This window comes from Micromonospora sp. NPDC005707 (assembly GCF_040631005.1).
Classification (GTDB): domain Bacteria; phylum Actinomycetota; class Actinomycetes; order Mycobacteriales; family Micromonosporaceae; genus Micromonospora.
Genome location: NZ_JBEXYR010000009.1, coordinates 282,186 through 335,130, shown reverse-complemented (window position 1 = coordinate 335,130; position 52,945 = coordinate 282,186). Strand labels below are relative to the sequence as shown.

45 protein-coding genes and 1 pseudogene (1 of these 46 running past the window's edge) are annotated in these 52,945 nt (G+C 74.5%); 11 read left to right on the top strand and 35 right to left on the bottom strand.

Features of this window, described 5'->3' with window-relative positions:
* From ABZ452_RS21020 to ABZ452_RS20970, 11 genes are all read right to left on the bottom strand, one after another.
* Positions 1–2,530 (bottom strand): DUF4157 domain-containing protein (locus ABZ452_RS21020; RefSeq protein ID WP_357945332.1); only part of this gene is annotated, 2,530 nt, incomplete at its 3' end.
* Positions 2,527–5,604, bottom strand: coding sequence for a DUF6519 domain-containing protein (locus ABZ452_RS21015; RefSeq protein WP_357945330.1), 3,078 nt, complete (start codon positions 5,602–5,604; stop codon positions 2,527–2,529). The genes ABZ452_RS21015 and ABZ452_RS21020, both read right to left, overlap by 4 nt.
* A gap of 1 nt (position 5,605) precedes the next feature.
* Complete coding sequence (locus ABZ452_RS21010; protein ID WP_357945327.1) at positions 5,606–7,783, bottom strand: phage tail protein; 2,178 nt, start codon at positions 7,781–7,783, stop codon at positions 5,606–5,608.
* Complete coding sequence (locus tag ABZ452_RS21005) at positions 7,780–10,338, bottom strand: baseplate J/gp47 family protein (RefSeq protein WP_357945323.1); 2,559 nt, start codon at positions 10,336–10,338, stop codon at positions 7,780–7,782. Before ABZ452_RS21005 ends, ABZ452_RS21010 begins: the two co-directional genes overlap by 4 nt.
* Positions 10,335–12,839: a putative baseplate assembly protein gene (locus tag ABZ452_RS21000; RefSeq protein WP_357945320.1), complete on the bottom strand. Its 2,505-nt coding sequence runs from the start codon at positions 12,837–12,839 to the stop codon at positions 10,335–10,337. Before ABZ452_RS21000 ends, ABZ452_RS21005 begins: the two co-directional genes overlap by 4 nt.
* Positions 12,836–13,219 (bottom strand): GPW/gp25 family protein, encoded by a 384-nt coding sequence (locus ABZ452_RS20995; RefSeq protein WP_355058645.1) that lies wholly within the window; start codon positions 13,217–13,219, stop codon positions 12,836–12,838. The genes ABZ452_RS21000 and ABZ452_RS20995 overlap by 4 nt, the downstream gene beginning before the upstream one ends.
* Positions 13,216–13,533: a hypothetical protein gene (locus ABZ452_RS20990; protein WP_357945317.1), complete on the bottom strand. Its 318-nt coding sequence runs from the start codon at positions 13,531–13,533 to the stop codon at positions 13,216–13,218. Before ABZ452_RS20990 ends, ABZ452_RS20995 begins: the two co-directional genes overlap by 4 nt.
* Entirely contained in the window at positions 13,533–14,030 is a 498-nt protein-coding gene (locus ABZ452_RS20985; RefSeq protein ID WP_357945314.1) for a phage baseplate assembly protein V, read from the bottom strand. The genes ABZ452_RS20990 and ABZ452_RS20985 overlap by 1 nt, the downstream gene beginning before the upstream one ends.
* Positions 14,031–14,049: 19 nt before the next feature.
* The gene (locus ABZ452_RS20980) at positions 14,050–15,201 is read right to left on the bottom strand and encodes a hypothetical protein (protein ID WP_357945311.1); all 1,152 of its coding nucleotides are present in this window, start codon (positions 15,199–15,201) and stop codon (positions 14,050–14,052) included.
* 1 nt (position 15,202) lies between these two features.
* Entirely contained in the window at positions 15,203–15,502 is a 300-nt protein-coding gene (locus ABZ452_RS20975) for a LysM domain-containing protein (RefSeq protein ID WP_357945308.1), read from the bottom strand.
* Position 15,503: 1 nt separating this feature from the next.
* Complete coding sequence (locus ABZ452_RS20970) at positions 15,504–16,157, bottom strand: hypothetical protein (RefSeq protein ID WP_357945305.1); 654 nt, start codon at positions 16,155–16,157, stop codon at positions 15,504–15,506.
* 159 nt (positions 16,158–16,316) lie between these two features.
* On the opposite strand from ABZ452_RS20970, the gene ABZ452_RS20965 reads away from it, so the two are divergent.
* From ABZ452_RS20965 to ABZ452_RS20955, 3 genes are all read left to right on the top strand, one after another.
* Positions 16,317–16,763, top strand: a complete 447-nt coding sequence (locus tag ABZ452_RS20965; RefSeq protein ID WP_357945303.1) for a phage holin family protein — start codon at positions 16,317–16,319, stop codon at positions 16,761–16,763.
* Positions 16,764–16,981: 218 nt separating this feature from the next.
* On the top strand, positions 16,982–17,515 hold the full coding sequence (locus tag ABZ452_RS20960; RefSeq protein WP_357945300.1) for a hypothetical protein: 534 nt from the start codon (positions 16,982–16,984) through the stop codon (positions 17,513–17,515).
* A 190-nt stretch (positions 17,516–17,705) separates the two neighbouring features.
* Entirely contained in the window at positions 17,706–18,080 is a 375-nt protein-coding gene (locus ABZ452_RS20955) for a hypothetical protein (protein WP_357945297.1), read from the top strand.
* A gap of 8 nt (positions 18,081–18,088) precedes the next feature.
* Here the strand turns inward: ABZ452_RS20955 and ABZ452_RS20950 are convergent, their stop codons facing one another.
* Positions 18,089–18,391, bottom strand: coding sequence for an HD domain-containing protein (locus ABZ452_RS20950; RefSeq protein ID WP_357945294.1), 303 nt, complete (start codon positions 18,389–18,391; stop codon positions 18,089–18,091).
* A gap of 156 nt (positions 18,392–18,547) precedes the next feature.
* On the opposite strand from ABZ452_RS20950, the gene ABZ452_RS20945 reads away from it, so the two are divergent.
* Positions 18,548–19,606: a S8 family serine peptidase gene (locus tag ABZ452_RS20945; RefSeq protein WP_357945291.1), complete on the top strand. Its 1,059-nt coding sequence runs from the start codon at positions 18,548–18,550 to the stop codon at positions 19,604–19,606.
* Positions 19,607–19,711: 105 nt separating this feature from the next.
* On the opposite strand, the gene ABZ452_RS20940 is transcribed toward ABZ452_RS20945, so the two are convergent.
* A complete protein-coding gene (locus ABZ452_RS20940; protein ID WP_357945288.1) occupies positions 19,712–20,170 on the bottom strand; it encodes a GNAT family N-acetyltransferase in 459 nt (152 codons plus the stop codon).
* Positions 20,171–20,211: 41 nt separating this feature from the next.
* Positions 20,212–21,423, bottom strand: a complete 1,212-nt coding sequence (locus tag ABZ452_RS20935; RefSeq protein WP_357945286.1) for an LCP family protein — start codon at positions 21,421–21,423, stop codon at positions 20,212–20,214.
* A gap of 139 nt (positions 21,424–21,562) precedes the next feature.
* On the opposite strand from ABZ452_RS20935, the gene ABZ452_RS20930 reads away from it, so the two are divergent.
* Positions 21,563–21,991, top strand: a complete 429-nt coding sequence (locus ABZ452_RS20930; RefSeq protein ID WP_357945283.1) for a PPOX class F420-dependent oxidoreductase — start codon at positions 21,563–21,565, stop codon at positions 21,989–21,991.
* 19 nt (positions 21,992–22,010) lie between these two features.
* On the opposite strand, the gene ABZ452_RS20925 is transcribed toward ABZ452_RS20930, so the two are convergent.
* The 4 genes from ABZ452_RS20925 to ABZ452_RS20910 form a co-directional block, all read right to left on the bottom strand.
* Positions 22,011–22,379 carry a hypothetical protein gene (locus ABZ452_RS20925; RefSeq protein ID WP_357945279.1) on the bottom strand — a complete coding sequence of 123 codons (369 nt, stop codon included), beginning with the start codon at positions 22,377–22,379 and terminating at the stop codon, positions 22,011–22,013.
* Between the two features lie 105 nt (positions 22,380–22,484).
* Positions 22,485–24,767 carry a hypothetical protein gene (locus tag ABZ452_RS20920; RefSeq protein WP_357945276.1) on the bottom strand — a complete coding sequence of 761 codons (2,283 nt, stop codon included), beginning with the start codon at positions 24,765–24,767 and terminating at the stop codon, positions 22,485–22,487.
* 1 nt (position 24,768) lies between these two features.
* Positions 24,769–27,735, bottom strand: a complete 2,967-nt coding sequence (locus tag ABZ452_RS20915) for a hypothetical protein (RefSeq protein WP_357945273.1) — start codon at positions 27,733–27,735, stop codon at positions 24,769–24,771.
* Between the two features lie 129 nt (positions 27,736–27,864).
* A complete protein-coding gene (locus tag ABZ452_RS20910) occupies positions 27,865–29,001 on the bottom strand; it encodes a CoA transferase (protein WP_357945271.1) in 1,137 nt (378 codons plus the stop codon).
* A gap of 187 nt (positions 29,002–29,188) precedes the next feature.
* Here ABZ452_RS20910 and ABZ452_RS20905 point away from each other — a divergent pair, with 187 nt between their 5' ends.
* Positions 29,189–29,926 (top strand): zf-HC2 domain-containing protein, encoded by a 738-nt coding sequence (locus ABZ452_RS20905; RefSeq protein WP_357945268.1) that lies wholly within the window; start codon positions 29,189–29,191, stop codon positions 29,924–29,926.
* Between the two features lie 13 nt (positions 29,927–29,939).
* Here ABZ452_RS20905 and ABZ452_RS20900 read toward each other — a convergent pair whose 3' ends face one another.
* Both ABZ452_RS20900 and ABZ452_RS20895 read right to left on the bottom strand, forming a co-directional pair.
* Positions 29,940–30,506 carry a sigma-70 family RNA polymerase sigma factor gene (locus ABZ452_RS20900; protein WP_357945265.1) on the bottom strand — a complete coding sequence of 189 codons (567 nt, stop codon included), beginning with the start codon at positions 30,504–30,506 and terminating at the stop codon, positions 29,940–29,942.
* A gap of 152 nt (positions 30,507–30,658) precedes the next feature.
* Positions 30,659–31,132: a molybdenum cofactor biosysynthesis protein gene (locus ABZ452_RS20895; protein WP_357945262.1), complete on the bottom strand. Its 474-nt coding sequence runs from the start codon at positions 31,130–31,132 to the stop codon at positions 30,659–30,661.
* An 89-nt stretch (positions 31,133–31,221) separates the two neighbouring features.
* Here ABZ452_RS20895 and ABZ452_RS20890 point away from each other — a divergent pair, with 89 nt between their 5' ends.
* Positions 31,222–32,460, top strand: a complete 1,239-nt coding sequence (locus ABZ452_RS20890) for a hypothetical protein (protein WP_357945260.1) — start codon at positions 31,222–31,224, stop codon at positions 32,458–32,460.
* A gap of 19 nt (positions 32,461–32,479) precedes the next feature.
* On the opposite strand, the gene ABZ452_RS20885 is transcribed toward ABZ452_RS20890, so the two are convergent.
* The 4 genes from ABZ452_RS20885 to ABZ452_RS20870 all read right to left on the bottom strand — a co-directional run bounded on the left by ABZ452_RS20885 (position 32,480) and on the right by ABZ452_RS20870 (position 35,552).
* The gene (locus tag ABZ452_RS20885) at positions 32,480–33,571 is read right to left on the bottom strand and encodes a PIN domain-containing protein (protein ID WP_357945257.1); all 1,092 of its coding nucleotides are present in this window, start codon (positions 33,569–33,571) and stop codon (positions 32,480–32,482) included.
* Between the two features lie 36 nt (positions 33,572–33,607).
* On the bottom strand, positions 33,608–33,835 hold the full coding sequence (locus ABZ452_RS20880) for a hypothetical protein (RefSeq protein WP_357945255.1): 228 nt from the start codon (positions 33,833–33,835) through the stop codon (positions 33,608–33,610).
* Positions 33,836–33,945: 110 nt separating this feature from the next.
* Positions 33,946–34,596 carry a hypothetical protein gene (locus ABZ452_RS20875; protein WP_357945252.1) on the bottom strand — a complete coding sequence of 217 codons (651 nt, stop codon included), beginning with the start codon at positions 34,594–34,596 and terminating at the stop codon, positions 33,946–33,948.
* A gap of 323 nt (positions 34,597–34,919) precedes the next feature.
* Positions 34,920–35,552 carry a winged helix-turn-helix domain-containing protein gene (locus ABZ452_RS20870; protein ID WP_357945250.1) on the bottom strand — a complete coding sequence of 211 codons (633 nt, stop codon included), beginning with the start codon at positions 35,550–35,552 and terminating at the stop codon, positions 34,920–34,922.
* 243 nt (positions 35,553–35,795) lie between these two features.
* On the opposite strand from ABZ452_RS20870, the gene ABZ452_RS20865 reads away from it, so the two are divergent.
* Entirely contained in the window at positions 35,796–40,205 is a 4,410-nt protein-coding gene (locus tag ABZ452_RS20865) for a S8 family serine peptidase (protein WP_357945247.1), read from the top strand.
* Between the two features lie 124 nt (positions 40,206–40,329).
* On the opposite strand, the gene ABZ452_RS20860 is transcribed toward ABZ452_RS20865, so the two are convergent.
* From ABZ452_RS20860 to ABZ452_RS20840, 5 genes and pseudogenes are all read right to left on the bottom strand, one after another.
* On the bottom strand, positions 40,330–40,890 hold the full coding sequence (locus ABZ452_RS20860) for a winged helix-turn-helix domain-containing protein (protein WP_357945244.1): 561 nt from the start codon (positions 40,888–40,890) through the stop codon (positions 40,330–40,332).
* Positions 40,891–41,160: 270 nt separating this feature from the next.
* On the bottom strand, positions 41,161–41,712 hold the full coding sequence (locus tag ABZ452_RS20855) for a dihydrofolate reductase family protein (protein WP_357945242.1): 552 nt from the start codon (positions 41,710–41,712) through the stop codon (positions 41,161–41,163).
* 55 nt (positions 41,713–41,767) lie between these two features.
* Positions 41,768–42,727 (bottom strand): annotated as a pseudogene (locus ABZ452_RS20850) (sigma-70 family RNA polymerase sigma factor); the annotation flags it as partial.
* A gap of 3 nt (positions 42,728–42,730) precedes the next feature.
* Complete coding sequence (locus ABZ452_RS20845; protein WP_357945240.1) at positions 42,731–43,216, bottom strand: GNAT family N-acetyltransferase; 486 nt, start codon at positions 43,214–43,216, stop codon at positions 42,731–42,733.
* 20 nt (positions 43,217–43,236) lie between these two features.
* Positions 43,237–43,650, bottom strand: coding sequence for a hypothetical protein (locus ABZ452_RS20840; RefSeq protein ID WP_357945238.1), 414 nt, complete (start codon positions 43,648–43,650; stop codon positions 43,237–43,239).
* Between the two features lie 160 nt (positions 43,651–43,810).
* On the opposite strand from ABZ452_RS20840, the gene ABZ452_RS20835 reads away from it, so the two are divergent.
* Complete coding sequence (locus ABZ452_RS20835; protein ID WP_357945236.1) at positions 43,811–44,326, top strand: DinB family protein; 516 nt, start codon at positions 43,811–43,813, stop codon at positions 44,324–44,326.
* Between the two features lie 86 nt (positions 44,327–44,412).
* Here the strand turns inward: ABZ452_RS20835 and ABZ452_RS20830 are convergent, their stop codons facing one another.
* Together ABZ452_RS20830 and ABZ452_RS20825 are read right to left on the bottom strand one after the other, a co-directional pair.
* Positions 44,413–45,996: a DHA2 family efflux MFS transporter permease subunit gene (locus ABZ452_RS20830; RefSeq protein ID WP_357945233.1), complete on the bottom strand. Its 1,584-nt coding sequence runs from the start codon at positions 45,994–45,996 to the stop codon at positions 44,413–44,415.
* A 162-nt stretch (positions 45,997–46,158) separates the two neighbouring features.
* A complete protein-coding gene (locus ABZ452_RS20825; protein WP_357945231.1) occupies positions 46,159–47,091 on the bottom strand; it encodes an AraC family transcriptional regulator in 933 nt (310 codons plus the stop codon).
* Between the two features lie 81 nt (positions 47,092–47,172).
* Here ABZ452_RS20825 and ABZ452_RS20820 point away from each other — a divergent pair, with 81 nt between their 5' ends.
* Entirely contained in the window at positions 47,173–47,673 is a 501-nt protein-coding gene (locus ABZ452_RS20820; RefSeq protein WP_357945228.1) for an anthrone oxygenase family protein, read from the top strand.
* Positions 47,674–47,685: 12 nt separating this feature from the next.
* Here ABZ452_RS20820 and ABZ452_RS20815 read toward each other — a convergent pair whose 3' ends face one another.
* On the bottom strand, positions 47,686–48,333 hold the full coding sequence (locus ABZ452_RS20815; RefSeq protein ID WP_357945225.1) for a DUF305 domain-containing protein: 648 nt from the start codon (positions 48,331–48,333) through the stop codon (positions 47,686–47,688).
* Positions 48,318–49,064 carry a lytic polysaccharide monooxygenase gene (locus ABZ452_RS20810; protein WP_357945222.1) on the bottom strand — a complete coding sequence of 249 codons (747 nt, stop codon included), beginning with the start codon at positions 49,062–49,064 and terminating at the stop codon, positions 48,318–48,320. The genes ABZ452_RS20815 and ABZ452_RS20810 overlap by 16 nt, the downstream gene beginning before the upstream one ends.
* Before the next feature lie 247 nt (positions 49,065–49,311).
* Between ABZ452_RS20810 and ABZ452_RS20805 the strand changes: the two genes are divergently transcribed.
* Positions 49,312–51,390: a cellulose binding domain-containing protein gene (locus tag ABZ452_RS20805; protein WP_357945219.1), complete on the top strand. Its 2,079-nt coding sequence runs from the start codon at positions 49,312–49,314 to the stop codon at positions 51,388–51,390.
* Between the two features lie 12 nt (positions 51,391–51,402).
* Here ABZ452_RS20805 and ABZ452_RS20800 read toward each other — a convergent pair whose 3' ends face one another.
* Both ABZ452_RS20800 and ABZ452_RS20795 read right to left on the bottom strand, forming a co-directional pair.
* Positions 51,403–52,275 (bottom strand): phosphatase PAP2 family protein, encoded by an 873-nt coding sequence (locus ABZ452_RS20800; protein ID WP_357945374.1) that lies wholly within the window; start codon positions 52,273–52,275, stop codon positions 51,403–51,405.
* 106 nt (positions 52,276–52,381) lie between these two features.
* Positions 52,382–52,945, bottom strand: the final stretch of a protein-coding gene (locus ABZ452_RS20795) for an MDR family MFS transporter (protein WP_357945217.1). 1,077 nt of this gene lie beyond the right edge of the window; only the last 564 of its 1,641 coding nucleotides appear in the window; the start codon falls outside the window, past its right edge; the stop codon is at positions 52,382–52,384.

The following is a 52,945-nucleotide window of genomic DNA, read 5'->3' as shown; positions in this document are numbered from 1 at the left end:
CGGCGCCGGTCGCCGTGGTAGCCGGCGCGGACGCCGACGGCCCGGCGGTGACGACTCCGCCGGTGACGGGCGCGGACGCCGACGGCCCGGCGGTGACCGCGCCGCCGGTGACGGGAGCGGGGCCCGCCGGGGCGGGCGCCGCCGCCGGCGAGGCCGCGGTGAGGGGCGGCCCGCCACCGCCGGTCGGGCCGGCGGGGGCCGGCGGGCCACGGACCAGCGGCAGACCCGGGGCGTACGACTGGACGACCCGGGCCACCGCGCGGGCGGCGGCCACCAGGAGCTGGGCCAGCATGAACAGCAGCCGGAACGGGTCGATGATGCCGTCGACCACGCCCTGCACGATGCCCCACGCCATGCCGGCCACGAAGGCCACGCCGCCGCCGGCGGCCAGGTTGGCGATCTTGTTGCTGGCGTCGATGCGCTGCTGGTCGCCGATCCGCTCGCCGTAGCGCAGCTGGGTGAGGAAGCCGACCACGCCCTCGCGCAGCAGCGCGCCGAGCGGGCCGAGGCCGGTGAGCAGGGTAGGCAGCGCGCCGATCGTCACGATGAGCAGGTCGAGCACGAAGTTGATCACCGGTGGCTTGAGGTCGTCCGGGCAGAGCAGCCAGATCACCGCGCCGATGACGACCGGCAGCATGAGCGGGTTGGCCACCACCACGGCCAGCCGGACCAGGAAGTCCATGATGGGCTGGAAGATGGCGACCAGCGCGTCGAAGACGGCGTGCAGGGCCTCGGTGAGCCCGCTGAACCCGCCGCGCGCCCAGGCGGCCATCCGGGTGAACTGGTTGGCCACCCCGGTGAGCAGGGCGGACAGCGCCGTGAGGCAGGTGCTGGCGCCGAACGCGCCGAGCACGCCACCCATCGCGGTGCCGACCTGCCCGGCCACGTCGGCGAGCCAGGCCGCCGCGGCGGCGAGGGTGTCCGCCGCCCCGGTGACCGCGCCGATCACGGTGGGCAGGATGCGCTCCTGGAGCACCTGCCGGGCGGCGACGAGGATCTCGCGGGTGTTCCAGTTCTCCCAGAGCCAGGTCAGGCCGTCCCACAGCGGCGGGAGGACCTGCGTCAGCACCACCACGGGGCCGAGCGGGGACAGCAGGACGAGGATGCCGCCGACCACCATGAGCGGGGTGCGGATCGGTTCGATGGTGGCCCGCAGGGTCTCCCAGGCGGAGTTCGCGAGGTTTCCGAGCCAGCTGCGGGCGCCCTCGGTGCTGTCCCAGGCCAGGCCGAACTGGGTGCTGAGCCAGTCCCAGGCGTACGACGCGCCGGCCCGGATGGGTGCCGTGAGGTCCCAGAGCCAGCCGCCCAGCCGGGTGAACGACTCCCAGACCGCGCCGCCGGCCGCGCCGAGCAGGTCCAGCGCCGGGACGGCGAGGTGGTCCCAGAGGCCGGTGAAGACCTCGTTGACGGTGTCCGCGACGGTCCGCAGGTTCCGGATGATCGGGCCGTCCCACTCCTGGAGGGCGGCCACGACCGGGCGCAGCAGGGCGCCGACGGTCGAGCGGGCGGCACCTCCGAGGCGGGCCTGGACGTCCCGGACGCCCTGGGCGAGCCCCGTGAAGGTGGACTCGATCGCGGACATCGGGTCGAAATCGGCGAGGCCGGCCAGCAGGCGGCCGAGCAGCGCGTTGACGCCGGTGCAGAGCAGCTCACGCAGCCGGACCAGCGCGCCGCCGCGGAGGAACTCCAGCAGGCCGGGCGCGAGCCGGTCGACGACCGCGGAGGCCGCCTCCAGGGCGGTCCCGGCGATCTCCCCGCCCACGTCGAGGGCGGTGTCGAGCGCGCCACGGCCCAGGGCGGCGGCGTCGCTCGCGGTGTCGGAGACGAACCGGCCCACGGCGGTGTCGGCGAGCGCGAAGCACTGCATGCCGAGCGGCGCGGACCGGGCCGGGGCGGCCGGCGGGCCGCGACCGGGGTGCTCGGTGGCCGCGCCCGCCGGGGCGGGCGCGGGGCGGGCCTGCTGGCGGACGTGGGCCAGCTCGTGGGCGAGGACGAGCTCCCGGCCGGGTGCGCCGCCCGGCCCGGCCCCGGCCCCGAGGACCACGTGGTTGCCGTACGTGAAGGCGTGCGCCCGCCGCTCCTTGGCGGCCAGCTTCGCGGCGAGGCCGTCGTGCAGGCGTACCCCGGTCAGGTCCATGCCGAGCGCCGGCTCGTAGCGGGCGCGCTCGGCGCCGGTCAGCGGCCGGCCGCCGCCCAGCCGGGGGTCGGGCACGGTGGCGAGCCGGGCGACCGGCCGGGCCGACCGGGCGAGGGCGGCCGGCGGCGCGGGCCGGGCGGCGGTGGCGTGGGCGGGCCGCGCGGCGGTGGCATGGGTGGGCCGGGCGGCGACGAGGCGGGCGGCGGTGGCGTGGGCGTCGTGTTCGGCGGCCGGGTCGGGCGGGGCGTGCACGGGGATGCGGGCCACGCTGTGGGTGCTGCGGGCCGGCCGGCTCGACCGCTCGGCCGGCCGCTCGGTCGCCGGGCGGGCGTGCTCGGGCTCGCCCCGGTCGGCCGACCGGGACGGCTGGGCCGCCGCCTCCGCCACCCTCACACGCCCACGTTCCCCTCGTCGCGCCACGACCCGGTGCCGTCGACCAGCGCCGGGCCGGTGGTGCAGACATTGTCGCGCGCCACCCACAGCGCGGGCGAGCCCGACGAGCCGGCAACCACGCGAATGCCGAGCACCGTGCCGTCGAAGGTGTTCGACGCGGCGACCGCGTGCGGGCCGAGCCGGCCGGCGCAGAGCAGCCCCTGCGCCGGGTACCCGGGCTTGCCGTCGGCCAGGTCGACCACGTTGGACGACACGTCGAGGCGGTGGCAGTCCCCGACGTACATCCCCTGGTGCAGGAAGGCGGTGGCGGCCCGCGCCGGCGGCGCGATCGTGTTGCCGGTGATCCACGCCCGGCGTACCGTCTCGCGCTCCTCGTCGGGGTCACCGAGGGCCACGCTGATGCCGGTGAGCGCGCCGGTGACGGTGTTGTCGCGGATCCGCACGTCGGCGGCGGTGGTCCCGGCCACGGTGATACCGGCGGTGGCCGTGGCCACGGTGGCGAAATCCTCGGCGACCCGACGCAGCCAGGCGGCGAACCGGGTCCGCTCGTCGAAGAACCGGGAGTCCGGGTTGTGCCGGACCAGGTCGTCGCGGACCACGTCCTGGAGTTCCTCGACGGTCTTGACCTCCTGGTCGCCGAGGTACGCGGTCCAGCCCTTCGGGTCGTCGATCTCGGAGCCGAACCGCAGGTTGCGGGTCTCCACCTGCGACGACCAGCCGCGCCGCAGGCCGAGCCCGTCCTCTCCGGCGAGCAGCGGGTGCACGGCCCGCCGGGCGATCCGCCGGGCGAACCGGGGGTCGCCCAGCCAGTCGAGGAACCGCTTCTCCGGGTCGGCGCCCGGGTCGGCGGTGGCCAGCACGTCGCAGCCGGTCACGTCGGTGCGCCGGCTGTTCAGCACCAGCACGCCGGTCTGCGCGTGCCCGGCCTCGACCCGGCAGTCGCGGACCACGGCGCGCTCCACCGGCCGGCCGCCCTCGGTGTCGTCGCCCCGGACCGTGATGCCGCTGGCCACGGCGGCCGGGGCGTCGCCCATCTCGGCGAGGACCCGTTCGACGAGGACCAGGCCGGTGCGCTGGATGTCGAGGGCGCCGTTGCGCTGGTCGCTCTCGGCGGGCACGGCCGCCACGGACAGGTCGCGGACCTGCACCTCGCCACACTCGGTGAAGCGCAGCGCCGACTCGGCGGCGGAGACGATCCGGGTGGCGGAGCCGACCCCGGTGACCAGCACGCAGGACACCCCCGACAGCACGGCCGGCTCGTCCAGCGTCCACTCCCCCGCGGTCAGGCAGAGCGCCAGCGCCGTGACCCCGGACAGGTCGGCGAACAGCCGCACCAGGTCGGTCTCCGGGCGGACCACCAGGCAGACGGTGCCGCCCTCGTCGCGGCGGCCGGTGACCCGGACCTCGGCGTCGACCGGGGCGTCGGCGTCGTCGAGCCGGACCGCGGTGAGCACCCGGGTGGTCGGGCCGGTGCTGGGCAGCAGCCACCGCACGTCGATCTGGCCGCGGGCGTCGGTCTCCAGGATCACCTGGGCCGGGTCGGCGGCGGTGGGTACGCCGGTGGCCAGGTGCCCGTCGACGGCGGTGAACCGGACCCGGGCGCGGTGCACCGGCCGGCCGCCGTTGCGGACCACCACCCGCACGGGCTCGGGCAGCGGCTGGCCGGGCGGGGCCTGCTGTCCGTCGCCGCCGAGCAGGTCGAGGGTGACCAGGTCGGTCAACGGTGGGGTGAGGCGGCGGCAGTCCTCGTCGAGCGCCCAGCGGCCGGCGCCGCCGACGGTGCTGCGGCGGAGGATGCCGAGCACGGCGACGTGGTGCACCGGGCCCAGCGGCGGGCGGGCGAGGGCGTTGCCGAGGTCGTCGGTGGGCCAGTCGATGGTGCCGGAGAGGGCGCTGACGCCGTAGACGAGGCGGACCGTGCGGGCGGGGATCAGCCAGTGGTCGCCGACCCGGAAGTCACCGGCGCCGAAGCGGACCTCGATGCCGGCGTCGTCCAGCTCGTCGGGGCTGGCGTTGGCGACCTGGGCCGGGCCGTCCCAGCGGCGGACGATCGGGGTGCGGCCGAGGGCGGCGAGGCTGGCCGGAGCGGCGGCGGCCCACGTCACCGGCAGCGCCGTCCCGTCCGGGGCTCCGGCCGTGGCCAGGTGGCCGGGCCGGCCGTGCAGCTCCCGGTCGGGGCTCGTCACCTCGACCAGGTCACCCTCCCGGAACGACAGCTCCTCGTCCCGGCCGACCCGGTCCAGGGTCAGCTCGGCGTCCATCCCGGCCGCCGCGGCGGCCGCGGAGGGTGGGCCGATGGCGGTCAGCCGGGCCACCACGCTGCCGTTCTCGCGCGAGAAGACGTAGCGGGCGGTGCCGTCGCCGGCCACGTCGTACACCTGGACCCGGTAGAGCTGGTTCTCCAGCCGCCGGTAGCCGCCGGAGCCGCTGAGGCGGCACGGGTCGGCGGTCGGGTCGACCTCGCGCAGCGCGGCGGTCATGGTCGGGGCGGTCCGGTCGCCCCACACCGGGTCGACCACGTCGGCGCAGGCCGTGCCGGCGGCCACCTTGACCAGCCGGACCTGCCAGACCGTCCGGGCCCGGGTGGTGGTGTCCGGGCCGCCGAGGGCGGCCTCCCGCAGCCGGGGCGCCTGGTCGGCGGTGACGTGCTGGTCGGCGACGTCGAGCAGGACGGCGTACCGGCCGTCGGCGGTGGGCTCGGGCAGGCCGGGCAGGTCGCCGACCTTGGGCAGGTAGGGCTGGTCGGCGAGCTTGTGCCCGGCCCCGCCGCCGGCCGGCGCGGCGGCGTCGACCAGCACCCCGTCGACGTAGTAGCGGCCGGGGGTGATCCGCAGGTCGGCCCAGGCGGTCGCGGTGGGGCTGGCGCCGGCGGTGTCCACCACGGCGAAACCGGCCCCGTCGAGCGGACCGCCGGCCGCGCCCACGATGTCGCGGGTCCGCTCCTCGTCGTGCCAGGCCGTGATCGTCGTCTGCTCGTTCCACTCGGCGTCGAGCAGCATCCGGCCCTGCTGCAACAGCACCTGCCGGTAGCCGTCGCGCGGGTCGAACGTCCAGCGGGTGAAGTCTCCGTGCACGTCAACTCCCGAAGATCCCGAGCTCGATGCCGACCGGCCGGTACGGGTCGAGCTGCCGTTGCGCCGCCCGGAGCCGCAACGGTCGCCTGAGGTGGTGGTGCACGCCCGGCTCGGCCCGGTCCTCGCCGCCCTCCCGGATGGGCAGCGGGCAGGACCCGGCGAGGGCCGGGTACGCGGGCGAGGCCGGGTCGGTGGCCGCGTACACGGGGAGCGGGCCGGGTTCGCCGTCGGCCGGCACGCAGCGGTAGCGCCGCGGGGTGCGCGAGCCGGGGGCGACGTAGCTGAACCGCAGGCAGCCGACCTGCCGGTGGGCCACCTCCACCGGCCCGTCGAGCACGCAGCTGCTGGCGTCGAGGCTGCGGACGCGGACCGCGCCGCGCACGGTGCTGCCCTCCAGGCAGGCGTGCACGCCCTCGCCCGCGAGGGCGGTGCCGCCGCCGGCGGTGGCGTCCAGCACGCAGGTGTCCGCGGTGGCCATAGGCACGGTGGCGGCAAGCGTGACCGCGCCGGCCACCACCCGGCTGAGCCGCAGCTGCAGCCGGCTGTTGGGCCGGCCGGCGGCCGAGTCGACCCGTACCGCGCCGGTGACGGTGGCGTGCGCGACGGTGAGGTGCCCGAGCTGGCCGGGTGAGACGACCACGTCGCCCTCGACGAGCAGCCCGTCGACGATGACGCTGCTGCCCGGCTCTCCGGTGATCCGCAGGCTGCCGCGCAGGTGCGGGCGCAGCCCGTCGGGGGCGTACCGGCCGGGGACGGGGGCGAGCACCTCGCCGTCCGGGAGCCGGCGGGTCGGCCAGCCGGCCGCCACCAGCACGAGGCGGGTGCCGGCGGGCACGGTGACCGCCACGTCCCCCGGGTAGCTGGCGCTGTCGGCGACCGAGACCACGTACGTGCCGCCGCGGGTGGTGCTGCCGGGGGCCGCCCAGGACGCCTCGGCAGCGGCCAGGCCGGCGGCGAGGGTGGGCACGCTGCCGGCGGGGGCGGGCGCGCCGGAGCACACCTCGGTCTGGCCGGCGGCGGGCGGGGCGTCCGGCCCGTCGGCGGTGACCGGGCCGCCGGGGTCGGTGGCGAGCAGCGCCTCGTGGGCGGCCGTGCGGTCGTAGGTGCCGGCGCCGACGTCGGCGAGACCGCCGTAGGCGTAGCGGACGAAGACCGCGTCGGGGGCGGCCGCCGCGTGGACCCGCAGCCGGCCGGCGACCGGGTCGACCATCACCTGCGGCGCCGCGCCGGGGGCCAGGTCCTCCAGGTGGCAGACCCGGATCCGGTCGGGGGTCAGGTCGGGCTGGTCGACGCCGCCGACCCGCAGCCGTACGCCGAGCGGCAGCGCGGTCGCCGCCAGGGCGCCGGCGCGGGCCTGCCCGAGCAGGTCGAGCAGCCGGCGTGGGCGCAGCGGCACGGGCAGGTCCACTTCGGTGGCGAGCCGCTCGACGGCCTCCTCGCGGCGGGGCGGGGCGTACAGGGGCACGGCCCGGCCGAGCGGGTCGAACGTCCAGTGGTCACCGGCGGCGCGGGCGGCGGACCAGCCGCCGTTCGGGCCGGCCGGCGGGTCGGCCTCGGGTGCGCCCACCTCGTACGCCTGGGTCGGGAACAGGTGCACGGCCACGTGGTCGATGCCGTAGCGGCCGCGGCGGGTGGGGATGCGGCGTACCTCGGCGGTGTGGGTGAGCGGGTCGAGGGCGCCGCGCGGCCCGGGTGGGCTGACCACGGCGGCGGCCTCGATCCGGGCGGCGCCGCGCAGCGAGACGGTGGCCGGCCGGTCGGGGCGGACGTGGTTGACGTGGGTGGCGCCCACCAGCAGCGGGTGGTGCTCGACGGCGCGGGCCGGCCAGCCGGTGACGTCCCGGGCGACCTGTTCCAGCACGGCCACCGTGCCCTTGCGGCGGCGGTAGGCGACGGTGTTGGCGACCAGGGCCCGGCGGCTCACCGTGACCCCGAGGTCGGGCGGCAGTTCGGCGAGGCCGACCAGGTCGGCGAGGTACGGCACCAGCCACTCGGCGCAGGTCTCGACGAAGAACCCGTCGTGCAGCCGGTCGAGGTCGGCCTCCAGCAGGTCCAGTTCGCCGGCCACCGCGGCGAGCAGCGCGGTGAGCGGGCCGGTGCCGCCGTCGGCCTGGGCGTCGCGGGCCAGCAGGTGCACGGGCACCAGGTCGAGCAGGCGGTGCAGGGCGGGTTCGGTCATGACATCACCCCGATCGTCACCTCGGCGAGGGTGAGCACCTGGGCGGGACGCAGGGTGCCGGCGAACCGGCCGGGCAGCGCGGCCAGCAGGTCGACGGCGGCGCCGCCGGGCGGCGCGGCGAGCCGGGGCAGGGTGCAGGCGCGTACCCCGGGCACCGCCCGGACGGTGACCAGGGCCCGGGAGGCCACCACGCCGGTGGCGAAGCCCAGCGCCGGCGGCGTGTACGCGGCCGCGAGGGCGGCCCGCACGGCGGCCTCGACGTCGGCGCGCGGGTACGCCGGGTCGTGCGCGAGGTCGACGTGCAGTTCGAACGGGACGGTCTCCCCGGCGAGCACGGCGAGCCGGGTGCCGGGGTCCCGGGCGGCCACCAGGGCGGCGCGCAGCGCGGCGAGCAGCTCCGGCCCGGCCGGGGCGGCCCCGCCTCCGGCCGCCGCGCCGAGCGCGGAGACGACCACCACCTGCTCCCGGCCGTCCCAGACGTCGTCGGCGCGGGCCAGGGTGACCCCGGCGAAGCCGGCCGCGAAGTCCTCGTGGTCGGCCACCGAGACCGCCCGGTCCAGGGTGCGGATCCGCAGCGGGGCGTGCGCCCGCGCCGCGTCGAGCTGCTCCGGGTCGGCCCAGTCCCGAGCCGGGGCGGGGTTGCCGGCGGCCCGCACCCCGTACGGGCGGCGGGGCAGGATGCTGAGCTGGCCGGCCCGGACCGCCCCGGCGGCGCCGACCCCGACCCGGTAGGTGGCCACCACGTTCTCCACGCCGCCGGGCAGCCGGGCGCCGTGCCGGCCGTCGCCGGTGGTGACCGTGGCCAGGCCCTCGTCGTCGAGCCGCTCGGTGTGCACCCGGTCGCGCGGACCGGCGGTGTCCAGCGCGGGCACCGGGTCCCAGCGCACGCCGTCGACCCGGACCTCCAGGGTGCTGCGGGCGCCGGCGGGGCTGTCGTCGCGGACGTGGGTGAGCGGGCCGCGCCGGGTGCGCATCCGCTGGAAGGCGAGGGTGGGGTCGCCGCTGCCGAGTGGCTGGACGACGGTCTCGCCGTGGCTGGCCGGCGCGACGTTGCCGCGCACCCGCAGGCCGCGCGGATCGTAGTGAAGGGTGAGGTCGCGGTCCAGGTCGACGGTCATGGTCGCGCCGTCGGCGGCGACCGCGCAGGCCAGCACCACCGCAGTCTCGGCCAGCGGCGGCGCGGTGGCCGCCGCGACGAGCGGGTCGGCGGGCGGGCCGCCGGGCGGGAACCCGGTGACCACCACCCGGCGGCCGGCGGGCAGCGGCGGGTCGGTGGCGACAAGGGTGAGCCGCCGGCCACCGACCGGCTCCACGAGGGGCCGCTCGGCTGCCGGCAGCGGTCGGGACTCGCCGCGCACCAGGGTGTCCCGGCGGCCGAAGGTGCGCAGCCTCTCGGTGATGTCGACGCGCAGTTGGGTGGTTTTGCCGCTCACCCCGAACCGGGAGTCGCCGGCCGGGTCGGCCGCCTCGACGGCGTACAGCTCGCGGCGGTCGGGGCGTTCGAGCAGCAGCCAGGAACCGGGCACCATCCGGGGGTGGTCGCCGTCGACCTCGACCACGTCGGCGGGAGGCGGGTCGCCGGGCGGGAACGGGTTGTCGATGTCGTCCCACTCGCCGTTGGTGATGCCGGGCGGCGGGGGGTCGTTCCCGGCGAGCAGGCCGGCCATCGGGGCGTTCCAGCCGAACAGGTTGGTCCGGGTGGCGAAGGCGTGCACCTGCACGTCCTCCTCGGCGGTCAGCGGCATCGACCGCCGCCAGCCGACCCGCTCGGCGAGGGCCAGCCGGGTCCAGCCGGCCAGGCCGGGCGGGCCCTCCTCGACGGCCATGACGATGCGGAAGTCCCAGCGCTCGTCGTCGCGCCGCTCGTCGGCGGCGGCCCGACTGTGGGCGGGGGTCCGCCCGTAGCGGCGGCGTTCCGCGCCGACCACCAGCACCCCGTCGCCGGCCCGCAGGCCGAGGGCGGTGCCGCGCAGCCAGATCGCGTCGGTGGCGAAGTCGATCTCCTGCGGCCCGGCCGTGGCGCCGGGGATCGCGTTCCACGCCGCGTACGCGCGCAGGTCGGCGCCGGTCTCGAAGGTCTGCGGCAGCTCGCCCTGCCCGGGCACCGACTGCACCGGGGTGCCGGCGGGCACGTCCACCTGCGACGGCGCGCCCGGCGCGTCCTCCACGTCGAAGGCGATGTCGACGGCGGCGGCGACGCCGGGGCGCGGCTGGTAGCCGATCATGCCGGCGAGGTGCCGCACCGAGGTCAGCTCGGTGGCCGTGCGCAGGTACGCCTCCTGCGCGATCCGCTCGGTGTAGAAGGAGACCACGTCGGTCATCACCGCCGCGGCGTCGAGCAGCGCCAGCAGCGGATCGTCGGCGTCCTGCCCGGCCACCGCCCGCACGCCGGCCGGCAGGCCCGGGTCGGCGAGCGCGGCCCGCATCCGCGCGAGGGCGTGGCTGTGCGGGGAGACCCGCCAGGTCAGGGCGGGCTGGCCGGGCGGGTTGGTCACCTCGGGCGCGGGCGGGCGCAGCGGGTCGCACCCGCACCCGCCGCCGCACCCGCAGCTCACGCGCCACCGCGCAGGTGGAAGGCGACCCGGCCGTACTCCGGGTTGCTCGGGTCGCTGTCGGCGCGCAGCACCTCGCGGGCGGCGGCGTCGATCCGGCCGCGGGCCACCTCCCCGGCGGGTGGCCGGCCGAGCCGCCGGAACCGCAGGCCGGTGGCGTCGTCGTCGGCCACCTCGACGTAGCCGACGCCGGGCACGGCCATCACGGCGGCGACCAGGTCGGAGACGTAGAGGGACTGGCCGAAGGTGAGCCGGTCGGGGTGGAAGAAGCCGAGCCGGCCGTCGGGCAGCACCCGGACGGACAGTTCGGCGCGCAGCCGGCGTTCCACGTCGGCGGCGAGGTGGCCGTCGGCGACGCAGATGCCGAGGACGATCTCCAGCGGGACGTGCGCGGGCGGCGCCAGCTCCACGTCGGTGCCGGCCAGCCGGCGTACGTCCAGCAGGGCGGCCACCTCGGCGGCGAGCGCGGGATCCCCGGCCCGGCGGGCCACCGGGTCGAGGGTGACCTCCTGGGCGTACCAGGAACCGGTCCAGCGGCGGCGGGCCACAGCGCGCTGCACGCCCGGGTTCTCCTCGGCCGCGGCGGCGTGGTCGGCGCTGGTGACCGCGCGGAGCTGGGTGCGGAACGCGTACGGGGCCAGCTCCTTCACCTCGTCGACCGGCTCGGGGTCGACGCCGCCGGTGGCCGGCAGCGGGTTGCTGACGCTCACCCCGGCCGGCACCGACCACGCGGCCGTGGGCAGCGGCAGGGTGAGCACGTCCGCGCCGACGTTGCCGGCGGTGCCGCCGCCCACCCGGGGCCAGGCGGCGAGCGTGACGCCGGGCGCCGGGCGCCGGCCGTTGATCCCGTCGCCGGTGCGCAGCCGCAGCACGCCGGTGGTTTCCGGTTCGGCCACCACGTGCGGGTCCAGCCGGCCGCTGGCCAGCAGGTCGGGCACCGGCGTCCAGGTGCGGCTGCCGTCGTCGAGCAGCACGGCGGGCAGCGCGCGGCGCGGGTCGGGCCGCAGCGCGGCGGCGGCGCTGCGCCCGTCCACGACCGCGTCCGTCCAGGCCACCGGGTGCCGCCCGGTGGGCAGCCGGGGCCGGTACGGGCCGTCGGCGGGGGCCTGCGGCGGGAGCAGCCCGCGCGGGGGCAGCGCGGCGGCGTGCTCGGCGAGCGCGACGTTGGCGAGCGCGGCGGCGGCCGGGGCGGCCGTGCCGTCGACGGCACGGCGGGCCACGGGCAGCGGGACCGCCAGGGCGTCCTCGGCGGCCCAGTGCAGCTCGCGGACGACCGTGCCGGCGGGGGCGAGCGGGTCGGCGCGGGTGACCGGGTCCCGGTCGAGCCGGACGGCCTGCCGGCGCGCCTCGTCGCCCACCACCGCGCCGGTCTCGTCGACCGGCGCGAGGACGAGCACGTCACCGGCGCGCAGCTGCGGGTCGGCGCCGGCCGAGTGGCGCAGCCAGCCGCTGGTCGCGCCGGCCGGCAGGCAGGCGTCCGGGTCGCCCCAGGCGTGCAGGTCGAGCTGGTTGCGGGCCGGGCGCAGCGTCACCGCGGCGACGGTCTCGAAGACGGTGGCGCCGGCGTCCACCGCGATCTCCACCCCGGCGTCGGGCGGCAGCGCGTCCTCGGCCCCGGCGACCGGGGTACGCGCCGGCAGGGTCAGCGGCGCGGCGGTGCGCCACGCCAGCCAGGTCCGGGCGGCGCAGCCGTCGTGCATCCGGTAGTCGAGCAGCCGGGCGTGCCGGCGCACCGAGGGGCGCAGCCGCGCGGTGGCCAGGTGCGCCTCGGCGGCGATCGCGTCCTGCCGGTAGGTGAGCCGGTCCCCCACGTACGCGAACAGCTCGGCGAGGGTGACCAGCGGGTCGGCCGCGTTGCGGTCGGTCCAGCCGGGCAGCAGCACGGCGAGCCGGTCGAGCAGCCGGGTGCGCAGGCCGGCGTAGTCGCGGGCCAGGTAGTCCAGGGCGGGCGTTGTGGCGGGCACCGGCGGGCAGCCGTCGTCGGGCCGGCAGTCCAGCTCGTCGGGGCAGTCGACGGCGAAGGCGAACGGGCAGGTGGACAGCGGCTCGTCGAAGCCGGCCGGGAAGCCCTCGCCGCCCGGGCCGGTGAGGGCGAGCAGGTAGCTGGACCAGTCCCCGCTGGAGGAGGTGCGCACCACCAGCACCCGGCCGCGCGCGGGCGCCGGCACCGCCCCGATCACCAGGGTCCGGTCGGCCGCGGTCACCCCCGGCGGCGGTCCGGCCGCCACGACGCTCGCCGGGTACGCCCAGAGCACCCGCACCGGGTTGACCCGCGGGTCGACCCGCACCCCGCCGAGGACGCGGACCCGGCCGGCGTCGAGGTCGGCGGGGACCGGGCCGCGCATCAGGTGCACGAGGAGGGTGCGCTGGCGGGGTGCGCCGGGCACATGCCCCGGGGTGCCGGGCCGGTTCGACAGCACCTCGACGTGGTCGATCCCGTCGAGGGCGCTCTCCCCCTCGACGAGCGCCCGGCGGGCCTCCCGGTCGAGCAGCGGCGCGGTCACGGGGCGCCGCCCACGACGGTGAGGGTGCGCCGCTCGCCGACGGCCGCCCCGGCGACCAGCGGCACGTAGCTGACGGTGACCCGCAACTGGGCGTCGACCGCCTCGACCCGTACGTCGTCGATCTGGACGAGGTCGCCGAGCCAGCGTTGCAGGGCGCCGTGCACCAGCGCCCGGGTGGCGTGTGCCATCTCGTCGCCGGCCGGGGCGAAGACCAGCCGGTCGACGCCGCTGCCGAAGTCGGGCCGGTTGACCCGTTCGCCGGGTCGGGTGAACAGCACCGCCTCGACCAGGCCGCGCAGGTAGTCCTCGTCGCCGACCAGGGCGGTGCGGCCCCGGCCGCCGACGCGCAGCGGGAACCCGACGTGCCGGCCGGGGATCACGTGGCCACCGCCCGGAACTGGCTGGCGGTGACCGCCAGGGGCACGCCGGTCGGCGCGCAGGTGGCCAGGCCGGAGGCCAGCACGAGGGGCTGGCCCATCGAGCGGACACGGACGCTGCCGAGGCTCCACACGCTGGTCACGCAGGGGCCGCCGGAGACCGGCGGGAACGGGCACGCCGCCACCGTCCACGGCGCGGCGAGCAGCACGGTGGCCTGCCCGCCGACGCGTACCCGGGGGTTGGGCACGGTGGGCATGGCCTGGCCGCCGTGCGCGCAGATCACCACGGCGCCCTGGTGGACGAGGGGTGCGGGCATCACATCACCTCCAGCGCGCCGTCGTTGACCGAGACCCGCACGCCGTCGAGGACGACCTTGGTGGCGCCGGTGGACAGCTCGATCCCGCCCGGGCCGAGCACCACCTTGAGCGGGATCAGCACGGCCGGCGGCCCGACCTCGATGGTCAGCCCGCCCACCATGGGCAGGTCGCTGACCGTGACGCTGACCGAGTCGGACTGGAACACCCGCTGCTGCGGCAGCCCGGGCGCGGGCGACTCGCCGACCTGCCAGTAGCAGCCGAGCAGGACCGGGTAGTCGGGGTTGCCGCCCTCGAACGCCACCCAGGCGGCGGCGCCCACCGGCGGCAGGTTGAAACCGCCGACGCCGTTGCCGGCGTAGGGCACGCACGGTTCGGCCCAGGCCAGCCGGCCGTCGCCGAGCACCTTCGGGACGGAGACCTGCACCCGCCCGCGGAGCATCGGGTCCAGGTTCTGCTCCACCTTTCCCCGGTAGACGCCGAAGAACTGCCGGGTCATCGCGGCTCCTCCCAGGTGGTCACAGTGGGCTCCGGGGCAGCGCGGGGGTGACCGAGCCGTGGCCGTCCCGGGACAGGGTGAAGCCGACCCGGTAGCCGCCGTGGGCGAGGTCGTGCTCCACCTGACGGACGTACCAGAGACCGTCGTGGCTCCAGCCGGCGCCGCGCATGCCGACCAGGCCGCGGGGACGTAGCACCGCCCCGTACCGGGCGCCGTCGGCGGTGCCCTCGGCGACCAGCGCGTCGGCGCCGCGGTCCACCTCGCTCTGCGCGCGGGCGAAGGCGGAGACCGCGTCGCTGCTGCCCTCGCGCAGCCGGCGCCGCCGCACGTCCCCGGCGTTCGCGAGGGCGAACGGCACGGCGGCGAGCGGCGGCCGGGTGCTGACCACCGCGGCGACCGGCAGGGTGACGCCGGTCCGCCGGTCGTGCACCGCCCCGGTGACGGTCGCCGGCCGGGTCGCCTCGGTGCGGAAGGAGACCTCCCGCACGTTGCTGTCCGAGCCCAGGTCGACGGCGAGCGCGGGCTGCGGCAGGCCGAGCCGGACCGGCGGTCCCCAGTAGAACGAGCTGATCCCGGGCACCGGACCGGGGTCGACGTAGGTGACGTAGCCGTGCCGCTCGGCCAGTTCGGCCAGGTGTTCCAGGTCGGTGCCGTGCTGGGTGGGGATCCGGTCGATGGGCAGCGGCGGGTCGGTGACCGGGGCGGGCAGGGCCTTCGGCAGGATGCCGCGCGCCGCGTACGGGGCGAGGATCTTCAGCACGGTCAGGTAGTCGTCAAGGGCGGGATGCTCGACGTCGCGGTCCTCGCGGTCGAGCAGGTTGCCCACGTCCTCCCCGGTGACCGTGAAGGTGGCCCGCCCGGCGCCGGTGCCCGGGTCGAGCCGGGTCTCGGTGACGATCCCGTCGAAGAGCACCACCGGCACCACGCCGAAGGTGAGCACCAGCACCACCCGGGCGAACGGGACCAGCGGCCCGGTGGGCCCGAACGGGCTGTCCACGGCGGCGAGCGGCCCCGCCCGGCCGGCGTCGAAGACCAGCGAGAAGGCGCTGCGCTCGGCGTCGCTCTCGGTGACCCGGGTGGAGCGCCACCGCTCGGCCAGGTCCACCGACAGCGGCAACGGCACGGTCCGTCCCGCCAGGACGGTGAGCCGCAGCCCGGACCCGAGCAGCACGTCACACCCCCGGCAGCGGGATGACGATCAGCTCGCCCTCGGCGTCCGGGCCGGTCAGCGCCTCCGGGTCGAGCGCCCCGTTGGCGTCGGCGATCCGCCACCACGCGGTGGCGTCGCCGAGGTACCGGTGGCTGACCAGGTCGAGCCGGTCGGAGGCGGTCACCCGGTGGGTGGCGGCGGCCCGCACGTCGCGCAGCTCCGGCAGCGGCCGCCGCCGCAGGTAGCGCACCTCGCGGAGGCCGCCGGCGCCGTCGGGCACGGTCGTTCCGGCGACGGGTACGGAGTCGTAGCGCCCGGTCATCTCACGCTCCGGCCAGGTCGGTGACGGCGTCGACGGCACCGGAGACCGCGCCCACCACGGCGAGGACCTCCTTGGCGACCAGGTGCGCGAGGTAGAGCCCGTAGCCGACGTCGGTCAGCGACAGGTCGTCGTAGGTGAGCACCTGGGCGGAGACGTCCACGGTGGCCCGGATCGGGCTGAGCGCCGGGTTGAACGCCTGCTCGGTGACGCCGAGCTGGGTCATCCGCACCGGCACCACCCGGGCCGGCCCCCAGACCAGCACCGCCATGGGCAGCTCCACCGGCAGTATCTCGATGGTCCCGGCGGCCAGCAGCACCGAGTTGGCGATCACCCGGACGCTGCCCGGGTGCAGGAGCATCTCCAGCACCGACAGCTGGGGCAGGACGCCCACGGTGGCGGCGACCGGGTCGCCGGTCTCCAACTGGTCGGCGGCGTCGACGTCGACCGTCATGGTGATCGTCTCGGTGGGCGCGCCCCAGGCCCGGTGCGCGTCGGCGGCGCGCTGCCCGGACTCCCCGCCGGAGCGGGGTGCGATGGTGCGCTGCACCTGGTCCGGGTTGTACTGGAACACCACCACCCGGGACAGCGGCCCCAGCGGGTCCACCGCGATGATGGCGCCGCGGAGGGTACGCGGGCTGCCCGGGAAGCTGCTCACGCCGCCGAGGGTCCCGCGCGGCCGTCGCCCCGCCGTCACGCCCGCGTCACGCCGCAGCCACCCGCCGAGGATTGTTCGGGCAGCACCCGGACCTCGGGTGTGTCGGGAGAGCCTGAGGGTATGCGGGTGCCGCTTGGTCGCGCGGGAGGGGAATGAGCGATGACGGAAGAGGCGGCAGGCCAGCCAGGACGGGCCCGGGCCACGGCCAGTCCCACTGATCGCCTGGCGGCGGACGTGGCCGACGTGGTCCGCGAGGAGGTGCGGGAGGTTCGCCAGCAACTCGCCGATGCCGCCCTGCCCGCAGGAGTCGGCCTCGCGCTGTTGGCTACGGCCGGAGGCTGTCTGGTGCTGGGCGTCGGGGCGGCGTCGACGACCGCGCTGCGCATGCTGGAGTCGTTCCTGCCTCGGCGGCTGGCCGCGTCCGGGCTGACCGCCGGCTACCTCGTCGCTGCCGCAGTCCTCGGCCGGATGGGCCTGGAGCAGCTGCGAGCGGCGGGTGGCAGCTCGGCGCGACTGGCGGACGAGGTGCGTAACGCCGTCTCGGCGACTGCGGGGCGGGTGATGCCCGCCAGTTCCGCCGCCGCCCGGGACGCACTGGGACGGTGATCCACGTCCGCGGGCCGGAGGGCCTCGTCGTCGCCCTGGCCGAGCAGCTCAGCTAAGGACACCGGGCCGTCAGCGCCCACCAACCGTGCCCTGAGCAGGCACCGGCGACACGGTAGTGGACCTCGGCTGCGAGAACGTGACGCGCTGTTCCCCGCGTGCGCCGTCATCCGGAAGTCTTCGGACTACAGGCGATTGAGTTGTTCCGCTACGTTCGGGGCATGACGGACGCGGGGTGGCTTCCCCAGGTCAGCTCCTCTGCATCGCTGTTGATTTCGATCGCCGCTCTGGCGTTCACCGGCCTCTCCTACAAGGACCGTCGGAGACAGGACCGCCGGGACCTGTTTCTCAAGCTGCACGAGCGTCTGGTGGAAGCGGACCTGCAGCGAGGGCGGCGGCTTCTCTTCACTCGCGCCCAGACGGTGGAGTCGGTCCTTCGATTGCGCGACGAGGAGCCGGACAACTTCGACCTCATCAACCGGGCGATCGCGATGTTGGACGTGGCAGGGCTGTACGTCGCCAGGAAGTACGTCGACAAGCAGGACTTCCTGGCCGAGTGGGGCGGCGTCTACGGCCGAGCCTGGCTCTCGGCAGACGCATTCCTCACGGTACGGCTCGGTGATCTTCGAGGCACCCGACAGGGATGGCCGTACTTCCGGGCTCTCGGGATTGAGGCGGCCGCCGCCCTCGGCCCTGAACCGGAGCCCACCCCCGTGAGCGGCTCTCCGGTTGCCGACACCGATGGCGCGGCCTGACGCCGGTTTCGACCGAGGATCCCGCGCGGCCCTCGCCTCGCCGTCACGCCCGCGTCACGCCGTCGGCCGGGCCATGCGAGACTGCCCGGGCCCCTTCCCCCCGACCGATTTTCCAGGTGGTTCCGGCATGTGCCTTCCCCGTACATCAGCCGTCGTGGCCGCCGCGGTGCTCGCGCTTGCCGGCTGTACGGTGACCACCGCGAAGCCCGCGCCGCAGCGGTCCGCCGACCCGGCTTTCGTGATGTCCGGCGCGGTGGTGATCGAGGCCGCGACGGCGTTCCGGCGGGACGACCACGGCGGCTGCGCCGGCACCGGTGATTTCGCGGACCTCCGGGACGGCAGCCCGGTCCTGGTCGAGGTGGACGGCGGGAAGGTGCCCGCCGGCCAGCTGACCGACGGGCGGGCGCTGATGGACGGCACCTGCCGGTTCTGGTTCGCCGCCCGAAGTGTGCCGGCGGGACACGACCAATACCGGGTGTGGGCGGGCCGTCATTCGAGCCCGGAGTACGGCGAAGCGGAGGTCAAGGGGTCACTGGTGACCGTTCACCTCGCTCCGAGCACGTAGCCGTCCGGCTACTCCGCCGGTCGCGGTGGGGTAAGCCAGGCGAGGGGTTGTCCGTTGAGGGCGGCGTCGGCGAGGCGGTGGGCGGATGCGGTCTTGAGCGCGGCGCGTGATCCGGGTTTCTGGGTGTCGTGCAGGACGCAGAGCATGGACACCCGGGCAGGGTCGGCGCCCTCCATGGCGGCGAGCATCATGCCGATGAACGCCGTGCGGAACGAGTGCTCGGCGATGGACTCGGGGTGCTTGACGCCGGCGAACCACCAGCCGGTGCGAGCGGCACGTTTGAGCACGCCGGATTCGAAGATGAAGGTCATCGCTCCGGCGGCGAGCAGCGCCCAGATGGTGTGCGGTGGGGATCTCGGCCCCGCGCCCTCACACGGCCGGGCCGGTCGGGAGATCCGGCCGCTGTTGCATTTCGCGCTCGATCCCCGATGCATAGATGAACTGCTGTCCGTCGGGAGGAGAACCTCATGCCGTTCACCCGCTTACTAGCCGCCACCGCGGTCGTCACCGCGCTGGTGGCGGCCACCGCGGCACCCGCCCAGGCGGCCGTCAACGATCCGTTGTACGACAGGCAGTGGGGTCTGCGGCAGATCCATGCCGAGCAGGCCTGGGCGACCAGCACGGGGGCGGGGGTGGTCATCGCGGTGGTGGACACCGGCGTCGACCTCGGCCATCCGGATCTGGTGGCCAAGCTCGTCCCCGGCGCGACCTTCGTCGACTGCGGCACGACCTCCTGCGGCAACGGCGACTGGCGCGGCCCCAACGGCCTGCCCGATGCCGGCGACGAGCACGGCACCCACGTGGCCGGCATCGCCGCCGCGGCCACCGGCAACGGTGTGGGTGTCGCCGGCGTCGCCCGCGACGCGAAGATCATGCCGATCAAGGTGCTGGAGGCGGGCAGCGGCAGCTTCGCCGACATCGCCGCGGGCATCCGCTACGCGGCCGACCGCGGTGCCAAGGTGGTCAACCTCAGCCTCGGCGCACAGCCCGGCACCCAGGCCCTCACCCTCACCGGCCTGGAGTCCGAGGTGACCGCGGCGATCGCGTACGCGCACGCGAAGGGCGTCGCCGTCATCGCGGCCGCCGGCAACGAGACGGCGCCGCTGTGCGACACCCCGGCCTGGGAGGCCGGCGCCCTCTGCGTCACCGCGACCGACCGGAACGAGGTCAAGGCGTGGTACTCGAACCTGGGGGTGAAGGCCGATCTGAAGGCGGTCGCCGCGCCCGGCGGGGCCGGTCTGGTCAACTGCGACGACGACGTCTGGTCCAGCGTCCCGGTAGGCGCCGGTTCGGCCACCTGCGGGCAGGGTGACTACGACGCCTTCGCCGGCACGTCGATGGCCACGCCGTACGTGTCCGGGGTGGCGGCGCTTCTCGTCGCCCAGGGGCGCGGCGTGGCCAACGTGTACTCGGTGCTGATGTCGACCGCCCGGACCCCGATCGTCGGGCTGCGCGGCGTCTACACGCCGCTGTACGGCTGGGGCGTCGTCGACGCCCAGGCCGCCGTGGCCGCGCCGCGCACCTGAGGCCGGCACCTCACGGCGTGCGAGCCCCGGCCCGGGCACCTGCCCGTGCCGGGGTGAGGCCTCATGGCATCCCTGGTCCACTGGCTCCGCGAGCTCATCGGACGGTCAGTGGTCACTGATGATCGAGGCCGGCTCGCGCACCATGAATACGTCCACCGGATCCTCGGTCTCCATCGTGAAACCGTGCCGCTCGTACAGCCGCCGGGCCGGACTGCCCTGCAGCACGTTCAGCCGGACCAGCCTGCCATCGCGGTCGCACCGCTCCAGCAGCCCGCGCAGCACAGCCGCACCGATGCCGCCACCCTGCAGGTGCGGGGCCAGGTAGAAGTGCTCCAGCCAGTGAGCGTCCCCAGCCGGCCGCAGCGACACGCAGCCACCGAACACGCCGCCCACCTCGATCACCCACGTGTGCCCCGGCGCGAACCCGTCCCGCAGTCGCTGCCGCACCCGCTGCTCGTCGTACCGCCCGAGCCGCTCCAGATCCGCCCGCAGCACCACGGCCCGCAACTCGGCCACCGCCTCGACGTCCGCCACCGAAGCCGGACGGATCTCCCAGTCCGCCATGATCGCCAGAGTACCGGCCAGGCTTCCCGCTCCCGCCGGGGTCAGTGGTCGGCGGGGGTCGGGCCGGAGTCGGCCACCCAGGTCGGGTGGGCCGCGACGAACGCGGCGACCGTGTCGTCGCGGACCGCGTGCAGCAGTTGCACGCTGGTCGGGCTGAGTATCTCGGCGCTGCCGACGCCCGGCACGGTACGGCTGTTGAAGGTGCCGCCGTTGGTCTTGAGCGTGGTGATCGCGTCGGGCCGGACGCCGCGCATGGCGAACGCCCAGTCGGCGAGCGGGATGCCGCCGTCGTCCACGGTCATGGTCCGGCCGACCGCCGACAGCAGCCCGGGCAGTTTCGTCGGGGAGTCCAGGCCCTGGCTGACCACCTGCGCGAGCACCGCCTTGACGAACTGCTGCTGGTGGCGCTGCCGGCCGTAGTCGAAGTCGTGGTTGGCCAGCAGGTCACGCTGCCGGACGAAGTCCAGCGCCTGCGCCGGGTCGAGGCAGTGCTGGCCCTTGGTGTAGATGTTCGGGGTGACGCCGGGGATGCGGTGGTTGACCGTGCCATCCGGGTTGATCGCGTACGGCGCGGCGGGTTTGCCGGCGGCGTCGTGCCCGACGTGGATCGAGGTGGTGGTCTCGTCGACGTACATGCAGACCTGGCCGAGCACCTGGACGATCTTCTTGAAGCCCTGGAAGTCGATGATCCCGCCGGCGTCGGGGGTGATGCCGGTCAGGTCGCGGACGGTCAACGCCAGCAGTTCGAAGCCGTGCGAGAGCGCCGCGGAGCCGGTCAGCCCCCGGCTGCCGAACGCGAAGGCGGCGTTGATCTTGTTCTGCCCGCCGCGGAACGGTGTGGCCCCGTTGTCGTACGCGGGGATGGTGACCAGCGAGTCCCGGGGCAGCGAGACCAGGTATGCCTGGGTGTGGTCGGCCGGGATGTGCAGCAGGATGATCGAGTCCGCCCGGGTGAGCTGGCTCGGGTCCTGGTGCGGGCGGGTGTCGACCCCGACGAGCAGGATGTTCTTCGCCCCGGTGATCGTCCGGTGCTGCTCGCTCGGCGCGGCCGCGGCGCCGAGAAGGTTCTGCCGGGTGACCTCACCCGTCGCCGCGTGCAGCAGCCAGGCGCTGCCGCCCAGCGCCACCCCGCTCAGCGTCATGAGGGTGGTGCCGACCGCCACGCACCACCGGGCCCACCGCGGCCAGGGCCGCCGCGCGGGCCGGCGCGGCGGGACCGGACCGGCCGGTCCGGCGGCAATGGGGTACGACACCGTGTGATCTCCCAGGTCAGAGGGGTGGCGGGCCGGTCAAGGTTAGCCGGGCCCGGCCGGCCGGACAGGTCGCGCGGCTGTGAAGTGGCTGGGAACGGGTCCCGGCCGGGCTGTCGGGGTGGTGGGTCAGAATGGCCGCATGGCACAGCGGATGAGCGACGACCAGTGGCGGGCCTTCGTCACCGCCGGCACCCGGACGGGGAAGCTGGCCACCGTGCGGGCCGACGGCTCTCCGCACGTGGCCCCGATCTGGTTCGTGCTCGACGGCGACGACCTCGTCTTCAACACCGGCGGCGGCAGCGTGAAGGGGCGCAACCTGCTCCGTGACCCCCGGGCGGCGCTGACCGTCGACGAGGAGCACCCGCCCTACGCGTTCGTCACCGTCCGGGGCCCGGTGACGATCAGCGAGGACCCGGCTGAGTCACTTCCCTGGTCCACCCGGATCGCCGCCCGCTACATGGGCGCCGACCGCGCCGAGGATTACGGCCGGCGCAACGCCGTGCCCGGCGAGCTGCTGGTCCGGCTGCGGGCCGAGCACGTGACCGGCTTCACCGGCATTGCGGACTGACCCGCCCGCACCCGTCCGGTCAGCCCTCGACACGTTTGATGATGGTGGCGTTGGCGTGCCCCCGGCCTCGCTCATGGTCTGCTCGCGCGTGCTTGAAGGCGCCCAGCAGGGCGGTGACGAGGCCAGCCACCAGCAGGATCCTTGTCACGTTGAACACCACCGTGTCGCCCATGGAGTGGGGCGGGAAGATGTCCTTGACGAGCCAGCCGACGCCCATCCCGAGCCCGAGGCAGGCGTGCATCGCGGCCCGCAGGCGTGGGAAGGGCTGCGGGCGGCCGACGATCCGGGGCACCACCGTGCCGCCACGGCTCCTGGCGAGCAGCACGGCGGCGACGGCCAGGTTGGCCGCGGCGACCACGACGGCCAGAACCAGGTCCACGGATCCCATGGCGCCACAAGCTATCGCACGGATGCCCGCGGCCGGGAGCTGAACTCGGTGCGTTGCGACGCCCACGCCTCGCGGTGAGCAGGAACGGCGCCGGCGGCATCCGGTCTACTTCGCCTGCGGCCAGCCGTTGGCCGCGGTGAAGAGGTCCTCGGTGAGTTCGTCCCACGGCCGGAGTCGGGGCATCTTCTGCCCGAGGGCCTCCGCGAGGAAGCGGAAGTCCTCCTCCAGCACGTCGATCGTCTTCACGTAGGTGTGCGCGTCCAGCGACTTCAGGGTGAACAGCGTCGCGTCCGCGACCTGTTGCACGGTGAAGAGGCCCTCGGACCCGTGCGGGATGAGGGTCCGCATGAGGTCGGTCTTCGCCTGGTGGACGTAGCGGATCACGTGCGAGGACGGGTCGACGCGGATCATCTCGGCGGCGACGGCGGCGTTCTTGGGCACCAGGAACGCCTGGAAGGCCAGGTATTCCGGCACGGCCTCGGTCCACTCGCGGAGCCGCCGGATGAAGCGCTGCTCGATGATGTGGTCCAGCTCGAAGAGGTACCCGAAGCCGGACACCTTGCGGACCTGGTTCTGCATCTTGTTGTACTGGTTGATGCCCATTCTGGCCACGTTGTCGTAGTGGCCCAGCATGGCCGACGTGAGGGTCACCTGGCCCGGCAGCCTGCCGTGAGCCGCCTTGATGACGGCGCGGTAGTCGTCGCCCAGGTGCGCCTTGAGGTAGGCGTCGACCCACTCGCGTTTCGTGCCGAGCAACCAGTCCAGCGGCGCCTTCGGGTCCTTCTTGATGCGGGCCACCCGGACGAGGTAGTCGTCGTACTCCCAGCGCAGCATCGAGTTGGCGAACGACGCCATGTCCTCGGTGAACAGCGCGTGCACGTCGAGGTCGAGGAGGTCCTCGGCCTGCTTCGAGGCCTTCTTCGCCTCCTGCAGCACGTCCCGGACGCCCTTGGCCAGGCTCGCAGCCGCCGCGCGAGGGTTCGCGGCGGCGCTCTCCAGCATCTTGACGAGCTTTTCCTGCTGCGGCTCAGGCAGGCTCTTGAGCCGTTTGAGCAGCGAACCGGACCGGGCCGGACCGTCGACGTCGTCCACGATCCGGCGCAGGTCGGCCGTGAGTCCTTCGATGCGGGCGAGCTCCTGGCTGAGCCGCGCCGAACTCCTGCCCAGGCGCACGTAGGCCGTCGCGCCGACGGACACGGCCGACAGGGTGCCGTACAGGATGATCTCATTGGAGGTGACGCGGTTGCCCCAGAAGTCCCGCCCGGTCGCCATCATGAACGCGAGCTGGCCGAGCTCGTAGAGGTCGCCGATGACGGGGACGAAGCTGAGCGGCACCTCGATCATGAGCTGGAGCACCGACAGGAACCCGGTCCGGTCGGGCAGCTCGTGGCGATGGTAGGTCTTCGGGTCGCCGTCGAGGTGCGCACCCTGCCGCGGAACCGAGTCGTGCGGCACCTTGCGGGCGTAGATGTACGTTGCCCGCGCGACGGCGTTCGGCCCGGCCTGGGCGGTCACGGTGACGTTGTCGTCATGCTGGATGACGATCAGACTGGCCGAGCCGTGGCAGCCAGCCCAGTAGGCGTACGCGGCGGGCTTGTCCGGGTCCTTGATCGTGACCTGCACCTGGAAGCGGCCCTCCCAGGACTGGATCACCACGCCGGTGGGCTGCGGCACGATCAGCAACCCGGGCGGCAGAATCCGCTTCGAGACGTAGCCGAGGCTCGTCGCCATCCGGTCGGCGACCCTGCCCAGGTCGCCCGCCTCGATCGGGACGGTCTCGTCGGTGCCCGAGACGAGCACGTACGGAGTGCCCATCGCCGCGAGAATCGACTGCGGATCGTCGAACGACGGCGACACCCGGGGGTCCTGATTCCGGAAGACCGTGACCTGGGGCGTGAGGTCGCACAGCATGGTGTCGGGGTCGAGGACCTCCTGGCGCAGGTCGGACACCGGCCTGCGCTGGTGATGCGACGGGTGGCACTGGCAGGCGGGCCCGGGTGACGTGGTGACCGCGGAGAACGGCGACCGGGGCCGCTCGACACGGAACGCGGTGAACGACTGCCGGTCCCGGCGTACCTCCACGGTGACGTCCCGCGCCAGCGCCATCAGCAGGACCGGGCGCCGGAACTCGGGTGACTGGGGGTATGTCACCCTCGCCGGGCCGCCGGACGGCGGCATCCAGTGCCACACGACCGGCGGGATGCCCAGCTCCTTCCACCGCTTCGCGCTCGCCCGCCCCGCGCGGATGGTCCAGGTCCAGGAGACCTTCAGCGAGTTGTCCGTGATGGTGACGCGGGCGAGACCGTCCGCCGGGATCAACCGGCCGGTGAACGCGAGTGCGCCGGCCAGCGAGGGCATCGACGGGTACGTGGCGCCGTCGCGGAGCACCTCACGGCTCCTCGTCAGGAACCCAGTGCCCGTCCGCCTGTCTCGTCCAGCGCGGCAACCCCTCCGCCGTGCGCAGGTGCATGATGCTCGTGGGCACCCGCACCTCCCACGGCTCCCCGACGGGGACCTCCGTGCCGGGCATTCCCAGCCGTTCCGCGATCTCGTCGGCGATCGGCAGGTAGGTGTCGTCGCTGACCGTCGGGAGCGGGCCGCCCTCCCACGGGTCGCCGGTCTTGCGGAAATGGTCCACGGCGGACTCGAATCCGGGCCGGACCGGCAGTACGAGCCGCGCGTAGCCCGCCTTGAGGAAGTCCTCGAACTCCAGATCGCCGTCGCGGATGTCGAGGCGCTCCAGCCAGGTCGAGCGCCGCCCCCAGAAGTACGGGTAGCACACCCAGGACATGTTCTCCCACTCGAAGGCCTGCTCGAAGAAGCGCACGTACGCGCCCTCCAGGCCGGCCTGGTCGAAGCGGATCCGGGGCAGCCCGTCCGGGCCGGTCGTCGTGGCGTCGAACAGCTCGAAGTGCTGTTCGGTCAGGAGCGTGACGCACAAGCGCTTGAGCTCGTCGACCATCGTGGCCCGGTTGCGGTACGCCTCCCGGCTCACGATCACCGGCGGCGCCGTCGCCTCCAGGGTGGCCACCTTCGCCTCGTACTCGGACAGCCGCGAGCGGTAGGCCTCCACCAGTTGGGCATGGGTCTCGTGCTGCCACACGGCCATCGCGCGGGGCGTCGCGGCGCAGGTGACCTCGACGGCGCACGCGATGTGCCCGACCTTGTCGGTGGTCAGCGCGAACGGGACGGCGTCGGTCTCGCCGTCCAGGTCCGTGATCCACACCCACGCGGATCCCTCGCCGAACCGGTGTGCGCGCCGGCCCACCACCACATCGACACACCAGCCGTCCCAGATGGTGGTGACGACGCCCACCGAGGCCTGCACCGCCCGGTACCCGTCGGGCACCTTCACCCTGGTCGAGTCCGTGAACTCCTGGGTCGACTCCTCCCCACCGGTGTGGAAGTCGTACGCCTCGGTGGCGAACGGCTGCGGCGGGGGCTTGATGCCGGTGGCCCCGTACAGCGCCGCGAAGGTCTGGTAGGTGTCGGGATGCAGCTCCTCCGGGCGCACCGAGAACGGCACCGGCTCGACGATCTCGACGACCTCGGCCCGGGAGCGGCGGAACGCCTCGATGAGCTGCGCTCCCGGCTCGGGCACCAGCACGTCGTACAGCGTCCGCCTGCCGTAGTTGTAGACCTGAGCCTCGTAGATCTTGGTCAGCCACTGGTACACGCCCACCACATGCTCGGCGCCGAGCGTGTTGTCGAACGTGTGCCGGTCGGTCTCCTCCACCTCGGTGGTGGTGCGGCGGGTCTCCCGGGTGAGGATGCGCTCGGCGGTCCGCTCCGCGGCGGTCTGGGTCACCTCGCGGGCCATGGTGCTCGCCGAGGACTCACTCTCCTCCGTGCTGCGCGTCCACGCGGCGTCGGCGCTGGCCTGGAAGTCCACGGTCGGGCCGTAGCTGCCGGAGACCGTGAGCGACCCTTTGACGTCGGAGCGCTCCTGCAGCAGCGACTGTGTCTCGCGCTGCAACTCGAAGCGATCGGTCGTCGTCAGGGAGCTGCTCTGCTCGTTCTCCCGCTCCCGCTCCTGGACGAAGATGCTCTCCGTCTCCGTCCGGGTGCGCCGGGTCCGGTCCCGCGACTCGCTGCGCATCACGTTCTCGACGTACGCGATCTCGTCACGCACGTAGCCCTTGAGCTGCTGGCGCACGACGTACAGGTCCATGACGCCGGCGGGTCCCAGGTCGGCGTGGGTGTGCGGGACCGCCTCCGGAGCGGGCGCGTTCTCCGCGTGCTCGAAGAGGTCGAGCAGGCCCCTCGGGGAGCGGCGACGAACATCAGCGAGCAGGCCGTTGGCGCGGGCGACGACGACGTCGCCGCGTCGCCACCAGCTGGCGCGGGGCAACAGCTCCCCCACCAGGCCCTGAGCGGACTCGTGCAACGCGCGTCGCTCCCGCAGCAGAGCGGAGACGATGTCGGGCAGGTGGTCGGCCGGGTCGATCCCAAGGTTTCGGAGGGTCCCCCTGGTGCCACCGCCGAGCCGGTCGACGGCGGTCGGGTCGAGCCGCACCCCGACCGGGTCCGTCATGGGCAGGAACCCCGGCCGTCCGCTGATCGCGATCTGGGCACCGGGCTGCACCGGAATGCCGGGCGCCGGCGACGGCAGCTCCGCCAGCCGCAGCGGCAGCTCGAGTTCCTTGCGGCGGATCGTCAGGTCACGCTCGAAGAGCGCCTGCGGTCGCAGGTTGTCCGGCGGCAGCACCTGCGGGTACTCCCGCTGGGGAGTACGCCGGAAGCCGGTCGCGGGCACGGCCGCGAGCTCGGCGATCGCCGCGTCGACGGCCTCGTGCCGGGCCGCCAACTCTGCCAGCCGGTCCTTGATCGTGCCCGGGTCCCTGGGTGGCGACGCCGGTCGGGGCCCGCGTCCGAACCACTCCGGCAGGCGTACGGTCCGCAACAGGCGCTCCGCGCCGGAGGCGATGTAGTCGTGCACGCGCAACGCGTCGACGAGACGGGCGATCGGGCGTCGGTGTTCGGCGGGCAGCAGCTTGATGACCAGGATGCTGTCCTTGATGTCGGCGACGCCCGCCACGGTCTGCGGGTCCGCCAGGAAGTCGGCGACCGGGCGGCCCAGGAGGTCCGCTAGGTCGAGATCCGGCTCCGACCGGGCGAGCGCCTCGCTCACGGCGCGGGTCGCGCCGACGACGCCCGTCGTCTCCTCCCCGGTCACGTAGTGCGGACCGGCGGCGAACTCCGCTGCCAGGCGCTTCATCCGGGCGAGGGAGTCCGGTTCGGCCGCGACCGCGGCCAGTTGCCGTTGCAGCTCCGTGTCGGCACTCAGGTCGATCGCCTCGGGAGCGTCCGTCCTCAGTGGTTGCCTGACCTGAGCGAAGCGGAAGAGGGCTTCCATGGGCGGAGGCTAGTCCTCCGCGGCACACCGGCTCAGTCACCTTCGCGACCATGCGCCGGACCCGCCGGCGCGGCGGAGACCGTCATCGGGCCGGTCGACGATCTGCTGGCCGCCGCGACGCCTGACCGCTCACCCGGCCAACCAGGCGCGCAGCTCGGCGCCGTGCTCGTCCAGCCCCGGTGGCGGCAGGTCGTAGCGGGGCGGGGTGGCCGACAGCCCGATCGGGTGGCGCACCCCCGGCACGCCGCCGACCGTGACCACCGGGTCGAGGCCGAGCCCGTCGGCCAGGGCCAGCCCGCCGGCGACCGTGTTGATCGGGCTGCACGGCACGCCCGCCGCGCGCAGCTCGCGGAACCACTCGGCGCTGGTCCGCCGGGCCAGGGCGGCCACCAGCAACGATCGCAGCGCGTCGCGGTGCGCGGTGCGGTCCTGGTTGCGCCGGAACCGCGGGTCGTCGGGCAGCCCGGGCAGGCCGAGCACCTGGCACAGCGTGCGGAACTGCCCGTCGTTGCCGGCGATCACCACCAGCTCACCGTCGGCCGTGGGCAGCGGCTCGTAGGGCACGATGCTCGGGTGGGCGTTGCCCATCCGGTGCGGCACCACTCCCCCGGCGATGTGCGCGCTGGTGTGGTTGACCAGCCCGGACAGGGCCGAGGAGAGCAGGTCGACCTCCACGTGCTGCCCGACACCGGTGGCTGCCCGGTGGTGCAGCGCGGCCAGGATCCCGACCGCCGCGTGCAGCCCGGCGATCACGTCGAAGACCGCCACCCCGGCCTTGTACGGCGGGCCGTCCGCCGCCCCGGTCAGGCTCATCAGCCCGGAGGCCGCCTGCACCATGAGGTCGTAGCCGGGCAGGTCCGCGCCGCCGGCCGCGCCGAACCCACTGATCGAGGCGTACACGAGGCGGGGGTTGGCGGCGGTGACGGTGTCGTGGTCGAGGCCGAAGCGGCGCAGCGCGCCGGGCCGGAAGTTCTGGATCATGACGTCGGCCCGGGCGGCGAGGCGGCGGGCCAGCACCGCGTCGTCGGGATCGGCGAGGTCGAGCACCAGCGAACGCTTGTTGCGGTTGACCGCGAGGTAGTAGGTCGAGACCCCGTCGCGGACCGGCGGCTGCCAGGTCCGGGTGTCGTCGCCGCCCGGCGCCTCCACCTTGACCACGTCGGCGCCCAGGTCGGCGAGGAGCATGGTCGCGTACGGCCCGGCCAGGATGCGGGAGAAGTCGGCGACAAGGACCCCGTGCAGCGGCCCCGACGAGCCCTCCCCCATGGCCGCTCCCTCCCGGTCGGGGCACGCGCCACGCGGCCCGGAGCGCCCACCATGGCACAGCCGCCCGCCGCCCGGCGTACCCGGTCACGCCCTTCGTCGGCGCGGGCCCACCGGGCCATGCCGCACGCTCGGCATCCCGCGGACCGGCGTCGGGAACCAGGCGGCCGGTGCGGACGACTACCTGTACATGGCGTGTGAGCAGTGGCGGGAGATCCTGTCGGCGCAGCTGGACGGGGAGACGACCCGGTCGGAGAGCGCGGCGGCCGAGGCGCACCTGGCCGGCTGCGCCGGCTGCCGGGGCTGGTTCGAGGCAGCCGTCGCGGTGACCCGGCGGGCCCGTACCCAGCTGGCCCCGCCGGTGCCCGATCTGGTCGACGCGGTGCTCGCCGCGGCGCCGCCGGCCCGGCCCGGGTGGCCGGAGCGCGCGGCGCTCGGGCTGCGCGGGGTGCTCGGGTTGCTCGGCGCGGTGCAGCTCGTGCTCGGCCTGGCCCAGGTGGGCCGGGAGGCCGTGATCGACCACGCGCACACCACCGGCCAGCACCTCTGGCACGAGTCGGCCGCCTGGAACGTGGCGGTGGGCGCCGGCTTCCTCTACGTGGCGCTGCGGCGGTCCGCCCCGGCGGGGCTGCTGCCGATGCTCAGCGCGTTCGTCGCCACCCTGGTGCTGCTGTCGGTGAACGACCTGATCACCGGGCAGGTGGCGGTGCAGCGGCTGGTCAGCCACGGCTTCCTGCTGGTCGGCTGGGTGGTGATGGTGCTGCTCGCCCGGCCCCGCTGGCGTCCGGGCGGCACGCCGCCCCGGCAAGGCCGGTCGGCCGGGTCGCGCTGGGCGCTGCGCACCGAGGAGCCGTCCGAGCCCGCCCCGCTGCGGCTGCTGCCGGGCGGGCCGTACGCCGCGCAGGCCCGCGACCGCCGGGCCGCCTGACCGGCCGGCGCGGTCAGACCACCCGGCTGGGCCGGGCGTCGGCCTGCCAGGCGGCGACCAGGTCCTCGCGGGCCCGGGCGACCCGGGACCGGATGGTGCCGACCGGGCACCCGCACACCTCGGCCGCCTCGGCGTAGGAGAGGCCGAGCACCTGCGTGGCGACGAACGCCTCCCGCCGCTCCGGGGCCAACCCGGCGATGAGCCCGCGCAGGGTCACCGTCTCGTCCCCGCCCGGGGTGACCGCCCCGGCCGCCTCGGCGGCGGCCTGCCAGTCCGGCAGCGCGGCCACCCGGGGGCGTGCCGTCGCGGCCCGGACGTGGTCCACGGCGACCCGGCGGGCGATGGTGAACACCCAGGTGCGGGCCGCGGACCGGCCGGCGAAACCGGGCAGGCCGCGCAGCGCGCGCAGGAACGTCTCCTGGGTCAGGTCGTCGGCCTCGGCGGGGCCGGCCAGGTGCGCGAGGAACCGCCACACCGGGCCCTGGAGGGCCCGGACGAACGCGGCGGCGGCCTGCTGGTCGCCCCGGCCGGCCCGCTGCGCCCACCGGGTCACCTGCTCGTCGTCGGCCTCGGGGCTCATCCGCGACCGGCCCGCCGGTCCACCACCGTCACGATCGACGGTACGGGCGCGAGCCCCGCTCGGTTCATCCCGACGTCCTCCTCGTCACCCCGCCGCCGACCGGAGGGCCGCACGTTGGTCGGCCGGCGGGGCCGGAAAGTTCCCGAACCCGGTCAGGAGTCGACGGTCACCTCGACCGGCCCGACCCGCAGGACGCCGTCGGTGAGCGGGGCGCAGCGGACGCCGCCCCGGCCGCGCAGCGCCTTCCAGGTGCCCGGCGCGACGGTGACGTCCAGCCAGGCGCAGGGCGGCGCGGCCCGGTGGACCCGCAGGCGGACCGGCCCGTCCCCGGAGTCCAGGGTGAGCACCAGGCCGACCAGCTCGTCCACGGCGATGCCGTGGGTCAGCACGTTGCGCCGGACCTGGGTGAGGTCGGCGCCGGGAGGCAGCGACTCCTGCGCGATCAAGGTCACGCTCGCCTCCCGGTGCGCCGGCCGGCCGAAGTAGCGGTCGCCGACGATGCCCAGGCCGGCCCGGATCCGGACCTCCTCGACCAGTTCGCCCGGCGGCGCCGGGGCCGGGCCGTCGGCCGGCCGGCCCACGTAGCGGTGCACCGGCGAGGCCAGCAACTGGACGATCTGCGCCATGTGCGGATTGTCGCACGGACGTACCGGTGCCAAAGCGGACGATAGCCGCCCTCACGTGTCCACCCTCCGTGGAGGACGTTGTACCGGGCGTGACGACGAAACGGTCCACCCCGGCCGGGCGTCACCCCGAGCTGGGACGGCAGATCGCATGGACGCGGCGCGAGAACGAGCGCCGGCGGCGTGCGTACGAGGCGGCGGCCCGGACGTGGCGCCGGCGCACCGAGCACCTGGAACGGCTCGTGATCGAGGCGACCGGGTTCCACGGGTGCACCCTCCCCGGCACCGACCTGCCGGTCGAGCTCGACGACGGTGAGGTGGTCTACCGCATCGTGCCGGTCGTGGAGCTGGTCGAGGCGGAGGCCCGGCACCTGCCCGGGCTCCCCGCGCCGGATCCGGCGCTGACCGCCGAGCTGCTCGACCCGGCCGACGGCGCGCTCCCGGCCGGGCTGCGGGTGGTCGACACCGGCGCCGCCGTGGTGACCGACCGGCGGGTCGCGTTCACCGGGCCGGCCGGCCGGCGCGAGTGGGCCCACGGTGACCTGCTCGGCCTCGGGCACCACCCCGACCTGCCGGTCACCCTGCTGCACCCCGGTGACGGCCGGCGCCCGGCCGGGCTGCGGGTGCCGGCCGCCGGCGCGGCGAACTTCCGCTTCTACCTCACGCTCGCGTACGCCGCCGCCACGGGGGGCCGCGACGCGGTCGTCACGCAGCTCGACGGGCTGCTGGCCGCGCACCGTGCCGCCCGGCCGCGACCGCCGCGACCGCTCGGCGTCGCGGACGCCCCGGCGGAACGGCGGCGTCCGGAGCGCCTGGTCGCGGCCGGCGCCGTGGCGGTCGCGGTGCTCCTCGGGATGGCGGCCGCCGGCACCTGGCCAGCCACGGCCGGTCCGGTGCGCCCGGCGGGGGCGGCCACGGACGGTCCCGCCGCGGGACCCGACGACGACCTCGCACCGGACCCGGTCCTGCGCGCACCCGGCCAGCCCGACGACGCCGCGACCCGGCCGCCGGCCGGCCAGCCCACCCGGTTTCCCCGGCCGGCCGACGGCGCCCGGCGCCCGGCTCTCGCCGGAACCCCGGCCCGGGTCGGCACGGCGCCGATCGTGCTGCCGGCGCCCTCGCGCGCCACGACGCCCCCGGCGACCGCGCCGGCGCCCCCTCCCCCGGCGGCGAGCCCGACCGGGAGCCCACCCCCGGCGGTGGCGCCGACCGCGAGCCCGACGGTGACGCCGACCGGCTCGCCGTCCCCGAGCAACCCCACGATGGCGGGCGTCTGCCTGGATCCGCTCCGGCTCCCGGTGCTCGACCCGCTGCTGTGCCGCCGGACCTGAACGGGGGCGGCACCGGCCGTCAGGGGGTCTGCGGGGTGAGCAGGTAGTCCTCGGCCTCCGGGCTCCACCGCAGCGCCACCGCGCCGCTCGTGGCGGCCGCCTTGCAGAACTGGAGGAAGCTGCGGTAGCCGAGCTTCTTCTCGCTGAAGTCCGGCCGCGCCCGGCGGAGCTGGTCCTTCAGCCCGGACAGCGCCACCGCGCCGCCCTCGCCGGCCAGGTCCACCACCACCGACCGCAGCAGCGCGAAGGCCACCTCCCGGTCGCCCCGCTCGGGCAGCGACACCTCCGGGTCGCCCTTGGCGGGCCCCGCGGCGAGCTCGATGACGTTGTGCCCGGCCAGGTGGCGCAGCAGTTCCCCGAAGGTACGGAAGCCGTAGTCGGACTCGCTGAACGTCGGGTCCTTGCGCAGCAGGGTGCGCTTCAGCCCGGAGGCGGTCACCTCGCCGCTGGAGCTGCCCTGCATGCCGGCCACGGTCTGCGCCACCAGCACGGCGAGCGTGTCGACGTCCCGCGCGGGCTCCTCCCCGGCCGGCGGGGCCTCGGCCGGCGGCTCCGCCGGCAGCTCGGCCGGCGGCGACGTCTCGGGCTCGGCCGGGCGGGCCCCCCGACCCCGGCGGCCGGCCGCCGGCGGCACGTCGACCCCTTCGAGGCGGTCGTAGAAGAGGAACTCGTCGCAGGCGGGCGGCAGCAGCGCCGAGGTGGAATTCTCCACGCCGACCCCGATCACCCGCTTGTTGAGCTCGCGGAGCTTGTGCACCAGCGGCGTGAAGTCGCTGTCCCCGGTGCAGATCACGAACGTGGAGATGTACCCCCGCTCGAAGGCCAGCTCGACGGCGTCGACGGCCATCTTGATGTCGGCCGCGTTCTTCCGCGACGCGCCCATCCGCTGCGGTATCTCGATGAGCTCGACGTGCGAGCGGGTGAGCATCCGCCGGTCCTCGTCGAAGTACGACCAGTCCGCGTAGGCCCGGCGCACCACCACCCGGCCGCGCTCCGCGAGAGCGTCGGCGATCGGGCGGAAATCGAACGCCCGGCCACCATGGTGGTCGCGCACACCCAGCGCCAGGTTCTCGTAGTCGAGGAACAGCGCGATCCGGTCTTCCTGATCCACGCCGGCCAGCCTAGCGGGGTTCCGGCTCCGGCCCGCTCACCGTGGCCGCTCGTCCCGGTAGACGGTGTCGCGGCGGGCCACGTGTTGGATCGCGTAGCTGCCGATCAGGAGCAGCAGGGCCAGCACGACCTCGACGCCGGCGACGGCGCCGTTGGCGACGGTGAGCCCGAGCAGCAGCAGGATCAACCCGACCACCGCGAGCAGGCCGGCCAGGAGCAGGCGCTTCCGCCGCACCGTCGACCGGCCCTGACCGCCAGCACCCACCGCTGCCACCTCCTTCCGCCAGCCTAGGGGCTGCACCGTCCCGTCCTCCCGGGTTCGTCGAAGGCGGGCCGCCGGACCGCTCCGGGCGCTCAGTCGGGACGGACGCCACGTCATGCCCGGCCCTCGATAGGAGACGACGGCAGGCCGGAGCGGGTGTCGGCGAGGCCCCTACGCAGGACGCCGATGCCCACGCCGACGAGCCAGACCGCCGCGAGCAGCCGGAACGCCGGCTCCGGCCGGACGAGCGGCGGCAACAGGACGGAGAGGGCGGAGGCCGCCACCAACGGTCCCACGAACCGCCCATAGGCGAACACCCACCGTGGCCGCCGGTGGGAACGCCACGCGACCGCCGAGGCCGCAGTGATCAGCAGGCCGGAGCCGAGCAGGTGTGCCGCACCGCCGAGTACCAGCGCGGCCCTGCCGAGACCGGCGACGGTCGTGTCGCCGGCCTGCGCCACGACCAGCAGCAGGGCGAGCCCGCACAGCACGGAGGCGAGCAGTGAGCCCGCGGTGATCGCGGTCGCCCAACCCATCACCGCACCGGCACGGGTGCCCTCCGCGCGCAGGGCCGTGCGCAGCCGCCACCCGAACCGGTACAGGGCGACCGCCGCCAGGACTTGCAACGCCGACTGCACGAGCACGGCGGCGCCGCTGTCGGCATAGAAGTCACGCAACTGCGCGACCGACGCGTCGGGCAGGTAGAGGCTATCCCCCACCTTCAGCGCGTTTCCGGCGGCGATGCTGGCGACGAAGGCGACCACGAAAACGATGCCCCACCAGCCCCAACGCCGGCCGGGGGCAGCCACCGCCCGCGGCCCGCGCACCGGCACCGCGCCGGGCGACGCTGCCATGCCGTTCCCGAGATCCGCGGACGCTCCAGCGCCGGCCTTCCTGATTCGATTAGCTGCCATTCGCTGCCCCCTTGTGGTCGGACGCCGCCAGCGAGCCGGGACGCGCGTCGATCGACCAGTCATGTTTTCAGGGAGCGGGCGGCGTGCCATCCGTCGTGGGACGGCTGTGCAGATACGGCAGGACGGGTACGCCCGTACGCTCCACGACGTACGCGGCAACTGGCGGCTCGGGCCTAGCGACCGCCCGGCGGGTGCCCCGTGCCCTGCGCGCGGGGACGCCGGTGGTCGGTCAGCCGGAGTCCGACGCCGCGCACCGCGACGACGGTGACACCGGTGCCCAGCTGGTCGAGCTTGCGGCGCAGTCGCTTGACCAGGGACTGCACGTCCGCCTTGTGTTGCAGCCCCTCGTCGTGCCAGACGGCACGGTGCAGCTCGGCGTAGCTCCAGACCCGGACCGGCTCGGTGGTCAGGCAGGCCAGCAGGTCGCGTTCGAGGCGGGTGAGGACGATCTCCCGGTCGCCCCACCGGGCGGTGGAGCGGGCGGCGTCGATCACCAGCGTGTCGTCCGGCGCCGGGGGTGCCGGGGGCGCCGGTGGCGGGAGGTCAAGGTCCGCCGGCGCCCCCGCGGGCGCGAGCAGCTTGCGCAGTTCGTCGAGGTCGGCCACCAGGAGCAGGGGCGCGACGCCGTCGAGGAGTTCGGTGAGGCGGATCCGTTCGGCCGGTGCCGACGTCACCCCGATCACCAGCGGGAACGGATGCTCCACCGGGTCGAGGCCACCGGTCGCCCCGCTCGTTTCCTTCTCGGACACCGTCACCCCCGCCCGGAGCAACCAGCGGCAGAAATCGCCGCTCTCGAGAATCGCCATGACAGTCAATGTCAACCGGGCCGACCAACGGGGGCCTGTTGGTGACATGTTGCTCACGTAGAGTGCTTGATCGCGCTTTCCTGTCGATCATAGTGTCCACTCAGGCAGCCGGCGTAGACCCGCACGGCGCCTAGGGGGCTTGGGGGGCTCGTTCATACCGGTGCGATCCGACGGGAGAGGGGACTCCTGCGCCTTCCGCCATGGCTCGAACATCCGCGGGTCGTTCTGGAGGAGGCAGCACCGATGCTGAGACGTCCACACAGGAGGGGCCTGGCCGGTCGGCTGGTGAGCGCGGGCGCGGCCCTGGTTCTCGCCGCGACCACCATGGCCGCCACCGGCACAGGCGCACAGGCTGCGCAGACCGGAACGGTCACCGGCGCATCCGCCGGTGACAAGATCCGCCCCGAGCTCACCCGGCAGCTTCAGGGCAAGACCGAGGGCGACTTCTGGATCCACTTCGGCGCCAAGGCCGACCTGGGCAAGGCCGGTGCCGTCAAGGACTGGGCCAAGCGGGGCACCGCGGTCGCGGACGCGCTGAAGAAGACCGCCGCCGACAGCCAGGCGAAGATCCGCGCCGAGCTCGACCGCTCGGGCGCGAAGTACCAGGCCTTCTGGGCGACCAACGCCATCAAGGTCACCGACGGTTCGCTCACCATGGCGCAGAACTTCGCCGCCCACGCCGAGGTGGACGGCCTCTACGCCCCGGTCGAGTACAAGCTCCCAGAGATCACCAAGGGCACCGACGAGAAGTCGGTGAACGCCCTGGAGTGGGGCATCGCGAACATCAACGCCGACGACGTCTGGTCCCAGTACGGGGTCAAGGGCGCCGGCATCACCGTGGCCAGCATCGACAGCGGCGTCCAGTTCGACCACCCGGCGCTGGTCAACTCGTACCGCGGCAACAACGGTGACGGCACCTTCGACCACAACTACAACTGGTTCGACGCCGCCGGCACCTGCGCCACCGCGCCGTGCGACGAGGACGGCCACGGCACGCACACGATGGGCACCATGGCCGGCTCCGACGGCGCCAACCAGATCGGCGTCGCCCCCGAGGTCAAGTGGATCGCCGCCAACGGGTGCTGCCCGACCGACGCCGCCCTGGTCTCCTCCGGGCAGTGGATGCTGGAGCCCACCGACCTCAACGGGCAGAACCCGGACGCCAGCAAGCGGCCGAACATCATCAACAACTCGTGGGGCACCACGTTGCCCTCCACCGAGCCGTTCATGGAGGACGTGACCAACGCCTGGACGGCCTCGGGCATCTTCGGCACCTGGTCCAACGGCAACAACGGGCCGGCCTGCCAGACCAGCGGCTCCCCGGGCAGCCTGGCCAGCAACTACTCGGCCGGCGCCTACGACATCAACAACAACATCGCCAGCTTCTCCTCCCGCGGGGCCGGGCAGAACGGCGAGATCAAGCCGAACCTGTCGGCGCCCGGGGTCAACGTCCGGTCCAGCGTCCCGGACAACTCCTACGCCAGCTACAGCGGCACCTCGATGGCGGCACCGCACCTCGCCGGGACGATCGCGCTGCTCTGGTCGGCGGCGCCCACCCTGGTCGGTGACGTCACGGCGACCCGCGCGCTGCTGAACGACACGGCGGTGGACAAGGCCGACACCCAGTGCGGCGGCACCACCGACGACAACAACGTCTACGGTGAGGGCCGGCTGGACGCGCTCGCCCTGCTCAACGCCGCCCCCATCGGTGACAACGGCACCCTGGCGGGCAAGGTGACCGACTCGGCCACCGGCGCCCCGATCGCCGGCGCCACCATCGCCCTGACCGGTGCGGCCACCCGCTCGCTGACCACCGCCGCCGACGGGACGTACTCGTCGCTGCTGCTGGCCGGCGACTACCAGGTCACCGTCTCGGCGTTCGGCTACCAGACCAGGACGCTCTCGGCGACGGTGACCACGAACGCGACCACGACGCTCAACGTCGCGCTGACCGCGGTGCCGAGCGTGACCGTCAGCGGTCAGGTCACCGACGGCTCCGGACACGGCTGGCCGCTCTACGCGAAGGTGAGCGTCGAGGGTCTCCCCGTCTCCGACTACACCACTCCCGCCAACGGCCGCTACAGCCTGAAGCTGCCGGCCGGGGCGACCTACCGGCTCAAGGTCGAGTCGCAGTACCCGGGCTACCCGGCCGTGACCAAGGAGGTCGTGGTCGGCTCGGGCAACACCACCAGCAACATCGCCGTACCGGCCGACCCGAACGCGTGCACCACGGCGCCGGGCTACACCAACAGCTCCGACGGCGAGTACGAGACCTTCGACGGCACCAGCGTGCCCGACGGCTGGTCCGTCGTGGACAACGCGGGCACCGGCCAGGTCTGGAAGTTCACCGACAGCGGTGACCGGGGCAACCTGACCGGTGGCTCCGGCGGGTTCGCCATCATCGACAGCGACGACTACGGCAGCGGTGGCCGGCAGGACACCTCGCTGGTCAGCCCCGTCGTCAACCTGACCGACGTCGCCGCACCGGTGATCCGGTTCAACCAGGACTTCAACTGGCTGAGCTCCGACCGGGCGGACGTCGACCTCAGCCTCGACGGCGGCACCACCTGGAGCAACGTGCTCCGGCAGGCGGCCGACGTGCGCGGGCCGAGGGTCACCGAGGTGCCCATCCCGCAGGCGGCGGGCCAGGCGCAGGTCCGGGTCCGGTTCCACTACTACGACGCCTCCTGGGAATGGTGGTGGCAGGTCGACAACGTGCTGATCGGCAGCAAGATCGTCTGCAAGCCGGTCGACGGCGGCCTGGTGCTCGGCCACGTCCGGGACAAGAACGACAACGGCTACGTCAACGGCGCCACCGTCACGAGTGACGACCGCCCGGCGGAGAAGGCCACCACGGTGGCGACCCCGGACGACACCGAACTCGCCGACGGCTTCTACTGGATGTTCTCGTCGCTGACCGGCCAGCACCCGTTCACCGCCAAGGCCGGCAACTACGTCAGCCAGACCAAGCAGGTCGACGTCGAGGCGGACTGGGCGACGGCGGCGAACTTCCAGCTCGCCGCGGGCCGGCTGTCCGTGCAGCCGACGTCGGTGACCGGCACGGTCCGGATGCCCACCGGCAAGGTCAACAAGACCTTCACGGTGACCAACACCGGCGGGGCCCCGGTCACCGCCGAGTTCAGCGAGCGCGACGGCGGGTTCGTGTTGCAGCGGGCAGACGGGTCCCAGCTGTCCGAGCAGAAGCTGCTCGGCTCGACCGGCGCGCCGGTGCAGCGGCTCAGCACCCCGACGTCGCTCGCCGCCCGCCCGTCCGGCAAGTCGGCCACCGCGGCCGCCGCGCCGGCCGGTCCCCAGGCGGCACCCTGGACGGGCATCGCCAACTACCCGGCCAACGTGATGGACAACCGGGTGGTGAACCTCGACGGCAAGATCTACTCGATCGCCGGCGGTGACGGCACGACGTCCAGCACGAAGAACTACGTGTACGACCCGATCGCCCAGACCTGGACGGCGATCGCCGACCTCCCCGCCGCCCGCAACGCCATGACGGTCGGGGTCGTCGACGGCAAGATCATCGCCACCGGCGGCTGGGGCGCCGCCGGACCGGACGCCACCACCTGGTCGTACGACCCGGCGGCCAACACCTGGACCCGGAAGGCCGACAACCCGGCGCCGCGAGCCGCCGCCGGTCAGGCCGTCGCGGACGGCAAGCTGTACGCCGTCGGCGGCTGCACCACGGCCAGCTGCCTGCCGATGTCCAACTCGGTGGTCCGCTACGACCCGGGCACCGACGCCTGGGAGACCCTGCCCAACTACCCGAAGTCGGTGGCGTTCGCGTCCTGCGGCGGGATCGGGGGCACCGTCTACTGCACGGGCGGCAACGACGGTTCCGTCGCGCAGAAGTCCAGCTACGCGTTCGACCCGGGCGCCAACGCCTGGACCGCCGTCGCGGACGCTCCGGCCGACAACTGGGCCAGCTCGTTCGCCGTGGCGAACGGCAAGCTCCTGGTCGTCGGTGGCTCGCAGGGCGGCGCCATCACCAACGCCGGCTTCGCGTACGACCCGGCCACCGACTCGTGGGCGAACCTGCCCAACGCCAACACGCCCCGCTACCGCGGTGGCGCGGCGTGCGGCTTCTACAAGGTGGGCGGCTCATCGGGCAGCTTCAACGCCACGAAGGACAGCGAGGTGCTGCCCGGCCTCGAGGAGTGCGCCGAGGGGCCGGCGGACGTGAGCTGGCTGACCATCGACAAGTCGAAGGTCACCCTGGCGCCGGGTGAAAAGGTCACGGTCACCGTCGGCATGACGGCCAACGTGGACCAGCCCGGCACCTACTCGGCCTCGGTCGCGATCAAGGAGAACACTCCGTACACCGTGCCGCCGGTGGCGGTCACGATGATCGCGCAGCCGCCGACCAGCTGGGGCAAGCTGATGGGTACGGTCTCCGGCCGTAGCTGCCAGGGTGCCATCGCGCCGCTTCCCGGCACGGTCGTCCAGGTCGACTCGTGGGCGATGTCCTGGACGTTCGCCACCGACGCCGACGGGAAGTACGCCTACTGGATGGACCGGCGCAACAACCCGCTCAGCATCATCGTCGCCAAGGACGGCTGGAAGCCCCAGACCCGTCAGACGAGGATCAACAACACGACGCCCACCGTGGAGGACTTCACCCTGTCCCCCATCCGCTGCTGACCACTGACCGCCGACCGTGAGGTCCGGCCCGCCCGGTGTCCCACCGGGCGGGCCGGACCGCGTTCACGGCGTCGAGCAGGGGTCTCGGGCGGCTTCAGCACCCGCCGGCGACCGCCGGCGTGGGTCAGGAGGAGGCGAGGCGGAAGCCGATGCCGCGCACCGCGTGGATCGTCAGCACCGCGCCCACCCGACCGAGCTTGCGCCGCACCCGGCGCACCACCGAGTGCATGTCGGAGCCGCGCCCCAGGTGGTCGTTACCCCACACCGCCCGGTGCAACTGCGCGTAGGTCCAGACCTGGCCCGGTGTGCGGGCGAGGCAGATCAGGAGGTCGTGCTCCAGCGGCGTCAACCCGACCTCACGCTCCCGCCACCGCAGGACGCGCCGGTCCGAGTCGACGTCCAGATCGGACACCAGCGGACCGGCCGGCGACGGTTCGCCGGCGACCGGGTCATCGGAGACCGGATCGTCGGCGATCGGGTCACGGGTTGGGTCCGGGTCACGGGCCGGGTCCGGGTCGCGCACGGGGGCCGGGCGCACCACCCCGGGCGCGCGCAGCAGATCGAGGAACCGTCGCGCCTGGTGCGCGCTGGAGACGATCAGGAACGTCTCGGTGCCGCCGAGCAGCTGGGCCAGCTGTCGGCGTTCCGCGGCCGAGGCCGCGATACCGATGACCAAGGACGGCACCCCCGCCATAATCCGCCCTTCCGTTCCACCCTTTTCCTGAGGCCTTTCCGCGACGTCCGGCAATTGCCCGTGCGGGCAACGGCAATCGGCCGCCGGGCGCGGGTGGATTCGGACGCGCGACGGTCGGCAGGCGCGAAAAGTGTGCTGGAGCAGCGTTTTTGTGAGGCGTTACGGACTGCTGACCGGCATCATATAGCCGCCTACCGATGATTGGTATAGCAGTTAACGTCAATGTAACGGCGCGGGCGTCGGCGGCGTGCCGCACGCGTTTCACGCCCGCTGGTACCGCGCGAGGACCGCCGCGCCCGCCTGCTCCGCCGACAGGCACCGCAGGTGTTCGGGCGGACCTCCCGCCGGGAAGAGCCGCCGACCGTCGCGGAGGACCGTCGGGAAGGTCAGGAGGCGGTACTCGTCGACGAGGTCCTCGGCCACCAGCCGGTGCACCACGCTCAGGCTGCCCGTGACGATGATGTCGCGCCGCTCCTGCTTGACCGCGTCAATCAGGTCGCCGTCGACGATCTCGGAGTTCGCCCAGACCGAGACGTCGGTGAGCGTACGGGTGGCGACAAGCTTGGGCACGGCGTTCATCCGGGCGGCGAACGGGTCTTCGCGTCCCGGCCAGAGCCGGGCGAACAGTTCCCAGGTGGTGCGCCCGAGCAGCAGCACCCCCTCGTCGAGCAGGGCGCCGAGGCGGAACTTGTCCCCGGCGACGGTTTCCGGGCCGTGCCGGAAGGCCCAGCCGCCCGTGGGTGTGCCCCCGGACCCGTCCGGGTCCGACACGATCCCGTCCAGGGTCATGAACTGGATGACGACGACGCTCACGATGGTGTCCCTTCGGTAGGTGCTCACCGGTACGTACCGGCGGCACCGCGCGGACTCATCGCACCCGGTGGAACTCGTCGGGAGAAATCCGCGGGGGCAGCTCGAACGCCTCGAAGACGCGCGGGTCGGCGAACACCACGTTGTGCGTGACGCGCCCACCGGCGACCGTGAGCACCTGCACCGTGTGCAGCCGGTGCGCTCCTCCGGGCTGCGGCGCGTACGCGGCGAGAGCCGGTTGCCCGTTGGCGCGCAGTCGTCGCACCCGCCAGCCGGTGCCCCGGGTCCGGAACACGCGATCCATGAACAGGCCGTAGTCGCGGCTGCCCCGGTACCAGAGCGGCACCGGCGGCATCTCCAGGATCGCCTCGTCGGCGAGCAGCCGCACGAGCCCGGGAACGTCGGCCGCCTCGAACGCCCGCACGTACCGGTCGACCACGGCCCGCACCCGCGGATCGTCCGGCTCGGCGACCTCGCCGACGTCGCCCACGTCCGGCAGCGCCGCCCGGGCGCGTTGCAGCGCGCTGTTCACCGCGGCGACGGTGGTGCCCAGCTGCGCGGCGACCTCGGCGGCGGTGAACTCCAGCACCTCGCGGAGCAGGAGCACGGCCCGCTGCCGGGCGGGCAGCACCTGCACGGCCGCGACCAGCGCGAGCCGCATCTCCAGCCGCGTCTCCAGCTCGACCCGGGCGTCGGGAAACGGCTCCAGCCACGGCACGTCCAGCGCGGGTGTCAGCGGCGCTTCCGGATCGACGCTCGGCGCGCCCAGCCCGGACGGCAACGGCCTCCGCGCACGCCCCTCCAGCGCGGTCAGGCACGCGTTGGTGGCGATCCGGTACAGCCAGGTTCGCTGCGAGGCGCGCGCGGGGTCGTACCGGTCCCGGGCCCGCCAGGCGCGCAACATCGTCTCCTGCACGACATCCTCGGCCTCGTGGAACGAGCCAAGCATCCGGTAGCAGTACGCCAGCAACTCACCCCGGTGCAGCTCGAAGTCCACGCGTCCATCCTGGCGGTCCCGCCGTCAGCCGGGTGTCGGTGGGGTCTCGCGCTCCGCGTCGAGGGTGAGGTTGAGCAGATCCAGCCCGGTGACGGGCTGGAAGCCGACCACGGTGTAGAGCGTGCGGGCGGCGACGTTGTCGACCTCGGTCTGTAGTGACACGCGCCGCGCGCCGGCGGCCCGGGCTTCGTCGATGACGTGCTGGAGCAGGGCGTTCGCGACGCCGCTCCGGCGCTGGCGCGGCGCTACGTAGAGGTCCCGGATCGCCCACGCGGTGCCCAGCATCAGGGACGCCGGCATGATCGCCGTCGTGATGAAACCGCAGACCTGCTCGGCGCGGATGGCCGCGGCGACCGCGAGCCGGCGCTGGGCGATCTGGTCGTGCAGCCACGCCCGGGTGCGCCGCGGGGACGACGGCTGGCCGTAGTGCGCCCGGTAGTCGTCGAAGAGGGCGCCCACCCGCGCGAAGGCCTCGTGGGTGGGAGTTACCGGCACGACCGTCGTCAGCATGCCGCCCAGTCTCGTCCGCCCTATGCCGGTACGTCCTGCCACAGTTCGTTGAAGGCGATGCTGTCGAAGAAGGCGGTCCCCTCGACCACCTTGCCGTCGCGCATCCGCAGGAACCAAGCGACCGTGTCGGTGTACGTCGTGCCGATCGTGGTGGTGCCCGCGCCGTTCCACGCGACGATCACGGTGTCGGTGGTCGGGTCCTCGTGGATGCCCCGGATGAGCACCGGGCGGAAGGGGTCGTCCTTCGTGAAGCGCGCGCCGAAGGGCGTCAGCGCCTCCTCGACGAACTGGCGGGCGGGCTGGTACACCCCGCCCGCCACCGACCGGCCGGTGATCTCCCACCGCAGGTCCTCGGCGAAGATGTCGGTGATGTTGCCGGTGCCGGCGGACCAGGCGGCGAAGGCGTCCGCGACGATCTCCCGGTTGGCGGTCATCGGCGGCTCCCGTTCTCCCCGTGGCGGCACCCGGACGCGCGCCCGCTCCGCTCATCCTCCGCCGACAGATCGGCGGCCGGAGGCGGATTCGGTGCACCGTCCCTCCCGGGCGGCGCGGGCGGGCCCCCCGCTACCCCCACGCGCCACCTACCCTGAACGCGTGGACCGGTGTGACGAGTGCCAGTTCGTCTATTCCGCGCTCGACGGCGGCGAGCTGCCGCGGCGGCTGCGCGATCTGGCCGGGCGCTATGCGGCCGCCCTGCACGCGGCGCCGGACGTGCGCCGGCGGCCCGCCCCGGAGGTGTGGTCGCCGCTGGAGTACGCCTGCCACGTCCGGGACGTGTTCCGCGTGCAGGGTGAGCGGCTCGCGCTGGCGCTGCGCGTGGCGGAGCCCGAGTTCGCGCCGATGGGCCGCGACGAGCTGGTGGTCACCGAGCGCTACAACGCCCAGGACCCGGAGGTGGTCCTCGCCGGCCTGGCCACGGCCGCCGACGGCTTCGCGGCCGGTTTCGCGGCGCTCGGCGAGGCCGACCTGGCCCGCACCGGCGTCTACCCGTGGCCGCGGCGCGAGGTGCGGACCCTGCTCTGGCTCGGCCGGCACACGGTTCACGAGGCCGAGCACCACCTGCTCGACATCCGCCGCGCCACCGGTGCCCGGACGGCCGGCGGGGCCTGACGCCCGTTGGCGTCAGGCCCCGCGACGGCGAGTCGGACCGGGATCCGGGCCGGACGGGGCGCTGCCCCGGCGGCCCGGCCGGCGGGTCAGTGGATCGGCACCGGCGTCCGCTGCTCCTCGCCCGTCCCGCCGTCGAGCAGGTGCGACGGCTCGCGCCGGCGCGGCAGGAGCGCGGCCGGGATGAAGGTGAGCAGCACCAGCCCGAAGGCGACCCAGAAGGTCGTGGCGAAGGAGCTGGCCGCGAAGTCGAGCCCGCGCTCGATCAGCGACGGCGGCACCGGGAACTGCTGGAGCAGCTCCGGGCGCAGCTGCGAAGTGATGGCCAGGCTGGCCTCGGTGACCGGCTTCCCGCTCGGGTCGGTCGCGCCGGGGATCACCTCGGAGCCGTTGAGCCGGCTCGTGAGGATCACCGACATCACCGCGGCGCCGACCGAGCCGCCGATCTGCTGGAGGATGTTGACCAGCGTCGAGCCGCGGGCCACCTCGGCGGCGTGCAGCGTCTTCAGCGCCGAGGTCATGATCGGCATCATGGTGCCGCCCATGCCGAGACCCATCACGAACAGCGAGCCGCAGAGCAGCCAGTAGGACGTGTGCGGGTCGACCTGGGTGAAGGTGAAGAAGCCGGCGGCGATGAGCACCAGCGCGAACGGCACCGTCCGGCCGACCGGCACCTTGTCGGCCAGCATGCCGGCGATCGGCATGGTCAGCATCGCGCCGAGGCCCTGCGGCGCCATGAGCAGGCCGGCGGTGAGCGTCGACTCGCCACGGATCTGCAGGAAGTAGCTCGGGAAGAGCAGGCCCGCGCCCATGAACGCGATGATGAAGACGAACAGGGTCACCGTGGCGATGCTCAGGTTGCGGTTGCGGAACAGCCGCAGGTCGAGCAGCGGGTGCCGGGGCCGGAACGAGTAGAACACGAAGGCCACCACGAGCACGGCGCCGACCAGCATGGGCAGCCAGACGCTGTTGTCGCGGATGGTGCCGGCCTCCGGCAGGGAGGAGACGCCGTAGAGGAAGAGCGCCAGGCCGGGCGAGAGCATCAGCATGCCGAGGAAGTCGAACGACTCCGAGGGCTCCGGGTTGTCCTTCGGCAGCGCGAACTGGGCGTAGATCAGCGCGACGACGCCGATCGGCAGGTTGATGAGGAAGATCCAGTGCCAGCTGGCGGTGTCGATCAGCCAGCCGCCGAGGATCGGGCCACCGATCGGGCCGAGCAGCATCGGGATGCCGAGGACGGCCATGAGCCGGCCGATCCGGTGCGGGCCGGCCGCGCGGGTCATGATCGTCATGCCGAGCGGCATGAGCATGCCGCCGCCGAGGCCCTGGACCACGCGCCAGGCGATGAGCTCACCGATCGAGTCGGCGGTGGCGCACAGCCCGGAGCCGATGGTGAACAGCGCCAGCGCCACCATGTAGAGGCGCTTGGTGCCGAACCGGTCGGCGGCCCAGCCGCTGAGCGGGATCACCGTGGCCAGCGCGAGCGTGTAGCCGGTCATCGTCCACGCCACCCGGGCGTACGAGGCGTCGAACTCGTTCTGGAACGTCGGCAGCGCCACGCTGACGACCGTCACGTCGAGGATCGACATGATCGCACCGAGCACGACGACGCCGGCCACCTTGAGGACCGCGGCGTCGAGTTTGTTCGATGTCGCGACAGGTTGCTGGGTCACAAACAGTCTCCTGGTTCAGGTCCGGTCGGGGGCGCTGGCGGCGCCGCGCGCCGGTGAGGGCGCGGGGTGACGTGCGGTGGGGCGGCGTCCGGCAGGAAGCGTAGCCACGGGCTGCGACATCGCGCGGCCGGTTTACCGGGATCGGCGGCGCGCGGGCCGCGCTCAGGCCGTGGCGCGGTGGTCGCGCGGATTGACGCCCCGGACCCGTCTGAAGGCGGCGCTGAGCGCGAAAGGGCTGGTGTAGCCGACTCTGCGGGCGACCGCGGCGAGAGTCAGTTCGGTGTCGCGGAGCAGGTCGGCGGCGAGCGCGAGGCGCCAGTTGGTGACGAAGGTCATGGGTGGCTCGCCGACCAGTTCGGTGAACCGGCGGGCGAACGCGGCCCGGGAGGCGCCGGTGGCGGCGGCGAGCCCGGCCACCGTCCAGGCCCGGGCCGGGTCGTGCTGGACCAGCCGGACCGCGTGGCCGACCACCGGGTCGGTGTAGGCCCGGTACCAGCCGGGCGGCTGGGTGCCGGGTCGGGCCAGCCAGGTGCGCAGCACCCCGATGACGAGCAGGTCGAGCAGCCGGTCCAGCACCGCCTCCTGCCCGGGACCGTCCCGGTCCAGCTCCTCGGTGAGCAGCGCGACGACCGGCAGGTCACCGTCGGCGGCGGTCAGCACGACCAGCGACGGCAGGGCCGCGAGCAGGCCGGCGCCGACCGCGCCGCTGCTGGCGTACGTGCCGGTGAGCAGGGCGGTCGCGCCGTCCGGCCGGGTGCCCCAGGTACGCAGGCCCAGCGCCATGGTCTCGGCCAGCTCCTGCCCGCCGAGGGTGGTGCAGCGCTGCCCGGGATGGATCACCACCTGCGGCGGGGTGTCCGGGTGGTCGGCCACCGTGTAGGGGTCGGGCCCGCGCAGCACGGCCACGTCGCCGGGGCGCAGCAGGGCCGGCGCGCCGCCGTCGGGCACCACCCAGGCGCTGCCCCGGACCACCGTGGTGACGCTCAGCGGGGCGGCGTCGCGGACCCGGATCGACCAGGGCGGGTCCATCACGGTACGGAGCAGGAACGCGTCCCGGGCGCGCAGCCCGCGGAGCACGTCGGCGAGCACGTCCACCCGCTGAGCGTAGACGCTCGCGTATGCTCCGGGGCGTTTCGGCCATGGAGCGTCCACCGGCCGCGGTGTCCAATGGTCCTCATGATCGCATCGAACATCCGGGCCGGCGTGCTGCTGCTGGCCACCGTGACCACGGGGTTGACGGCGGGGCTCTTCGCGGCCTTCGCGTACGCGGTGATGCCGGGCCTGGCCCGGGTCGACGACCGGGCGTTCGTCGCCGGCCTGCGCGCGATCAACCAGGCCATCCTCAACGGCTGGTTCGCGCTCTGCTTCGGTGGCGCGCTGGTCTGCACCCTCGCGGCGGTCCTGCTGCACCTGCCCGCGGGGCTGCGCGGGCCGCTGCCCTGGCTGATCGCCGGCCTGGTGCTCTACGTGCTGGTGCTCGCGGTGACCGCCGCGGTGAACGTGCCGCTCAACGACCGGCTGGAGGCGGGGGCCGCCCGGCTGGCCGATCCGGCCGAGCTGCGCGCGACGTTCGAGAGCGCCTGGGTGCGCTGGAACGTGGTCCGGGCGGTGCTGAACACCGCCGCGTTCGGCTGCCTCGGCGTGGCGCTGCTGGTGGCCCGGTCGGTTCCCGCCTGACCGGCGTCCGGGTCACCGGGCGCGCAGCTTCGCGAGCAGCGCGACCTCGGCCGTGCGGGATCGTTCGATCCGGCCGGCGAGGTCGCGTACCCGGGCGCTGGTGCCGGCCTGGACCTGGGCGCGCGCCAGCTCGGCCGCGGTCCGCTGGTGCGCGGCGAGCACGTCGAGCAGCACCCGGTCGGCCTCGCCGGGCGGGGCGGCCCGCAGCCGGGCCAACCCGGCGGCGGCGTCGCTGTGTCCGGAGTGGTCGTGCCGCTCGGCGGCCGCCGCCGCGGACGGGCCGGCCTCACGCAGCCAGCCGCGCATGGTGGCCAGCTCGTCGGTCTCGGTGGCCCGGACGGCGGCGATCAGCGTGCGGATCTCGGGGTCGGTGGTGCGGTCGAGCCCGAGGCCGACGATCTCCAGGGTCTGCTCGGTGTGCGCCACCATCATGGCCAGGAAGAGCGCGTCGATGCCGCTGGTGGCGGTCTCGGCGGCCGGCCCGGGGCGGGTGGCGGCGTTGGGCACGGGCTGGCCGGTGCAGCCGGCCGCGGCCAGCAGCACGGCCAGCAACGCGGCGGCGAGCGGATGGCGCAGGCCGGCCCTGCGGTCGCGGGCACGCCGGGTGGGTGCGGCGCACGCGGGGCGTGGCCGCACCCGTCCGCTCAGAGCTGGAGCCACAGCGCCGGCACGTTCGGCGGTTCCCAACCGGGGATCGCGGTGTGCGCCTGGCGGCAGCGGTAGGTCCGGCCGTTGTAGGTGACCGTGTCCCCCACCTGGTAGGCACGCCCGGCGGTCCAGGTGCCGCCCGGGGCCGGCGAGCTGGTCGGGGTGGGTGTGGGCCGCGGGGTCGTCGGGGCCGGGGTGGGCGTCGGCGACGGGGTGGGGTTGCCGCCGCCACCCCCGCCGATCTGGAGGTCCACGCAGGAGTAGAAGGCGTTCGCGGTGTCGGCGATGTTCCAGACGGCGAGCAGCTTCTGCCGGCCGGAGAAGCCACCCAGGTTGACGGTGTGCGACACGGTGGCGTCGGGCTGGCGGCCACCGCCGTCGACGACCGCGACCCGGGTGTTGCCGATCCAGTACTCCCAGTTGGACGTGGCGTGCCGGGCCGTGTTGACCCAGGTGAACGTCACCGTGCTGCCGACCGAGGTGGCCGGCCAGCCGCGGCTGTCGTCGTTGAGCACGGCGAACTGGGCGATGCCGGCGTGGCAGCTCTTGAGGCCCTTGGGGCCCTCGACGCTCTGCGGCTCGTACTTGATCTGGCCGCAGTCGGGCACCCGGTTCTGGGCGCAGAGCGCCTGGCGGCTGGGCGGCGACGAGACGTAGCCGTGGGCCTGGGCGGGGGCGGCGACCGCCAGGGTGGCGGTGACGGCACCCGTGGTGAGCAGCGGCAGGGTGATTCTTCGGCGCATGGCGGCAACTCCTTCGGGGCGGGGGGAGGAGATGTCAATGAACATAAATTAAACCTTGTTAACAGTAAAGACTCCTGTCTATAAATTAAGTCGCGTATCGAAGGGGCTCCTTGAGCGCTCCCGCACCGACGTGGGATTCTGGTGCGTCGATGGCTCAGCGCGGGGCCGATCCGTCGTTCCCAGGGCACCCGGACATCGGGAGGGGCGACGCAGGACAGACGATCGCCCGACCCTCGAAGGACCCCGCATGAGCAGAACCTCCTCCACCCCGCGCCGGGTCACGGCGTACGCGGCGAGCCTGCTGCTCGCCCTTGCCGCGCCGGCCGCCGTCGGACCGCCCGCCGCCGGCGCGGCGGCCGACCCGGTGACCGTCACCGTGAACGCCCGCGCCGGGCTGGCCACCGTGCCGGACACCGCGCTCGGCCTCAACCACGCCATCTGGGACGCGCAACTCGGCAGCACGGAGACGTCGGACCTGCTCCGGGCGGCCGGCGTGAAGATGCTGCGCTACCCGGGTGGCTCGTACGCCGACATCTACCACTGGCGGACCCACACCGCGCCGGGCGGGTACGTCGCCCCGAACACCGACTTCGACACCTTCATGGCCGCGACCCGGCGGGTCGGCGCCGAACCGATGATCATCGCCAACTACGGCACCGGCACCCCCGCCGAGGCCGCCGAGTGGGTGCGGTACGCCAACGTCACCAAGGGCTACGACGCGAGATGGTGGACGGTCGGCAACGAGAACTACGGCAACGGTCACTACGGCTCGGCCTGGGAGGCCGACGACCACCCGGACAAGAGCGCCACCCAGTACGCCCGGCTGGTCGTCGAGTACGCCGACGCCATGAAGGCGGTCGACCCGGGCATCAAGGTCGGCGCGGTGCTGACCATGCCGGGGAACTGGCCGGACGGGCTGACCGCCGGCGCCGACCCCGGCCCCTGGAACCAGACCGTGCTCTCCCTCGCCGGCCCGAAGATCGATTTCGTCGACGTGCACTGGTACCCGGGCGGCACCGCCGCCGAGTCCCTCGCCCGGACCAGCCATCTCCCCGACGCCGCCTGGCTGCTGCGCCAGCAGATCGCCCGCTACGCCGGCCCGGACGCCGGCCGGATCGGGATCAGCTTCACCGAGCTGAACGTCGGCGCCGGCCAGAACACCCAGCCGGGCGCGCTGTTCCTGGCCGACGCCTACAGCGGGCTGCTGGAGCAGGGCGTCTTCACCGTGCAGTGGTGGAACACGCACAACGGGATCGGCACGGTCTCGCAAGTCGCCGGGCAGACCGACTACGGCGACTTCGGGCTGCTCTCCAGCGGCGGGTGCACCGCGGACGGTTCGGTCTGCGAGCCGCCGTTCAACACGCCGTTCCCGCCGTACCACGGGCTGTCCATGATGAACCTCTTCGCCCGGGCGGGCGACCAGCTCGTCCGCGCCGGCAGCGACGAGCCGCTGGTCGCCGCGCACGCGGCCCGCCGGCCCGACGGCAGCCTGGCGGTCCTGCTGTTGAACAAGGACCCGGACACCGCGCACCCGGTGGTCATCGACTACGCCGGCTTCACCCCGGCCGACGAGGCGCCGACGGTGCACAGCCTGACCAACGGCGCGGGCGGGGTGGCCACCGGCCGGTCCGGCGACGCGACCAGCCGGACGCTGCCGCCGTACTCGCTGACCACGCTCGTGCTGCGCCCGGCCGGTGTGGCTGGCGGCCGCCCCGGGGCGCCGGGCCGGCCCACCGCCGGGGCGGTCACCGACCGGACGGCGACCGTCTCCTGGCCGGCGGCCGCGCCCGGCGCCGCGCCGATCGCCAAGTACGAGGTGTACCGGCAGCACGGGGCGGTCAGCGAGCAGCTCGGCGAGACGGCCCGCACCTCCCTCACGGTCGGCAACCTCGAACCCGGCACCCGGTACACGGTCAACGTGCTCGCCCGGGACACCGCGGGCCGGGTCTCCTGGTCCTCCCCGCCGCTCACCTTCGCCACCGGCAGTCCGGCGGCCAGCGCCTGCGCCGTGCGCTTCCACCCGGACACCGACTGGGGCAACGGCTACGTGGCGACCGTCGACGTCGTGAACACCGGCCCGAGCGCGATCGACGGCTGGACGCTCACCTGGACCTGGCCCACCGCCTGGCAGCAGGTGAGCAGCGGCTGGAGCGCCAACTGGTCGCAGGTGGGCACGGAGGTCAGGGTGACCAGCACCGCCGACAACCGCCGGCTCGCCGCCGGCGGCGGCAGCACCAGCGCCGGCTTCGTCGGCGCCTACAGCGGGCCGAACGTGCCGCCCGGCGCGTTCCGGCTCAACGGGACCGTGTGCACCACCACCGGGTGAGCCGGGGGCGGGTCACCCCCGGCGGGGTGGCCTGAGCCGGCCGTCGGCCGCCGACGGGGTCCGCGGGCCCCGTCGGCGGCCCGCGTCGCCGGGGCGGCGTGGGGCGGGGACCACGTGGGGGCGCAGGCGCGCGGCCGGCACCGGACCCGGCGGCCGGGGCGGCGCGTCCGGGCGGGGCAGCGCCGCCAGGATCAGCCCGAGGAGCGTCACGGCGACCACCCCGTCGAGCCAGTAGTGGTTGCCGGTGCCGACCACCACCAGCAGGGTGAGCACGGGGTGGGCCAGCCAGAGCCAGCGCCACCGCCCGGCGGTGACCGCGACCAGCGCGACGGCGACGGCCAGGGCCCAGCCGACGTGCAGCGAGGGCATGGCCGCGTACTGGTTGCTCAGCGTGTCGGTCTCCGGTGGGCCGTAGACGGCGGGACCGTAGCGGCTGCCCGTGTCGACCAGGCCGGTGAGCGCGGTCATCCGGGGCGGGGCGAGCGGAACGAGGAGATGCAGGGCCAGCGCCGCCGCGGTGAGCGCCGCGAGGGCCCGCCGCATCCACCGGTAGTGCACGGGATGACGCAGGTAGAGCCACACCAGGCAGAGCACGGTGGCCGGGAAGTGCACGTACGCGTAGTAGCAGTTGGCCAGCCGCACCGGCAGCTCGTGGACCAGCAACGGGGCCTGCACGGCGGCCTCGTCCGGCAGGTGGAGCAGCCGCTCCAGCCACCAGATCCGCTCCCCGTTGGCCCGCGCGGTGCCGGACCGCCCGGCCACCGCCATCCGGCCCGCCTTGTACGCGAGGAAGAGCACGGCGACGAGAGCCAGCTCGCGGACCGCCCGGCGCACCGCACCGGCCTGCCGCGCGTCGACGGTCACCGGCGGTGGCGCGGGCTGCATGGTGTCCACGGCGCCTCGATTCGGTCACGGCCGGCGGCACGCCGGCCCGGGTGGGCACGGACCAGGGCCGCCGCCGGATCGGCGACGGCCCTGGGACGACGGGGCGTCAGCGGCGGGCGCGTTCGCCCGGCCCCGCAACGTCCACGGCCACCTCGTCGAAGGCGGGCGCCCCGTCGACCGCGTCGGCCGCGACGGCGACCGAGCGGGCGGTGTCGGGCAGGTCCAGGCTGGACCGCAGGGTGACCGGCTTGAGAAGCAGCGCGGCCAGGATCCCGACGACCGCGATGGCGGCCGAGATCAGGAAGATGTGCCCGGTCGCGTCACCATACGCGGCCCGCACAATGTGCTGCACCGGCGCGGGCAGCGCGGCGAGGTTGAGCGTGCTGCTGCCGCCGCCGCCCGAGGTGGGGATCCCGGCCGCGGCCAGGTCGTGGGTGATCCGGTCGGTGACCTGGCGGGCCAGGACCGCGCCGAGCACCGACACGCCGATGGTGCCGCCGAGCGAGCGGAAGAACGCGACGCTCGAGCTGGCCGCGCCGATGTCCTTGAGCGCCACCGTGTTCTGCACCGCCAGCACGAGGTTCTGCATGGTCATGCCGACGCCCACGCCGACGATGAACATGGCCGCGCCGACCAGGACCAGCGAGGTCTCGTGGTCGATGGTGCCGAG

Excerpts from the sequence above, each read along its gene's own strand:
- ABZ452_RS20900 (WP_357945265.1), bottom strand. The coding sequence starts at position 30,506 with ATGAGCCCCGAGGCCGACGACGAGCAGGTGACCCGGTGGGCGCAGCGG.
- ABZ452_RS20915 (WP_357945273.1), bottom strand. The coding sequence starts at position 27,735 with ATGGAAGCCCTCTTCCGCTTCGCTCAGGTCAGGCAACCACTGAGGACG.
- ABZ452_RS20845 (WP_357945240.1), bottom strand. The coding sequence starts at position 43,216 with ATGCTGACGACGGTCGTGCCGGTAACTCCCACCCACGAGGCCTTCGCG.
- ABZ452_RS20975 (WP_357945308.1), bottom strand. The coding sequence starts at position 15,502 with ATGACCGGGCGCTACGACTCCGTACCCGTCGCCGGAACGACCGTGCCC.
- ABZ452_RS20840 (WP_357945238.1), bottom strand. The coding sequence starts at position 43,650 with ATGACCGCCAACCGGGAGATCGTCGCGGACGCCTTCGCCGCCTGGTCC.
- ABZ452_RS20905 (WP_357945268.1), top strand. The coding sequence starts at position 29,189 with ATGGCGTGTGAGCAGTGGCGGGAGATCCTGTCGGCGCAGCTGGACGGG.
- ABZ452_RS20895 (WP_357945262.1), bottom strand. The coding sequence starts at position 31,132 with ATGGCGCAGATCGTCCAGTTGCTGGCCTCGCCGGTGCACCGCTACGTG.
- ABZ452_RS20925 (WP_357945279.1), bottom strand. The coding sequence starts at position 22,379 with ATGGGATCCGTGGACCTGGTTCTGGCCGTCGTGGTCGCCGCGGCCAAC.
- ABZ452_RS20800 (WP_357945374.1), bottom strand. The coding sequence starts at position 52,275 with ATGCAGCCCGCGCCACCGCCGGTGACCGTCGACGCGCGGCAGGCCGGT.
- ABZ452_RS20910 (WP_357945271.1), bottom strand. The coding sequence starts at position 29,001 with ATGGGGGAGGGCTCGTCGGGGCCGCTGCACGGGGTCCTTGTCGCCGAC.
- ABZ452_RS20805 (WP_357945219.1), top strand. The coding sequence starts at position 49,312 with ATGAGCAGAACCTCCTCCACCCCGCGCCGGGTCACGGCGTACGCGGCG.
- ABZ452_RS21010 (WP_357945327.1), bottom strand. The coding sequence starts at position 7,783 with ATGACCGAACCCGCCCTGCACCGCCTGCTCGACCTGGTGCCCGTGCAC.
- ABZ452_RS20930 (WP_357945283.1), top strand. The coding sequence starts at position 21,563 with ATGGCACAGCGGATGAGCGACGACCAGTGGCGGGCCTTCGTCACCGCC.
- ABZ452_RS20990 (WP_357945317.1), bottom strand. The coding sequence starts at position 13,533 with ATGCCCGCACCCCTCGTCCACCAGGGCGCCGTGGTGATCTGCGCGCAC.
- ABZ452_RS20870 (WP_357945250.1), bottom strand. The coding sequence starts at position 35,552 with ATGGCGATTCTCGAGAGCGGCGATTTCTGCCGCTGGTTGCTCCGGGCG.
- ABZ452_RS20950 (WP_357945294.1), bottom strand. The coding sequence starts at position 18,391 with ATGACCTTCATCTTCGAATCCGGCGTGCTCAAACGTGCCGCTCGCACC.
- ABZ452_RS20985 (WP_357945314.1), bottom strand. The coding sequence starts at position 14,030 with ATGACCCGGCAGTTCTTCGGCGTCTACCGGGGAAAGGTGGAGCAGAAC.
- ABZ452_RS20945 (WP_357945291.1), top strand. The coding sequence starts at position 18,548 with ATGCCGTTCACCCGCTTACTAGCCGCCACCGCGGTCGTCACCGCGCTG.
- ABZ452_RS20965 (WP_357945303.1), top strand. The coding sequence starts at position 16,317 with ATGACGGAAGAGGCGGCAGGCCAGCCAGGACGGGCCCGGGCCACGGCC.
- ABZ452_RS20810 (WP_357945222.1), bottom strand. The coding sequence starts at position 49,064 with ATGCGCCGAAGAATCACCCTGCCGCTGCTCACCACGGGTGCCGTCACC.
- ABZ452_RS20820 (WP_357945228.1), top strand. The coding sequence starts at position 47,173 with ATGATCGCATCGAACATCCGGGCCGGCGTGCTGCTGCTGGCCACCGTG.
- ABZ452_RS20960 (WP_357945300.1), top strand. The coding sequence starts at position 16,982 with ATGACGGACGCGGGGTGGCTTCCCCAGGTCAGCTCCTCTGCATCGCTG.
- ABZ452_RS20865 (WP_357945247.1), top strand. The coding sequence starts at position 35,796 with ATGCTGAGACGTCCACACAGGAGGGGCCTGGCCGGTCGGCTGGTGAGC.
- ABZ452_RS20940 (WP_357945288.1), bottom strand. The coding sequence starts at position 20,170 with ATGGCGGACTGGGAGATCCGTCCGGCTTCGGTGGCGGACGTCGAGGCG.